General features: G+C 59.0%; 54 protein-coding genes and 5 pseudogenes (2 of these 59 only partly in view). 29 read left to right on the top strand and 30 right to left on the bottom strand.

Annotation, left to right across the window (positions count from 1 at the left end):
- The 6 genes from ACMDCR_RS24350 to ACMDCR_RS24375 form a co-directional block, all read right to left on the bottom strand.
- A protein-coding gene (locus tag ACMDCR_RS24350) for a hypothetical protein (RefSeq protein WP_413989104.1) crosses the window boundary here: on the bottom strand, positions 1–333 show its beginning. The gene continues 3534 nt to the left of window position 1, outside the view; only the first 333 of its 3867 coding nucleotides appear in the window; it begins with the start codon at positions 331–333; the stop codon falls past the left edge of the window.
- A gap of 506 nt (positions 334–839) precedes the next feature.
- Complete coding sequence (locus ACMDCR_RS24355; RefSeq protein ID WP_413989105.1) at positions 840–1979, bottom strand: hypothetical protein; 1140 nt, start codon at positions 1977–1979, stop codon at positions 840–842.
- A 22-nt stretch (positions 1980–2001) separates the two neighbouring features.
- The gene (locus ACMDCR_RS24360; protein ID WP_413989106.1) at positions 2002–2589 is read right to left on the bottom strand and encodes a hypothetical protein; all 588 of its coding nucleotides are present in this window, start codon (positions 2587–2589) and stop codon (positions 2002–2004) included.
- Positions 2586–3728, bottom strand: coding sequence for a HigA family addiction module antitoxin (locus tag ACMDCR_RS24365; RefSeq protein WP_413989107.1), 1143 nt, complete (start codon positions 3726–3728; stop codon positions 2586–2588). Before ACMDCR_RS24365 ends, ACMDCR_RS24360 begins: the two co-directional genes overlap by 4 nt.
- On the bottom strand, positions 3721–4065 hold the full coding sequence (locus ACMDCR_RS24370) for a type II toxin-antitoxin system RelE/ParE family toxin (RefSeq protein WP_413989108.1): 345 nt from the start codon (positions 4063–4065) through the stop codon (positions 3721–3723). Before ACMDCR_RS24370 ends, ACMDCR_RS24365 begins: the two co-directional genes overlap by 8 nt.
- A 169-nt stretch (positions 4066–4234) precedes the next feature.
- Positions 4235–5791 (bottom strand): ISL3 family transposase, encoded by a 1557-nt coding sequence (locus tag ACMDCR_RS24375; protein ID WP_413989109.1) that lies wholly within the window; start codon positions 5789–5791, stop codon positions 4235–4237.
- Between ACMDCR_RS24375 and ACMDCR_RS24380 the strand changes: the two genes are divergently transcribed.
- The 6 genes from ACMDCR_RS24380 (at position 5706) to ACMDCR_RS24405 (ending at position 12906) form a co-directional block, all read left to right on the top strand.
- Complete coding sequence (locus ACMDCR_RS24380) at positions 5706–6134, top strand: transposase (RefSeq protein ID WP_413989110.1); 429 nt, start codon at positions 5706–5708, stop codon at positions 6132–6134. The two genes, ACMDCR_RS24375 and ACMDCR_RS24380, sit on opposite strands and share 86 nt — an antisense overlap.
- Before the next feature lie 390 nt (positions 6135–6524).
- The gene (locus tag ACMDCR_RS24385) at positions 6525–7163 is read left to right on the top strand and encodes a GntR family transcriptional regulator (protein ID WP_413989111.1); all 639 of its coding nucleotides are present in this window, start codon (positions 6525–6527) and stop codon (positions 7161–7163) included.
- Positions 7164–7336: 173 nt separating this feature from the next.
- Positions 7337–8176, top strand: coding sequence for an ABC transporter substrate-binding protein (locus tag ACMDCR_RS24390; protein ID WP_413989112.1), 840 nt, complete (start codon positions 7337–7339; stop codon positions 8174–8176).
- 60 nt (positions 8177–8236) lie between these two features.
- Positions 8237–8932, top strand: coding sequence for an amino acid ABC transporter permease (locus ACMDCR_RS24395; protein WP_413989113.1), 696 nt, complete (start codon positions 8237–8239; stop codon positions 8930–8932).
- 66 nt (positions 8933–8998) lie between these two features.
- Positions 8999–9889, top strand: a complete 891-nt coding sequence (locus ACMDCR_RS24400) for a dihydrodipicolinate synthase family protein (RefSeq protein ID WP_413989114.1) — start codon at positions 8999–9001, stop codon at positions 9887–9889.
- A gap of 140 nt (positions 9890–10029) precedes the next feature.
- Positions 10030–12906 (top strand): FAD-dependent oxidoreductase, encoded by a 2877-nt coding sequence (locus ACMDCR_RS24405; RefSeq protein WP_413989115.1) that lies wholly within the window; start codon positions 10030–10032, stop codon positions 12904–12906.
- 337 nt (positions 12907–13243) lie between these two features.
- Here ACMDCR_RS24405 and ACMDCR_RS24410 read toward each other — a convergent pair whose 3' ends face one another.
- Complete coding sequence (locus tag ACMDCR_RS24410; protein WP_413989116.1) at positions 13244–13726, bottom strand: RES family NAD+ phosphorylase; 483 nt, start codon at positions 13724–13726, stop codon at positions 13244–13246.
- Positions 13723–14145: an antitoxin Xre/MbcA/ParS toxin-binding domain-containing protein gene (locus tag ACMDCR_RS24415; protein ID WP_413989117.1), complete on the bottom strand. Its 423-nt coding sequence runs from the start codon at positions 14143–14145 to the stop codon at positions 13723–13725. The genes ACMDCR_RS24410 and ACMDCR_RS24415 overlap by 4 nt, the downstream gene beginning before the upstream one ends.
- A gap of 523 nt (positions 14146–14668) precedes the next feature.
- Here ACMDCR_RS24415 and ACMDCR_RS24420 point away from each other — a divergent pair.
- On the top strand, positions 14669–15622 hold the full coding sequence (locus ACMDCR_RS24420; RefSeq protein WP_413989118.1) for a transglutaminase family protein: 954 nt from the start codon (positions 14669–14671) through the stop codon (positions 15620–15622).
- On the opposite strand, the gene ACMDCR_RS24425 is transcribed toward ACMDCR_RS24420, so the two are convergent.
- Entirely contained in the window at positions 15532–16371 is an 840-nt protein-coding gene (locus ACMDCR_RS24425) for a transglutaminase-like domain-containing protein (protein ID WP_413989119.1), read from the bottom strand. The two genes, ACMDCR_RS24420 and ACMDCR_RS24425, sit on opposite strands and share 91 nt — an antisense overlap.
- Positions 16372–17711: 1340 nt before the next feature.
- On the opposite strand from ACMDCR_RS24425, the gene ACMDCR_RS24430 reads away from it, so the two are divergent.
- The 7 genes from ACMDCR_RS24430 (at position 17712) to ACMDCR_RS24460 (ending at position 24101) form a co-directional block, all read left to right on the top strand.
- Positions 17712–18551 carry a helix-turn-helix domain-containing protein gene (locus ACMDCR_RS24430; RefSeq protein ID WP_413989120.1) on the top strand — a complete coding sequence of 280 codons (840 nt, stop codon included), beginning with the start codon at positions 17712–17714 and terminating at the stop codon, positions 18549–18551.
- Between the two features lie 162 nt (positions 18552–18713).
- Positions 18714–19115 carry a nuclear transport factor 2 family protein gene (locus ACMDCR_RS24435; protein WP_413989121.1) on the top strand — a complete coding sequence of 134 codons (402 nt, stop codon included), beginning with the start codon at positions 18714–18716 and terminating at the stop codon, positions 19113–19115.
- Positions 19116–19651: 536 nt separating this feature from the next.
- Complete coding sequence (locus tag ACMDCR_RS24440) at positions 19652–20020, top strand: nuclear transport factor 2 family protein (RefSeq protein ID WP_413989122.1); 369 nt, start codon at positions 19652–19654, stop codon at positions 20018–20020.
- Between the two features lie 30 nt (positions 20021–20050).
- Positions 20051–20698 (top strand): hydrolase, encoded by a 648-nt coding sequence (locus ACMDCR_RS24445; RefSeq protein ID WP_413989123.1) that lies wholly within the window; start codon positions 20051–20053, stop codon positions 20696–20698.
- A gap of 2 nt (positions 20699–20700) precedes the next feature.
- Entirely contained in the window at positions 20701–21882 is a 1182-nt protein-coding gene (locus ACMDCR_RS24450) for an amino acid ABC transporter substrate-binding protein (protein WP_413989124.1), read from the top strand.
- Between the two features lie 728 nt (positions 21883–22610).
- Positions 22611–22865, top strand: a complete 255-nt coding sequence (locus ACMDCR_RS24455) for a GCG_CRPN prefix-to-repeats domain-containing protein (RefSeq protein WP_413993708.1) — start codon at positions 22611–22613, stop codon at positions 22863–22865.
- Between the two features lie 204 nt (positions 22866–23069).
- Positions 23070–24101 carry a hypothetical protein gene (locus ACMDCR_RS24460; protein WP_413989125.1) on the top strand — a complete coding sequence of 344 codons (1032 nt, stop codon included), beginning with the start codon at positions 23070–23072 and terminating at the stop codon, positions 24099–24101.
- Positions 24102–24141: 40 nt separating this feature from the next.
- Here ACMDCR_RS24460 and ACMDCR_RS24465 read toward each other — a convergent pair whose 3' ends face one another.
- On the bottom strand, positions 24142–24549 hold the full coding sequence (locus tag ACMDCR_RS24465) for a class I SAM-dependent methyltransferase (protein ID WP_413989126.1): 408 nt from the start codon (positions 24547–24549) through the stop codon (positions 24142–24144).
- A gap of 118 nt (positions 24550–24667) precedes the next feature.
- Positions 24668–24922: pseudogene (locus ACMDCR_RS24470) on the bottom strand (hypothetical protein); the annotation flags it as partial.
- Between the two features lie 26 nt (positions 24923–24948).
- Between ACMDCR_RS24470 and ACMDCR_RS24475 the strand changes: the two are divergent.
- Entirely contained in the window at positions 24949–25224 is a 276-nt protein-coding gene (locus tag ACMDCR_RS24475) for a hypothetical protein (protein WP_413989127.1), read from the top strand.
- Between the two features lie 52 nt (positions 25225–25276).
- On the opposite strand, the gene ACMDCR_RS24480 is transcribed toward ACMDCR_RS24475, so the two are convergent.
- The gene (locus ACMDCR_RS24480) at positions 25277–25429 is read right to left on the bottom strand and encodes a hypothetical protein (protein WP_413989128.1); all 153 of its coding nucleotides are present in this window, start codon (positions 25427–25429) and stop codon (positions 25277–25279) included.
- Between the two features lie 133 nt (positions 25430–25562).
- Here ACMDCR_RS24480 and ACMDCR_RS24485 point away from each other — a divergent pair, with 133 nt between their 5' ends.
- The gene (locus tag ACMDCR_RS24485; RefSeq protein WP_413989129.1) at positions 25563–25811 is read left to right on the top strand and encodes a hypothetical protein; all 249 of its coding nucleotides are present in this window, start codon (positions 25563–25565) and stop codon (positions 25809–25811) included.
- A 395-nt stretch (positions 25812–26206) separates the two neighbouring features.
- Here the strand turns inward: ACMDCR_RS24485 and ssuE are convergent, their stop codons facing one another.
- Both ssuE and ACMDCR_RS24495 read right to left on the bottom strand, forming a co-directional pair.
- Positions 26207–26791, bottom strand: coding sequence for an NADPH-dependent FMN reductase (gene ssuE / locus ACMDCR_RS24490; RefSeq protein WP_413989130.1), 585 nt, complete (start codon positions 26789–26791; stop codon positions 26207–26209).
- 78 nt (positions 26792–26869) lie between these two features.
- Entirely contained in the window at positions 26870–28228 is a 1359-nt protein-coding gene (locus ACMDCR_RS24495; protein WP_413989131.1) for an LLM class flavin-dependent oxidoreductase, read from the bottom strand.
- 155 nt (positions 28229–28383) lie between these two features.
- Here ACMDCR_RS24495 and ACMDCR_RS24500 point away from each other — a divergent pair, with 155 nt between their 5' ends.
- A complete protein-coding gene (locus tag ACMDCR_RS24500) occupies positions 28384–29319 on the top strand; it encodes a LysR substrate-binding domain-containing protein (protein ID WP_413989132.1) in 936 nt (311 codons plus the stop codon).
- 784 nt (positions 29320–30103) lie between these two features.
- Here the strand turns inward: ACMDCR_RS24500 and ACMDCR_RS24505 are convergent.
- From ACMDCR_RS24505 to ACMDCR_RS24530, 6 genes and pseudogenes are all read right to left on the bottom strand, one after another.
- Positions 30104–30295 (bottom strand): annotated as a pseudogene (locus ACMDCR_RS24505) (ISKra4 family transposase); the annotation flags it as partial.
- 376 nt (positions 30296–30671) lie between these two features.
- A pseudogene (locus ACMDCR_RS24510) lies at positions 30672–30884 on the bottom strand (IS6 family transposase); the annotation flags it as partial.
- 61 nt (positions 30885–30945) lie between these two features.
- Positions 30946–31407, bottom strand: a complete 462-nt coding sequence (locus ACMDCR_RS24515) for a YHS domain-containing (seleno)protein (protein WP_413989133.1) — start codon at positions 31405–31407, stop codon at positions 30946–30948.
- Positions 31408–32283: 876 nt separating this feature from the next.
- The gene (locus ACMDCR_RS24520) at positions 32284–33144 is read right to left on the bottom strand and encodes an alpha/beta fold hydrolase (protein ID WP_413989134.1); all 861 of its coding nucleotides are present in this window, start codon (positions 33142–33144) and stop codon (positions 32284–32286) included.
- 435 nt (positions 33145–33579) lie between these two features.
- Entirely contained in the window at positions 33580–34251 is a 672-nt protein-coding gene (locus ACMDCR_RS24525; protein ID WP_413989135.1) for a TMEM175 family protein, read from the bottom strand.
- A 26-nt stretch (positions 34252–34277) separates the two neighbouring features.
- Positions 34278–34967 (bottom strand): alpha/beta hydrolase, encoded by a 690-nt coding sequence (locus tag ACMDCR_RS24530; protein ID WP_413993709.1) that lies wholly within the window; start codon positions 34965–34967, stop codon positions 34278–34280.
- Between the two features lie 266 nt (positions 34968–35233).
- Between ACMDCR_RS24530 and ACMDCR_RS24535 the strand changes: the two genes are divergently transcribed.
- Complete coding sequence (locus ACMDCR_RS24535) at positions 35234–36124, top strand: ion channel (protein WP_413989136.1); 891 nt, start codon at positions 35234–35236, stop codon at positions 36122–36124.
- A gap of 155 nt (positions 36125–36279) precedes the next feature.
- Positions 36280–36912 carry a CGNR zinc finger domain-containing protein gene (locus ACMDCR_RS24540; protein WP_413989137.1) on the top strand — a complete coding sequence of 211 codons (633 nt, stop codon included), beginning with the start codon at positions 36280–36282 and terminating at the stop codon, positions 36910–36912.
- Positions 36913–37077: 165 nt separating this feature from the next.
- Here ACMDCR_RS24540 and ACMDCR_RS24545 read toward each other — a convergent pair whose 3' ends face one another.
- On the bottom strand, positions 37078–37974 hold the full coding sequence (locus ACMDCR_RS24545) for a haloalkane dehalogenase (RefSeq protein WP_413989138.1): 897 nt from the start codon (positions 37972–37974) through the stop codon (positions 37078–37080).
- Between the two features lie 399 nt (positions 37975–38373).
- Positions 38374–39585: an IS256 family transposase gene (locus tag ACMDCR_RS24550; protein WP_413989139.1), complete on the bottom strand. Its 1212-nt coding sequence runs from the start codon at positions 39583–39585 to the stop codon at positions 38374–38376.
- 239 nt (positions 39586–39824) lie between these two features.
- On the opposite strand from ACMDCR_RS24550, the pseudogene ACMDCR_RS24555 reads away from it, so the two are divergent.
- The 4 genes and pseudogenes from ACMDCR_RS24555 to ACMDCR_RS24570 all read left to right on the top strand — a co-directional run.
- A pseudogene (locus ACMDCR_RS24555) lies at positions 39825–39884 on the top strand (hypothetical protein); the annotation flags it as partial.
- Positions 39877–40602, top strand: coding sequence for a DUF427 domain-containing protein (locus ACMDCR_RS24560; RefSeq protein ID WP_413993710.1), 726 nt, complete (start codon positions 39877–39879; stop codon positions 40600–40602). The pseudogene ACMDCR_RS24555 and the gene ACMDCR_RS24560, both read left to right, overlap by 8 nt.
- A gap of 17 nt (positions 40603–40619) precedes the next feature.
- The gene (locus ACMDCR_RS24565; protein ID WP_413989140.1) at positions 40620–42377 is read left to right on the top strand and encodes an MOSC domain-containing protein; all 1758 of its coding nucleotides are present in this window, start codon (positions 40620–40622) and stop codon (positions 42375–42377) included.
- Positions 42378–42394: 17 nt separating this feature from the next.
- Positions 42395–42850 carry a VOC family protein gene (locus ACMDCR_RS24570; RefSeq protein WP_413989141.1) on the top strand — a complete coding sequence of 152 codons (456 nt, stop codon included), beginning with the start codon at positions 42395–42397 and terminating at the stop codon, positions 42848–42850.
- A gap of 320 nt (positions 42851–43170) precedes the next feature.
- Here ACMDCR_RS24570 and ACMDCR_RS24575 read toward each other — a convergent pair whose 3' ends face one another.
- The 3 genes from ACMDCR_RS24575 to ACMDCR_RS24585 all read right to left on the bottom strand — a co-directional run bounded on the left by ACMDCR_RS24575 (position 43171) and on the right by ACMDCR_RS24585 (position 46227).
- The gene (locus ACMDCR_RS24575) at positions 43171–43677 is read right to left on the bottom strand and encodes a hypothetical protein (protein ID WP_413989142.1); all 507 of its coding nucleotides are present in this window, start codon (positions 43675–43677) and stop codon (positions 43171–43173) included.
- Positions 43678–44408: 731 nt separating this feature from the next.
- Positions 44409–44831, bottom strand: coding sequence for a hypothetical protein (locus ACMDCR_RS24580; RefSeq protein ID WP_413989143.1), 423 nt, complete (start codon positions 44829–44831; stop codon positions 44409–44411).
- Between the two features lie 214 nt (positions 44832–45045).
- A complete protein-coding gene (locus ACMDCR_RS24585) occupies positions 45046–46227 on the bottom strand; it encodes a DUF429 domain-containing protein (RefSeq protein ID WP_413989144.1) in 1182 nt (393 codons plus the stop codon).
- A 33-nt stretch (positions 46228–46260) separates the two neighbouring features.
- Between ACMDCR_RS24585 and ACMDCR_RS24590 the strand changes: the two genes are divergently transcribed.
- Positions 46261–46848, top strand: a complete 588-nt coding sequence (locus ACMDCR_RS24590; protein ID WP_413989145.1) for an SDR family NAD(P)-dependent oxidoreductase — start codon at positions 46261–46263, stop codon at positions 46846–46848.
- Positions 46849–47109: 261 nt separating this feature from the next.
- On the opposite strand, the gene ACMDCR_RS24595 is transcribed toward ACMDCR_RS24590, so the two are convergent.
- From ACMDCR_RS24595 to ACMDCR_RS24615, 5 genes are all read right to left on the bottom strand, one after another.
- Positions 47110–47856 (bottom strand): GntR family transcriptional regulator, encoded by a 747-nt coding sequence (locus ACMDCR_RS24595; RefSeq protein ID WP_413989146.1) that lies wholly within the window; start codon positions 47854–47856, stop codon positions 47110–47112.
- A gap of 173 nt (positions 47857–48029) precedes the next feature.
- Positions 48030–49160 carry a sugar phosphate isomerase/epimerase family protein gene (locus ACMDCR_RS24600; RefSeq protein ID WP_413993711.1) on the bottom strand — a complete coding sequence of 377 codons (1131 nt, stop codon included), beginning with the start codon at positions 49158–49160 and terminating at the stop codon, positions 48030–48032.
- Between the two features lie 69 nt (positions 49161–49229).
- The gene (locus ACMDCR_RS24605; RefSeq protein ID WP_413989147.1) at positions 49230–50018 is read right to left on the bottom strand and encodes an amino acid ABC transporter ATP-binding protein; all 789 of its coding nucleotides are present in this window, start codon (positions 50016–50018) and stop codon (positions 49230–49232) included.
- Positions 50015–50893, bottom strand: coding sequence for an amino acid ABC transporter permease (locus ACMDCR_RS24610; protein ID WP_413989148.1), 879 nt, complete (start codon positions 50891–50893; stop codon positions 50015–50017). The genes ACMDCR_RS24605 and ACMDCR_RS24610 overlap by 4 nt, the downstream gene beginning before the upstream one ends.
- A gap of 4 nt (positions 50894–50897) precedes the next feature.
- Entirely contained in the window at positions 50898–51839 is a 942-nt protein-coding gene (locus tag ACMDCR_RS24615; RefSeq protein WP_413989149.1) for an ABC transporter substrate-binding protein, read from the bottom strand.
- Between the two features lie 603 nt (positions 51840–52442).
- On the opposite strand from ACMDCR_RS24615, the pseudogene ACMDCR_RS24620 reads away from it, so the two are divergent.
- From ACMDCR_RS24620 to ACMDCR_RS24640, 5 genes and pseudogenes are all read left to right on the top strand, one after another.
- Positions 52443–53589: pseudogene (locus tag ACMDCR_RS24620) on the top strand (ABC transporter ATP-binding protein); the annotation flags it as partial.
- Between the two features lie 22 nt (positions 53590–53611).
- Positions 53612–54652 (top strand): extracellular solute-binding protein, encoded by a 1041-nt coding sequence (locus tag ACMDCR_RS24625; protein WP_413989150.1) that lies wholly within the window; start codon positions 53612–53614, stop codon positions 54650–54652.
- 10 nt (positions 54653–54662) lie between these two features.
- Positions 54663–55490 (top strand): ABC transporter permease, encoded by an 828-nt coding sequence (locus ACMDCR_RS24630; RefSeq protein ID WP_413989151.1) that lies wholly within the window; start codon positions 54663–54665, stop codon positions 55488–55490.
- Positions 55483–56304, top strand: a complete 822-nt coding sequence (locus ACMDCR_RS24635; RefSeq protein ID WP_413989152.1) for an ABC transporter permease — start codon at positions 55483–55485, stop codon at positions 56302–56304. Before ACMDCR_RS24630 ends, ACMDCR_RS24635 begins: the two co-directional genes overlap by 8 nt.
- 49 nt (positions 56305–56353) lie before the next feature.
- Positions 56354–56790 carry the start of a M24 family metallopeptidase gene (locus ACMDCR_RS24640; protein WP_413989153.1) on the top strand. 985 nt of this gene lie beyond the right edge of the window, so 437 of the gene's 1422 nt are visible here — the first part of the coding sequence; the start codon lies at positions 56354–56356; its stop codon lies off the right edge, out of view.

Below are 56790 nucleotides of genomic sequence, written 5' to 3' on the forward strand. Positions count from 1 at the left end.
CTCGACTTCTCGCGGCTGGAGAACACGCTCAGCCAACACTTCGAAGCTGTCAACAAACTGAGTCCAAGCCTTGTCGATTGCACTGGCTCGGTCTGTTCCAGGCGGCGCCACCACAATGAAGCGACGCACCGCCCGCCGTCGCTCTTCGTCAACCAAACCTGTCAGCACTGCCGCCAACATGCCAGCACGGGCTATCGACGCTCCGAAATCTAGATTGAAGATGTCAGCGCCACCGAAGATGTCTGGGTTGCGCGTAATAAAAGCCTGCAGCTGTCGTACCCAAGCCGCCCAATCACCGGGTTGGATACTTACACCTTCATGTTCGTCATTCATGTCGTCTCGATAACCCCAACTCTGGCGATCTACATTTGGCTTAGCAATTAGTCGATCCGTTTGTAATCGAGCGTCGGTTTCCACCGAGAGCGTTTCGCTGCCGGAACACCGGCGCGATAATGAGCACGCCCCACCAAAGAATTGCCGGCTCGTTGCACAAACGTTTTAGACGGTGAGGACAGCTCAGAGTAAGAAGCGCCAACAGTCAACGATGGATAGTTGCCGACAAGTTGCCGAAAGGGTATGTCGTGCTGCGGTCGACCGGCGGTACCCTTGAGCCTCCGTTCGTCTGGGATCGGCCGAAGCCTCCGATAATCGTAGAAGCAACGAAGCGCACTGAACAATAAGGCGAGAGCAAGCCGATCCTTTTAGTCGGTTGCTGCGAGCGACCCCTGAATGACCAAGCCCGCATGTGACCACCCAGATACTTCCGATATTCAGCGCGCACCGTGCGCCACCACCATCTCGGCCTTTGACCGCAACCAGCAATCAAGGGCGAAGCGGACTCATAACGTTTCTGACAGCAGGCCCGTAACATGCTTTTGTGGAACTCGCGGTGCACTTGCCGACAATTGCTCCAGCGCGGCTATCAACGGATTTCCGATTATTCGCCGCATTCGAGTTGGGCGACTGAGTTCGCCCTGACATTTTGAGCAAATGCGACCGACGATCGGAGTAAAGGCTTGCTCGCCACAGCTGAATTCCATTCGTTCACAATGGTCGCATTTGAGGGGGACTACACGCGCTTCGAGATGCGGCAACGAATTTTGCGCCATTAGCGTACGGACCATTGCGGGATCCAATGGCACACCGTCTATCTCGACGGCCGAGAAGGTGTCGTCCGGATCGGCTATTTCGTCGTTCGCCTTGTATGCATGTACATGGATTCCCTCTTCCTCCGCCTTCTCAGAGGACCAAATGATCGCAGCGTTCGAACCCCAGACTTGTATGCCCCCGGGATAATCACTCTGTCGTAGCGAGAGGACCTTTGGTGCTTGAACAGGCTGCCGCGGTAGAAACCCTAAGGCTTCTTGTATTGCACGAATAGGATTTCCAATCCCTACAACAGTGTCGCGAAAGGTCTTCCCGCAACCTTCGCACAGATGACGGCGGTGGGGGTGGATACTGAACCAGTCTTTATCGAGATGCGGATATCCGCAATGGGTGCACCGGACGTCGCGTATATCGAATCCGAAAACACTGCTGACCATGTAGTACACAGCATCAATTCCAGAAATCAGCAAGCCCTCCGTAGGAACCTGATGGCCAAGCAGCCTAACTGACCGGTAAGTGGCATCGATATCTTTGTCCCCGGCGGAATCCGTCCGCGCGTGAACATGGATTCCCAAATCCAAGGGGAGGCGAGTCGTATCGTAGACCGGTGGAACAGCACCCCACAGGCCTACTCCGCCAGGATATTGGTCGAGATCAAGATCGAGAATTTCATGAGGCAAAACCGGTGGAAGATGCGCCGCTCGACATGAAATCGTGGGCCGACCGTACTTTGCCGTGGCATCAGCTTTGTGTGTAAAGCACCAGTACCGCGTGCCACCATCCCGTCGCTTTCCGACAGGCGCAATATCGCAACCGCCCACCTGCTCGGACGCCGTCTTTGTTGGCGAGTTGAACGTGTCGAGCTGTCCCATGGCTTCACCTTCTTAGGGAATCTTAAGCCGCCTTGGTGACTTTCTTCAGCGAAAGCAACCATTCACGCAGCCTAATGACTTGGTCCTCAGTCAACTTCGAGCCGTAATGACCGACGATCTCAAACGGTGATCCGCCGTTGTTCTTGAAGATTTCCCGAAGCATATCGAGTGTCTGCTCGCGACCGAGTGCGATCTCCGCCGGATCGACCAAGGAAATACACTTAGTGCCTACGATATAATTCGGAGTGCGCTTGGCAAAGGTCGCTGGATCATGAGTGTCGAGCTTATGCTGTGCGCCGCTTGCGTCGACGATAACGTTCCCAGTCAGTTGACCGTCGTCACGCATTCGAAGGCGCTGGTCAGGAAACTGCTCATATGCTTGTACGGCATCGAGTTTCTGTGCAACTTCGAAGCCGCCCATCACAAATTGGCGGACATTGCGAAGCTTTCCAGATATCACGAACAAATGGTCACCTACTTTGACCTGTCGTCTTAAATCGGGGCGACAAGCGCCGAGGCTGGCGTTTGGTCCGAGATAAGGGTCCTTTACATGCTTCCCAAGCTGCGGATCATAGCCGCTGCTGGTTATGAAGATTTTTCCAATCATCATTGCCCCCAGGTCTGGTCATTATCCTCAGCGAGCTGCCATGCGAGCTTTTGCTTGAGGGCGTTTCCTTGATGACGCGCCAATAGACCCTCACGCTGCAATCGGCCGACAACGATACCCGGACCGATGCCGATGGCTTCTGCAAAGGCGTGAATGTCTTCGTTCGTAAAGCTATTCTTCCGCACGAACTCGCCCAGAGCAGCAGGAGGAATCAATGTGTCGCCAGCAAACTGATTGGCCTCGCTCTCATATTGTTGCATTTCAGGATCAATGACCTGATCCGCAAGATTATCGGCCGCGTTATCCAGGACGAATGATCGCTTCCTTCTATGAAGAAGCACGTGACCTACTTCGTGAAAAAACGTAAACCACATCTGATCATCAGTTTTGTACCGAAGCGTTAGAGCAATGAGGGCTTTCCTGTCGGAGAGCCATCGTGCACAGCCGCTAATCGCACAGTGAGGCAATTCTGGAACCCAGACCACAGCAACCCCTGCCGCCGCGCAAATCTTCTGGACTGGCTCCATGATCTCATCGGCTCGTGTTCTGGTTAGGCGCCTCAATTCTTCGATCGACGCGCGGAGTAGGTGCTCATCAAAATCCGCCGTCTGAAGCTCCGCCGCGACACGCTCCGTTTCGCGGACCCACGCCGAGACCGTTTCGATGCTAGTCGCGAATTTTCGAGTTTGTCGGAATGCGACGCGAGAAGCATTCCACACAGCATCCCAGCTTTCAGGAGATGAAACGCCGAGGAAGTGGAGCAACGCGTCCACCTCAGACTGCGCAGGGTTTAAAAAGTGGAGCTTTCGCATCTCCTTCAGAGGGAATTTTCTTGCCCAGTTCGACCATTGAGCGGACTGCGCGAGCTGGAAGTTCCTTGCTTCAGCTTCGTCAAATCGACGCTGAAGGTTGAGCCAAAAATGTGCGGGGCGTTGAAGCACCTTCTCCAGGGCAAGCGACGTCGCTGCCGTAATTGGCGCCTTTCCATTACAAATCTCGCTGATGGTCTTTGGCGTGAGGCCTGTACGCCGTGCAAGGTCGCGTTGCGCCCAACCATGAAACTCAAGATAATCTGCCACGACCTCGCCAGGATGCGGGACAGCCGTCGGCTGAAGCAGAGTAGCTTGCTGATCGCTATCCATGAGTATCCTCAATTGCTACGATTTCGATCTTCGTTATCGATGCCCACCGTTCTTGCTCATTGGAGCGGTCCTTCGGGGCATTCTCTTCGATTGGCAGGAATAGTAGTCGATAGGGCTGTTTCAGATCGATCGAAAAGGTGCCTGCAAGTTGGCCTTTTAATTCATGGCAACGTTCAGGCCCTGACATTGGCGGCCAGAAATCTGCCAGCGCATCAGCCGCACGCAGCTCAGCAAGGCGCAGCATGATTTTCTTCATCATGTCGCGGCCATATTGCTTCTGGCACGCAGCTTCGCTCTCAAGCGATGCCGCGAGCTTACCTTTGGCCAGAACCTCCATGCGGTACCTATTTGGTAATCATATATGAATATCAGGTGTTACTAACTTGGTAACATCCTTTAGCCGAGCCAGAAGGCTGCGTCAAGGGGATGTTCCTGTTTCGTATCAGGTATGTGGTGTCAATCGGCGTCCAATTTTGGCTCTGACGCACTTTTGATGAAGATTGGGCCTATTCGGCTCCGATTACACGCGCTTGCAGCAGGTCGATTTTGCCGCGTCCGTACATCTGCCGTTTCACAAGCTTGAGTTTCGTGATCTGGCCTTCTGTCTGCCCGTTGGACCACGGCAAAGCGATCGCGGCGCTGATAGCCGCGCGGTCCTTCAGCACGCCCTGGGCGAAGGAGGCAACGAGGCTTGATTGGGCCCGCTCAAGCCAGGGTTCGAGATCGGCCAAGGCCTTCTTGCGGATCATGGCCTGGAAGGCGCCGATGGTTTCTCGTGCTTCGACGAGCAACGGCACGCCTCTCTCGATGGCAGCAACCGTCACGGTTTCAGCCTTGGAAAGGCCATCGCGGCCGATAGTCAGCAGGCGGGCAATGGTCCGCGCCGATGGCGCGCGGCGCAAGATATCGCCATTGACCTTGTCGGCGCGCCGGCGCCGTGCGGCCCATTCGCTCACGACCCGCAGACATCCTCTGAAGCCTTGTTCCTTGAGCTTGCGCCACAACCTGGCACCATTGCGATGGCCCGCCTCCCATTGGGCGTCTAGCCAAGGGAGATAAAGCTCCAATGAGCTTTCCCGAAGCCGGAAGATATCCGAACGCTGTCCTCGCAGTATTTTGCGCACGAGGCCGCGGCTGTGTCCCGTGCGCCGCACGATCTCCATAATCGGGCTGCCCTCCTTCGCCAGGGCGAGAATGGCGGAATTGGCGTCTTCCCGGCGAAGATATCCCTCATACTGCAGCCGCTCGGCTGCTGTGAGCAGATCAGGATCGATCGTGGCGGCCCCGAGGGCCGTTCGGATCGAACGCATGGATTTGCGCACCGCGTCCAGAAAGGCGGTGCTGGCATTTTCCATCAGGTGCCAGCGATCGGCAACCTGCGTCGCTGCCGGCAGGGCCTTGGCGGCGGCCACGCCATAGCCTCCACCTCGGTCACGAGCGACGATACCGATCTGCGGTTGCTCGGCGAGCCAGGCCTGGGCCGTCGCGGGTTCGCGATCAGGCAAAAGGGCGATGGTCTTGCGCCTCTCCAGATCGCAGATCAGCGTCCCGTAGCGCTGATTGCGTCGCCACGCCCAATCATCGATGCCGATAATGGTTGGCGGAACCATCCGTGGGCTGCCCTTGCGCCGGACGACGCGTAACATGGTGTCGTTACTTACCGGTATCTGCAACCTGCGCGCAAAATCTGCCGCCGGTCGGCCGCCTAGCACAAGCCCGAGATGGTGGACAATCAGATCAAGGCGCCCAGTTCGCCTTGCCCAGGGAGCGAGCCCATCGTTGTCGAAGCGCTCGGTGAAAATCCGCCTGCTGCATAGAACCTTGTCGCACCAGAACCGCCGAGCGATGACAAAAAGCCTAACAGGCCTGCCTGACAGCGGGAGATCAGCCAGCCGTCGAGAGTAGCGGCTATGGATACGTCTCGATCTCGTCCTGCAGGCGGGGCAAGGGCTGTTGTCAGACTCCGAATGGACCGTGATGAAGACGAGCGCATCGTCCCGGTCGACCCGGTCGACCACAAATCCCGGCGGTACAAACGTTGAGGCGTGCAAGGTTGAAGCCATCGCGTTGATTCACTTTGCGAAACCAACGCCAGTCGCTGCCTCAACTTCATCAAAAGTGAGTCAGAGCCAATTCTCGATGGAAAAATCCCCTCCGACTGGGTCACTTCTCAGTGGAAATCAACAGGGCCGGGACGAAGCGGAAACGGCCCGGCGTCTGAAGGCCTGGAACGAGCCGATCCAGCGCATCCGCGGCCGCATCGAGAAAATCTTTGGCACCTGGAAGCGTAGCTACGGTCTTGCCCGCATGCGATGGCGCGGTCTGGCCAAGGCAGGCTTGCAGATCCGCCTCACCACCATCGCCTATGACATCAAACGCTGCTCCTCAATCCTGGCTTGCGCCTGACATCCCTGCCGATCGGATCTCGATGGGAACGCAACCTCTCTCAGCGGGACGCCGGCAGCTCAGATCGATAAAAAAACAAACAAAATCAACGCTAAAACCTATCCGCGCACAGGTCTCGTAATGACGGGCTGACGCGCTCTTAGCCGAAGCACTGACCCCAATCACTCCGACTCGGTCCAAGCGGCAATATGTAGATTGAAATCCGGTCCCCAGTGGCGGCACGTGTTGAATTCGGCGGGCTCTCATCATCGAGTATGGTGCGGCACTTGGTGAAATCCGAGGAGTGGCATACTTCAACACCCCAGAGAGCGGCTGACATTCTGGAAGGAAGGTGACGCCCATGCGACTAGGATATCTTGAAGCACCTGCGCCAAGACGGAATGGTGCTCGATGAGTACAGGAGGAGACGGCAAGCTTGCCGATGCGGCGTATCGCACCGTACTCGAAAAGATACTTTCCCATGAATTGGCCGGCGGTTCTGTCATTCAGGAGCGCAAGCTGGCCGAAGCGATGGGCGTCTCGCGTACGCCCATGCGCGATGCACTCGGCCGGCTCGAAGGCGAAGGTCTTCTCGTCAGGCTGACCGACCGCCTGCTGTCGGTCCGGGTTATCACCCTTCAGGACTATCTCCACAGTCTCGACGTACGGATGATGATCGAGCCCCAGGCCGCCGGCCTCGCGGTGCGCTCGCTCACGCCAAACGATATTGACATGCTCCGCGGCGAGCTTGCCGCGCTCGATGCGGACGAAGGCCCGGAACTGGAAGGGCGTCACTGGCGCTTCGACGATCTGCTGCATGAACTCCTTGCCGAAAGGAGCGGCAACCCCTTCCTCAGCAAGCTCATCCGCGAGATGCGACGCTACACGAAGATCTTCGAGCGCCAGATGGTGCCGCCGCGCCGCAAGCCAGGGCTGGACGATCATGGCCGCATCCTCGATGCATTAGCGACGGGCCGCGCCGAGAAGGCGCGCGATGCGATGTCCGAGCACATTCGGAACGTCAGAAAGCGCATCCTCGACGGCCTCTGACATCAGCGCACCCTCCGCTCCCATAAATTCTGCCTAACACTTGCGCGTGCTTAATTTGCGTGCAACAAGTGGTATACCAAAAGAATGCCACTCGGCGACCGCCGAGCGAGCCGCCCCTCTCGGTCCGTGCGAGGCGGAAGCGGCCTGGTGACATCCAGAACCGGAGTGGGACCATGAATGTTCTGAAGTTTGGACTGTGGATATCGCTTTTCGCGGGAGCACTGGCCATCGCGCCAACAATCGCATCGGCCGACGATTGCCAGCCGAAGGTCGCGGCGAGCGATCTAATCGCAGGCGGCACGCTGACCATGTCGACCAACCCGACGCTGCCGCCGCTGCAATTCGTCGACTCGTCCGGCGCCTTGAAAGGCATGCGCATCGAGCTCGGCACTGAAATCGCGAAGCGACTTTGCCTGAAACCCGATTACGTCAAGATCGATTTCGATGCGATGGTCCCCGGTCTGCAGGGCGGCCGCTGGGACATGATCAACACAGGCATCTTCTTCACGCCCGCGCGCGTTAAGCTGATGTATATGATCCCTTACGAAAACCAGGCGATCTCCATCTCGATCGCCAATCAGGACAAGGGCAAGATCACCAAGACCGACGATCTCGCCGGCAAGACGGTGGGCGTCGAGATCGGTGGTTTCGAAGAGGCGCAGACCCATGCCCTCGACACAGCCCTCAAGGCCAAGGGGCTGCAGGGCCTCACCATCCGTACCTTCGATACGTTCGCGGTCGCCTATCAGGCGCTCAAGGCCGGCCAGGTCGACGCGGTGACATCGATCGACGGAGTCGCCAAGGCGTATCAGGATCGTGGTGATTTCACGCGTGCCATCAGCGGGCTCTATCCTGCACCCGTCGCACTGGCCTTCAAGAACAAGGCCTTGGCCGTCGCGGTCAAGGGCGTGCTCGACGACATGAAGAAGGACGGCAGCTACGACAAGCTTTTCGCCGCCTACGGCGTCCCGGCCTTTCCCGATGCCTTCGCCGTTCATGGTCCGGACATGTGAAGCCGTATCGGCTGACGGAGCGGTCGTCCCGCTCCGTCTGCAACCGCTTGGGAGACAGCGATGCAAGGGTGGAACTGGCCAGGCTTCTTCGACTATCTCACCAACCCTTATCTGGCGGAGGGCGCTGTCACCACATTATGGCTGACCGTCGCCTCGATTTCGGCGGGCTTTGCCATCGGGTTCCTGCTTGCCGTGATGCGACTGTCGCGGCTCCGCATCGTCTCCTTCGCAGCGGCCTTCTATGTCTGGCTATTTCGGGGGACACCGCTTCTGGTGCAGCTCATCGTCATCTATACCGGGCTGCCCCAGATCGGCATCCGGCTGTCAGTGATCGAATCCGCTCTGATTGGCCTTTCGCTCAACGAGGCCGCCTATTTGGCTGAGATCATCCGAGCCGGCATTGCTGCGATCCCCTTTGGACAGAGCGACGCCGGAAAGGCGCTCGGAATGCGCAACGCACTGGTCATGCGCCTCATAATTCTTCCCCAGGCTCTGCGCATCATTGTGCCGCCGATCGGCAATTCGGTGAACGGGCTTCTCAAGACGACATCGATAACCTCCGTCATCTCGATGGAGGAGCTCCTGCGCCGTACGCAAGTGCTGATCCAGGAGCGTTTCATGGTCCTGGAGCTCTTCACGGTTGCCGCGCTCTACTACCTCGCCATGACGACGGCTTGGGACTTCGTGCAGCGTGCGATCGAGCGTCGCTTCGGCCGCGCCTACGAGCAGATGGGGGCCGCGACGGAGCAGCGCTGACCTCAACGGCTTCTATTTCCTGCAAACCCAACGATATGGCACGGCGAAGCCCGTGTGAAAGACATCATGAGCAAGACATTTCGCGGCACCTTCACCGTCATGATCACGCCCTGCGACGCCGAAGGCCGCATCGATCTTAAGGCAATGGCCGACTTTACCGAATGGCAGATCCGCCAGGGCATTCACGGTCTCATTCCCCTCGGCTCAACAGGAGAGTTCCTTTCCCTCCAGGAAGAAGAACGACATGGCATTGCAGCGACGGTGATCCGCACGGCTGCCGGCCGCGTACCAGTGCTGCTGGGAACCGGTGCCGAAGACACCCGGGAGGTTGTCCGTCTGAGCCGTGAAGCCGAGCACCTCGGCGCCGACGGCGTGATGATCATTCCCCCATTTTACTCGACACCGACGGAGGATGAACTCTACCACCACTACAAGACCGTAGCCGACGCGATCTCCATCCCGATCATGGTGTACAACAACCCGGCAACGGCCAATGTCGATCTCAGGCCATCGCTCGTCGCACGCCTAGCCACCATTGAGGGGTGCGATTACATCAAGGAATCGACGTTGGAGGTGACGCGCGTGCGCGACATCATCCGTCTTGCCGGCGACCGCATGACAGTGTTCGGTGGAATTCTCGGCTTCGAATCCTTCGTCGAGGGAGCACAGGGCTGGGTCGCGGTTGCGTCCAACGTCGCTCCGGCGCCGCTGGCAAGGCTTTTCGAACTCGTGGCGGATGAGGGCAGGATCGCGGAGGCCCGCATGCTCTATTTGAAGTGGCTCCCCGTGATCGAAGCGGTGGGCGGCCAACGCTATGTTGCCGGCACCAAGGCGCTGCTGACCCATATGGGCTTTGCCGCCGGGCTGCCGCAACCGCCGAGGCTCCCCCTGCCAGCGGACGCCGATGCGCAAATGCGGAAGCTCGTCAACGATTTCAATCTGCATTATGCCCTGTGATCAACGTGCCTGCCGAAGGTGGAGCAGATAAAGTGAATGGTAGCAGGGCGTATGCCGCAGGCTGGCACCACCGAGCCTTCACGGGTTCTCCGGGGCTCAGTTGAAAGCACATGTCTCGGCTGCCGACATCCGCTGGCCAAATGCTCACCTTTCAGTTCGAAGGGCGCGCCCTCACGGCGGCCGCCGGCGAGACGATCGCCGCGGCCCTGATGGCCAATGGTGAGGTTGCTCAGACCTTTGCCCGCAACGGCGAACCGCGTGGCCTCCATTGCGGTATGGGCGTGTGTCACGACTGCCTCGTCGTTGCGGACGGTCGGGCCGGGGTACGAGCCTGCATGACCAAGGTAACGGCCGGGATGAAGGTGGGCCGCCAGCCCTCGAAACTCCTCCTCGGCGATCACCTGGTTGATGCCGCACCTTCGCCCGAAGGCCCGCTGCTGGAGGAGACGGTGGATCTGCTGATTGTCGGCGCGGGCCCTGGCGGCCTCGCAGCCGCCGAGGTCGCCGGTGCCTCGGGCGCGTCGGTATTGATCGTCGACGAGAGGCCAGCCCCGGGCGGCCAATTTTTCAAACAACCCGCGAGCGGCTCAGCCCTGACACCCCGCTTCAGCGACCGCCAATCTCAGGACGGCTCGATCCTGATCCGCTCGGTCCGCGCGCTTGGTGTCGAGATCCGCAGCCAGACGCTGATCTGGGGAGCGTTCAGGGAGGACGGCGTTCTTGTGCTCGGCCTCTTCCATGAGGGTCGAGCCAGCTATCTGAGGCCGAAGATATTGATCATCGCCTCGGGAGCTTTCGAGCAACCCGGCACCTTCCCTGGCTGGACGCTGCCCGGCGTGGTCACGACCGGCGCCTGCCAGACTCTGCTTCGAAGTCATGGCGTCCTGCCAGGAAAGCGCATCCTCATCGCCGGTAATGGCCCACTCAACCTGCAGGTCGCCGACGAGCTCGCCCACGCTGGCGCGCAGGTCATCGCCGTCGCAGAGGCCGCGCCGCCGCCCTGGACGCGGCCGAGGGCGGCCCTCAAGCTGATGGCGGCCGACGCTACGCTGGCAGTGGCGGGGCTGCGCCATCTCTCCCGTCTTGCTCGCCGCGGCATTACCGTGCATTGGGGTCACCGTCTCGCCAGGGTCGAGGGCGGAGTACGGGCCGAAAATGCCGTGCTTGTGGATGCAGCGGGCCGTGAACGGGTCTTCGCCGTCGACGCGGTTGGCGTGGGTGAGGCGTTTTCTCCGGCCAACGAACTCGTCCGCCTGCTTGGCTGCGCCCATGTAGTGAAGGCTGACGGCCCTCCACGTGCAGAAACGAAGCGTGACGATGCCGGCGCGACCTCGCTTGACGATGTCTTCGTTGTCGGTGAAGCGGGTGGTTTCGGCGGCGCGCAGGTCGCCATGGCGCAAGCTCGCCTCGCGGCGAGTGAAGCCGTGCGCCGGCTGGGCCGCCAAACGCGCGAAGACGCCGCGTCGCGCCGCCGCCTCGCCCGCAACCGACGTTTTCAGGGTGCTTTGTGGAAGCTCTTCGCGGCGCCCGAGCCAGGATTGTCGAGAGTCGGCGACGACACCCATGTATGTCGCTGCGAAACGTTGAGCCTGGGCAACCTGCGCCGGGTCATCGAAGCCGAACACGTCGCGGATATCGCAACCCTCAAGCGGCTGACGAGAGCCGGGATGGGGCGGTGCCAGGGACGCTATTGTATTCCCCGGCTCGCTCAGCTCCTTGGTGGCCCCACCCTGGAAACGGAGTTCCCAGCGCCTCAGATGCCGCTGCGGCCGATCCCCCTCGCCGCTCTCGCCGTGGAGAAGCCGGAATGGGCGGGTCACCGGCGCGCCCTGTTGCCTCCGGCCGTGGCCTCGGTCGCCGGTTCGAAACCGCTGCCCTTCACGGAGGTCTCGGTCTTGGTGATAGGCGCCGGCATTGCGGGGCTCTCCACGGCCCTGTTCCTCGCTCGTCATGGGCGGGAAGTCGTCGTGCTGGACCGCGGATATGCCAATGCGCGCGCATCCGGCGGCAATGCCGGCAGCTTGCACGCCCAGCTCCTTTCTTTCGATCATGGCGCCAGGGCCGAAGGCGGCGGATCGCCGGCAGCCCGAACCCTGCCGCTGCAACGCGATTCCATCGCACTTTGGGCCGAGCTCGAACGCGAGCTTCACCGCGACTTCGAAATGAGGATAACAGGCGGTCTGATGGTTGCCGAGAACCAGCGCGATCTTGCCTTCCTTGTCGAAAAGACCCGTGTGGAGCAGGCGCACGGCATCGATTGCCAGATGATCGACGCCTCCACGCTACGTGGTCTCGAGCCGGCCCTCAGCGACGGCTTTCTTGGCGCTGCCTTTTGTCCCCAGGAGGGCAAGATCAATCCGTTGATCGCAACACAGGGCGTGCTGGAGGGAGCAACAGCCGCTGGCGCGAAACTCTTCGAGCGGGTGGATGTCATGGCCATCGAGCGCGGCGCGGCGGGTTTCGTTGTCCACACCTCGCGCGGTTCTATCCGTGCCGGCGTGGTTGTGAATGCGGCCGGCGCATTCGCTTCGCAAATCGGCCGCATGCTGGGGACCGATGTTCCAGTGTTCGGCGCACCCCTCCAGATGGTGGTCACGGAGGCCGTCGAGCCGCTTGTCTCGCGCCTCGTCGCCCATGCCGACCGGCACCTGACGCTCAAGCAGGCGGCCAATGGCAATTTCATCATCGGAGGCGGCTGGACGGCCGGGCTGGATCCGATCCATCATCATCCCAGGCCCCTACGGGCCAGTCTGGAAGGCAATCTGTGGGTTGCGCAGCATGTCGTCCCGGCCCTGCGCAAGCTTCATATCATCCGCAGCTGGGCTGCGATGAACGTCAATATCGACGGCGCCCCAATTCTAGGTGAGAATCCCGGCATTCCCGGCTTTTTCAACGCCGTCGCGTCAAACGGCTACACGCTCGGTCCCCTGGTCGGACGTATCACGGCGGATCTGATCTGCCGCGGTGAAACCGACCGCGATGTTAGCGCCTTTTCAATATCGCGCTTTCGCAACTGACGGAATGCATCGCAATGGTTGAGGTCGGTGATGTCCCACATGGGCTCAAAGTCGTTGACCCAACTCCGTTCGCACTCAGGCCTATGGCCAAGGTAGGCGAGGTTCCGCGAGCTCTCATAAATGCCGTTATGCGAATTCCAGAGGACCCTGCAGTCTGCCGCAGCGGCCGCGACCAACTAACGAGTCTGATTGAGAGCGGACATGTTGCCCGCCCAGGAGCATTTTGTGGGTTGGAGAGAGGAACGCAGCCTAGTCTAATAAAAGGCCGCAGTCCCGGCCTTGAGGGAGGGAACAGCATAGGGTTGGCGGAAGCTTGGCGTTCAAGACAATCAAGCTGTCATATCCCGTATAAACGAGAATCCCAGTATACGGGCTCATGTAGGCTCGCGCTGACGTGCTTAAACTCAGCATGCGCCGGATTAATGAGGAAATTCATATCGCGGCGAGCTACTACGCTAGGGACGATTGCCACAAGGCTCCGCTTCTCACCGCACCACTTTTCGCCGTACGCCTTGCTAGATTCGGCGATGGGTCTATCCCAGCCTGGCAATGTTGCCACAGGGAAAACTTCATAGCTCAAGCCGCTAGGAATAGTGACGGTCACGCAATGCTGATTTAGAGGCATCCTCCCACTGCCATGGACCAATTTCTCAAGCAGTGCGGTTGAATAGTGCTCGCTGGTATAAATCATGGGGCTCCGGGACGTATTCCAACGCCCGGGCGCGATCGTTGAGCCCGTAGCATCGAAAACAGGATAAGCTCCGTTGGGGTCGCCGATGCGATAGCAGGTCAGGATGCGATCGAGTATCTGCGCGGTCACGCCGCAGTGCCGTATTTAAGCCGGCCCAGGATGTCCATGACCAGATCAGCACCGAGCTCGCTCTTCATCACTACGTCAATGGGTAGCTTGTCGTTGATCATTGGGTGAGCGCGGAATAGGAAGTTGCGCGCCTCGTCCTTGCTCCCCCAGGCGTCAACAGCCGCCGTATAGACCTTCGCCACACGCGCTAGCTTAGTTCCTTCGTCAAGCGATAGCTTGTGTGCTGCCTTCCGGCGCGACCATGTCGCACGTGGCACAAAGCGGTATTTAAACTGGGTATCACCCGGTGCCAAGAATCCGGTAATTCGGTCGAGCGTGGCAAACGGAAGGCCACCTTCGATTTGCTCGATGAGGCCAATGGGCGAGACAACTTGCTTGGGGGATAGGCCAAGAACCTCGGCAGTTGTCAGAGCGGGCATCACAAATTCCCTGTTCATATGAGGCAACATATAGCCTCACACGAGGCAAACGACAAGGCCCGTAAGTGCAGCGACAACCATAACCGACGTTATGCGAATTCGCTGCCCGGCCGGTCCTCGGCCGCAAGCCGAACGACATCGTTCGATTACCGAAAGGCAAAAACGACCGTGGGTTCCACTTCTCTTGTCGTCTCAGGTTGCCTTGGGTGGACCCCATGCTTCCGATTTGGGCGCCCCCCGTCGGCCTAAATTGTCGTCAATTTTGGACAGTGTCGGCTTTGTCTGACCAGTATGTGAATTGGCAGTTGATTTGAATGCCGGTCGGGACGCTTTGGATTTGATGATGGTACGGAAGCTGAGGTTAATTTACGACGCCGATTAACACGTGTGAATACCAGATTGAGGCTTGTGGGCGACAGTGTGGAAGTCCAGGGATACGGGCGGAGGACTGCGAGGCTCGGCTCAACTTGACCAGCTGGATCGATTGCGAAGCTAGTCCCGCTCTTGAACGATCGCGACACCGATGAGCTTATATCGAATTATCCATACGACGACGTACCGCTACAGGCGTCCGGTTACCTTTGACGCACATCGCTTGATGTTCAGGCCGCGTGACAGCTTCGACCAAAAGCTGATTTCCTCGTCCTTGCGGGTCTGGCCGACCCACAGCGCGATTCGATGGTCTCACGACGTTTTTGGGAACTGCGTGGCTGAAGTGTCCTTTTCCGGCACCGCTCAGGAATTGCGGTTCGAGACAAATCTTCTTGTCGATCACACCCCCGACGCCGCGCCCCACTTCACCATTGATCAAGAAGCCCTTAGCTATCCCGTTCACTATTCGCCGGAAGAGGCGCCCGATTTGGCGAGCACAATCGCGCAGCAGTTTCCTGAAGACGCGTATGAACTTCAAAACTGGGCACGGCAATTTGTCAGCACGAGCGATCGTCCGAAAACAACCAATGTGCTCATGACCATGTGTTATGGCATTCGCGAAGCCTTTGCTTACCAGCGACGCACCGAGCACGGCACGCAAAGCCCGCTGGCAACTCTAAAGTACAAGCGCGGATCATGCCGCGATTTTGCGCTGCTGATGATGGAGGCTGTGCGATCGCTTGGATTCGCCGCCCGCTTCGTGACAGGCTATCTGTACGTCCCGGCACGGGGTCACGCTACAAATCTCGGAGGTGGCTCTACGCATGCGTGGTGCCAGGTATATTTGCCCGGAGCCGGTTGGGTGGAGTTTGACCCGACCAACGGGATCGTAGGCAATCGCGACCTGATAAGAGTGGCGGTTGCAAGGGAACCGCGGCAGGCGGTGCCCTTGTCTGGCTCTTACCACGGTGCGCGCTCAGACTTTCTTGATATGGACGTGCGCGTGAATGTCACTTACGAACCCCCTGGATCAGGACAACGATCAGGCCAAGCTTCTTCCGTGATTACTGAGAACCTTCGCAGAGAGTGCGGACCAAAGGTGTGAAGCATCGGTATGTCCATGGCGTCGCGACCGCGTGCGATCAGGATACGCCCTACGCGGGGAATGTTATGCCGCGCGTCGAAGGTGTACCATTTCCCACCTAAATATGCCTCGTACCAGGCATTGAAGTCCATCGGCGCGGGATCGGGCGGGACGCCGATATCACCCAGATAGCCGTTACAATATCTGGCAGGAATATTGAGGCAGCGACAAAATGTGACCGCTAGGTGTGTGAAATCGCGGCAGACCCCCCGACCTTCGTTGAATGCCTCCCAGGCTGTTCGGGTTGGTCGCGCAGTCCCATAGTCAAATCTTAGGCGTCCATGGACATAGTCATTGATAGCCTGGACTTTCGCCGTAGCCCCTTTGATCCCACCGAAAAGGTTCCACGCTGTCGACGTTAGAAGGTCTGTCTCGCAGTACCTGCTTGCCAACAGAAATTGAAGCGCGTCGTTCGGAAGGTCGTCGATTGAGACATCGTAAAGTGTGGGCGGCGCTTCATCGGGACGCCCGCTGTCCTCGATGATGCCTTCCGACTGGATTTGGACCGTACCTGGAAACCCTCGGATGCGCCGGCAAGTGTTGCCAAAAACATCGGTGTAAAGCTCGGCGATTTCACCGCTTGCGACGTGGATCAGTTGTTGTTCATTGACAAGATTGATTCGACGGTCGGGCGACACATCCATGAGAGTGATGATGTGCGTTGGTTGAGAAATATCGATTTCGATGTTGAAGCCGTAGCGTATCAGCATTGCTTGTTCCCCGCTTGTTGCGGTGCAACAACGAGGCGCTGTGATATGTTCCCTAGTGTGGCACCCTGCGAGCATATCCCCAACGCGCCGCAGGCGCCAAAGCCCTTAACGTCGCCACCAGCCCTCGATCTAATAGCGCCGGTTGTTCGATTGGTGTCGCACTTTCCTTAATCGTGAGATCCGAGACCGGGGTTGTACGTCGGCGTGCTCCAAGACCGTCGGTAATCGTCCTCCCCAACTCGTAGGGAGCCAAAGAAGCGCAAGAGGGTAAGAATTTCGTCACAAGGACTCGCCTGAATCCAGGCCTGTGGCAGCCGCTCGTTTCGAGACCGAAGATCGAAAGAGTTTCGGCGAAACCGCAGGCGGACGAAATGTTTCAGCTCCTTTGGCCTTTTGGCGCGGCCCCAAAACCATCGCCGGATGAGTGGCTAAGCCGGGACGATAGTGAGAGCCAAAGGTGGTCCTCGGATACGGCCTCCTCATCAGCTGCGATAACCGGCCGAACCATTAATTTTGCCAGTTCGTCGCATAGCCTAGCGTCCCCGTAGAAGTATTCTCCGGACGAAACAACGTAAGCAACAATGCCGCCATCCCGCGCACGATAGAGTGTCTTGAGTGCAAGCGTCTCGTGCCACACAAAAAGCCCGAAAGGACAGTCGGCTAAAGATACTTCCTCCGCGGCATAAAGAAGAGCCATGATTTTAACCCTCCACGCTGGAATTCGCTCCGCTGACAGGCCAAAATATCAGGGACAGAATGCAACGTTTTCAGGGCAGTTCAGTTCCGCCACGGGAACGCGATATTCGTCCGCGGCCCGCCAGGGGCAGTTATGCGCGAGGTCAAATACGGCCCTCGGAGATCATATGGGCCAGGATTTGCAAATAACCACCTGGATTGCGGAGACGGCCGCGCAATCCTTGATGGACCGGTTCGGTGGCATTTAGGTCCTCTCGGCATTCGTTAGGGCGCCTTCGCACCACGTCAACCGTTGCAAACACCCACGCCTACGGAGGTAATCCGTCGGTCCCAATTTACAGCCGTCATTGCTGCACCGCATCAGAATATCTAACAATGCGGAAACCTAATGGACTCAAACTAGCGCCATCCGGAGCTGCACAGCTCGAGGGGCCCAATGAGAACTATGTCCGATATAATTGGTCGCTTGTCGACTCTGCGAACGTCGCTTGGCGAGATCCGAATGAAGCGATCAGTCGACGGTGCTAAGACATCAAGGCTTCAACCCCTTTGGCCTGGAATCAAAATTGACCTTCCCATCGTATCACCAGGAGTAGACGCCGCTGGACAAGCAAATCCATCAGAAGAACGGGCTGCCGGAGAATGTGCTCGACCTCGTGATGTCGCAACGCGCCTGGAACGGCGTGTCCATCGATGTGGTGGAGTTTTATTGCGCCGGCCGTGTCCTCCATCCTTTGCGCCATACGACTGAAGCGCGCCTCAGCGTACTCCTGGAGGAAGTCGGAGGGTATTGCGAACCGCGTGTGCGCGAGGATCAACCGTGTCCGATCCCTTACAGGCCCCGGCACATGCACTTCGCGCCGGCTGGCATGGCGATGTGGGGTTACAGCCCAAATGCCCGCTTCGTCAGGGACGCAAACCTAACCTTCGATCTTGACGTGCTCGGGGAGCGGTTGGCCATGCGGTTCGACGCTGACCTGGCCGCAACGCCGCGTGTGCGTTTCGCCGACGATCGCATCTGGACGCTGGTCAAACTGCTTGCGGGCGCCATGAATGATCCCGACCCGTCGACGCAGCTCTATGGCGACGGGCTGACGGCGGCGATCGTTGCGCGTCTTTTTTCCAGTCTGCCCGAACCTGCCACTGACCAAAGGGGACTCGCGCCCTGGCAGCTTCAGCGCGTCATCGCCCTTTTGCAGATGCGATTGCCGGAACGCGTCGAACTCGCCGAACTGGCGGCGCTGGCGGGTCTGTCGCAGTCCCATTTTAGCCATGCGTTCAAGGCGTCGACCGGAATGGCGCCCTACCGCTGGCAACTCGATGCTCGCATCCGCCGCGCGCAGACGATGCTGATTGATACCCGCGCTTCACTCGACCAGATCGCCGAGGCCACAGGCTTTGCCGACTCCGTCCATTTTGGCCGGACGTTCCGCAAACTTATCGGCACGACTCCAGCGGCATGGCGGCACGACCGGAAAAGCTAAGTTCGGTTCCGAAGCGAAAAGAGACTGTAAATCGGAGGATCGAACAGTGCCTTCGGCGCGTACGTCAGGCACTATTCCTCGAACCGACAAGGCGAGCACAGCCTAACCGGCATTCACTGGATCGCTCGTCGCCTCAGAGGTTCGAATCCGGAAGGCGCCGTGATGACTGCGAAAGAGGAACGCAACAAGACGCTGGTGCTGGAAGCCATCACCTCGGTGTTCCAACGCAAAGACTCGTTGTCCGTTGAACGTCTATACGCCGCCTACTTCATTCATCACGATCCCGACCTCCGCCAAGGCCGCCAGGTTTTCGCCAAGATCGTGGCGAAGCTTCCCTCCACGGTTTCCTATGAGCCGGGTCTCATCATCATCGCCGAAGGCGACTACGTCGCACTGCACGGGCGACTGCACGGATGGGCCACTCACCTTCAGATCGTGATCGATATTTTTCGCGTCGAGGATGGCAAGCTCGCCGAGCACTGGACCGTGCGGCAGAACGACATCGCCGTCGAAAGCGCCCGGTCGAAGGTGGCGATGTTTTCACCGGATGAGGCCTCCCTGTAGAACGTGGTTGGCGATGCGACTTTGCACGCGGCCGGCGACTATGACGGACTGATACGGGCCAATCTTTAGCGCGTATTCGGAGTGCGACGCGGTCCAGCGTTTTGAGGTGATCCGAGGGTTCTATACCGAAGACGCGGTGCTCCCTGAGGCGCACACATCGGGGACGTGACAGCAGGCGATCTCAGGCGCGGTGACCGCTTTGCTTGCCGACTTGCCCAAGGATTTCAGTTTCTGCGCCGACTGCGCGGTGCTGGGCCACCATGGCATCGGACATTTGCACTAGCGGTCAGCACCGCCAGATTGCCCTGCGGCCGTGACGGCACGGATATCGCCGAGATCGAAGGCCGGCGCATCCGATCCCTTTATCTTCGTGGATCCCGCCGTGGTTTCGGACTGAAAATCGTAGGAACGAACAGTGCATTCGGTCCTTCGCACAGCGATAGTTCGTCCAACCCGACAGGCCAGCGCTGCTGCGGCGAGCGTTCGGCGGCCCTCTTTCCTTTGAGAATACGGGCTAGAAAAGTGGAAACAGGACCATGCCATCGCTCGACTATGATCGACTTATGCGGGCCAATCTCGCTTGTGTATTCAGTGAGCGCGATCCCGTAAAACGCCTGAAGGCGATCGGCGAACTCTATGCCGAAGACGCCGTGCTCAATGAGCCGGAAACCTCCGTCACCGGCCACGCAGCGATCTCCGCGACGGTGACCTCGCTGCTCGACAGCCTGCCGCCCACCTTCAGCTTCACCGCGACCGGACCGGCCATCGGCCATCACGATGTCGGCCGACTGCATTGGCGAGCCGGACCGGCCGGCGGACCGGCCGCCGTCAACGGCATGGACGTCGCCCACTTCCAGGACGGGCGCATCCATTCCCTGTACGTTTTTCTCGAACCCACCGCCTGAGCCGCACCCGGCGTTCTCAAGGAGTTTACCGTGCCTAAGATCGGTCTCGAAGGCCTGCTGCGCCCCGAAGACAGCATTCTCGTATTGATCGACCACCAACCCTATCAGTTCACCAACCTAAACAGCCATGAGCCGGCGACGATCGTCAACAACGTTATCGGTCTGGCCAAGACGGCCAAGGTGTTCAACGTGCCAACCATCCTCACCTCGGTGATTGAGGAGCGTGGCGGCTACATCATCAAGGGTTTGCTCGACGTCTTCCCCGATCAGAAGCCGATCAACCGCACCTTCATCAACACCTGGGAAGACCCCAACGTCACTGACGTTGTCAACAAGAGCGGTCGCAAGCAGCTTGTGCTGGCTGCGCTTTACACCGAGATCTGCCTAGCCATGCCGGCGATTCAGGCGCTCGGCGAAGGCTATGAGGTGTTTATCGTTACCGACGCTTCGGGCGGGGTGTCGGCGGAGGCCCATGACATGGCCGTGCGGCGCATGGTTCAGGCCGGCGCCGTGCCGATCAACTGGCTGGCCGTGTTAGGCGAATGGCAGCGCGACTGGGCGCGCGCGGACACGGCCACCGGCGTCGCTGGCGTGGTCATTGAGCATGGCGGAGCCGCGGGTGTGGCCCTGGCCTGGGAACTGCAGCTTCTCGGCGCCCACGCGCAAGCGGGCGCCTGATCATGTCCGCGGCCGCGCCTATCCGTATAGGCTACTGCCTGTCGCTGACGGGTCCACTTGCGGGCAACAGCCAATCGGCGCGGCTCGCTCATGACATCTGGCTCGAAGACGTCAACAAGAGGGGCGGCCTGCTCGGCCGACCCGTCGAGCTTATCTGCTATGACGACCGGGCTGAAGCTTCCCGCGTGCCCGTTCTCTACAAGCGGCTGCTCGATGAGGACAAGGTGGACCTGGTCATCGGTGGCTACGGCACCAATACCGTGCTGCCAGCCATGCCCGTGATCATCGAACGCGAGCGCTTCTTCGTTGGGCTGATGGGGCTCGGCGTCAACAATTCGCTAGCCTATCCCAACTACTTCGCGATGATCCCGACTGGCCCCGATCCGAACGCGGCCCTCACCGAGGGCTTCTTCGAGATCGCCGCCAAGCAGACGCCGCGACCCGCGACCGTGGCGCTGCTGTCGGCCGATGCCGAGTTCTCGAAAAATCCCATCCTCGGTGCGAAGGCCAATGCTGAGAAATACGGGTTCACGGTCGTCCACGAGGCCGTCTATCCGCTCTCGACGAAAGATTTCATGCCGATCCTCGACGCGGTCGCCGCAAGCAACTGCGATCTACTGTTCCTATGCTCCTATCTCGAGGATTCGATCGATCTTGTCCGCACCATCCATGGGCATCCCTTCCGGCCGAAGATGGTCGGCGCGGGCATGATCGGTCCACAGAACACGTCCGTGAAGATCGAGCTCGGTCCGCTGCTCAACGGCTTCGTCAATTACGAATATTGGGTGCCGGTCTCCAAGATGCTGTTCCCTGGCGTCGAGGCGTTCCTGGGCGCCTATCGCGCCCGCGCCGCCGAGGCGGGTGTCGATCTCCTGGGGCACTACATGGCGCCATTGGCCTATGCCCAGATGCAAGTGGTCGCGCAGGCGATCGAAGGGACCGGCTGGCTCGATGACGCGGCATTATCCAGCTTTGCGAGGGACGCGAGCTTTGAGACGGTGATGGGCGAGGTCAAATTTGGCAAGAACGGCGAATGGGCGCATCCACGCGTCGTTCAGGTCCAATTCCAGGGCATCGAGAACCATCAGGCCGATCAAATCAAGGACGGTTCGAAGCAGATCGTTGTCAGCCCCGACGCACTTGCGTCCGGCCGTCTGGTCTTTCCCTACGCCGCGGCGCGGTGAAGCGATCGGTCCTGGCTGCGAGCCTAGCGTTTGCCACCGATAGGGCTCAACTCTGGAGAAAACGAACAACCGGGGTGCAAAGCGACCGCAGCGCCGAACCTCCAAGTGCCACCTAGAAACCAAGCTTGTCCATAAACCCCGTTATGCGAATCTTCGGAGGGGGCGCGCTGGATCGAAAGCCCAAAAAGCCAGCAGAGGTGTCACCTCCGTCGACAGCTCGAGCGTCGCACGGTGGTAGGAAACATCTAGAACACGGTCTTCCGGGTCGTTGGGGATGTCACGTTTAGCCTCGCTCCCGTGCAGCATACTTTTGCTGACGCCATGACGCAGGTTTCGATAGGCTACCCAGAGAGCCCGCGCAATGCCGGCTCCGCATCCGGCATGACCGACCCCGCGCCCGACGAAGAATAGTATCCGACCCACCCTTTGGTGCCGGAGCTTCGCCGCGCTCTGCGGTAATGGGGGCGGGAAAAGCGACGTCCGGTTTGGTCGCGCGGCTGCACACCCGATGGAGAGCATGCCGCGGAGTCCACCTGATACCAGCGGCGCCTGGCTCGTTTCGCCGGTTGGGTATGTTGCGGCGGTCACCAGAAAAGCGATCTCTCGGCGATCGAGCGAAGTCTGGCTGAAATCACGAAGTAGTGTAGTGGCGCTGTGATATTCGTCCTGTTATCAACTTGCGTCTGCACTGTCTTATCAGCGTGTTTAGATTGGAGCACCAAGACATGATGAAAACTTTGGCACTCGCAGTATTTGCATTTGCGGTGGCATCGCCAACCTATGCGGGAGTTCCTACGGCACCGTTGGGCGCGGGAGCGTCCTCGCTCATCGTGCCGGCGGCTCAAGGATGCGGTCAGGGCCGGTATCGTGGCCCCTATGGTTCGTGCCATCGCTATGGGACCGGTCCCTACCCTGGCGGCTTCTATGGTCGACCCGGTCATTATTGCTGGCGTGGCCCGAACGGAGCCCGACACTGCAAGTAACAGGTGCGCCAAGCGATCGTGCCCTGGTCCCCGCCTGCCAATCGATCGTCCGTTCGCCGGACGTCGCGGATGGACTGGGCGCTTTCGGGTCTTGCTTTCCCTGATGCAAGGGGAAGCGGCCGGCGGGCCGCTTCCCATCTGTTTTCTGGCGGATCATGACTTGGCAAGGCATCCGCCTTCCGGTGGTTGATTGGGGGCAGGCAAATGCGTGAACCGGTCATGGAGGGCCGTGGCTACTACAACGAGCATTCGGAGCTGCAGGGGCGTTCAGCCGAGGAATCCGATGCCGTTCTGCTTTGTGCGCTGGACGCGATTGCGTTGCCGTCAGGCACATTGACCATCGCGGATTTCGGTTCGTCCCAGGGGCACAATTCCATGCGACAGATGGCTAGGGCCATCGATCGTCTGCGTGAGCGCCTTGGGCAGCCACGCGACGTGATCGTCATGCACACCGATCTGCCGCGTTGCGACTTCACTTCATTGTTTGTCATGCTGGAGGAAGCGCCAGACAGCTACAGGCGCGGTCGTGAGAACCTCTTCTCAGCCGCCGTCGGCCGCTCCTTTTACGAAAGGCTCCTGCCGGCAGAAAGTCTCTGTTTGGGCTGGTCCGCCTTTGCGCTTCATTGGATGAGCGCCTTGCCGGTGACGCTGAGCAACCATATCTGGCCGATGTTCGCCACCCCCGAAGAGGGGATCGCCCTGGCAAGGCAGGCCGCTGCGGACTGGCGCAATTTCCTACAGAACCGGGCACGAGAACTCACGCCAGGCGGTCAGCTCGTCATGGTGGTCGGGGCCATCGACGAGGCCGGTGCCACCGGCCTTGAACCGATGATGGACCTCGCCAAGCGCATTCTCGAGACCCTGGTGTCCGAAGGCAAGCTCGAGCCTCAGGCCTTTGCGGCCATGACCATTCCCTCTCGCCCCCGCCCCCGGGCCGAGTTCACCGCGCCCTTCGACCAGGGGGAGTTGCCAGACCTGAAGCTTGAGGAGCTCGTGATCGCCCCCACCCCGAACGCCGCGATGTTGCGTTGGCAAAAGACTGCAGACGCCGCCCAATTCGCATCGGTTATCACCGGTTTCTTCATCGCGGCATTTGGTCCTTCGCTCTTCGGCGACGACGGCGCCTTGCGGGATCTCTTTGCCAGCCGCTTCGCCGCCAGCATCGCTATGGCGCCGGCCGATGTCGCACGACCGCTGGTGACCGCGACAATCCGCGTGTCGAAATCGGTGCGTTGACGCTGAACGATTGTGGCCGTGTGCCCGCGGACTGCAGGGATCACCGCGCCCGTGAGGTAGATCGAATGGTATTCGAGCCTTGCCATCCGCCGGCGCCCTCCACGCATTTCTCGATCCGCGCTCGCGGACCTCGCTCTGCCAAGATATGACTGAGGATGATCATTTCGCCACCAACACGGGTGACCCGCCAAATCTCCACGAGCATGCGTTTGAGTGATGGCACAACACTCAATAGATAAGGGTCAAGCACGACGTCGAAGCTGCCATCTTCGAATTCGAGCGCGTCGCAGTCCATGATGTGCAAGGCTTCGATACCGATGCAGTTTTTTCGGGCGATCCACTCCCGCGTGATCGCAGCTGGATCGGGCGAGATTGATCCCGGTTGTGCTGGTCCTGCGCAGAAGTCGTTCGAGTTCGAGCCGTTTGCCAAAGCCGGCAACGAGGACATCACCTCTCGACGGCGCAGCCTGTGCGACCGCCCTCGCGCAGCCGGAGCCGGGCGACGAGGTCCTGCGCGGCGGGCGGCCTTGTCTTGAGCTCGTTAGCGATCGTGCCGGATAAGACGATCAGCCGTTCGTTTGTTCTGTGCTTGCCCCCGCAATAATCGAGGCAGGTCGATGTTTCTCGATACGCCGCTCATTGCTGAGAGCAAGCAGGCCCGCGCCGATGATCAGCATAGCGCCCAGCACAGTCGTTTCGCGTGGCACCTCGGCAAACAACAGAAAACCCCAAAGTGGCGTCCCAATCATGCCTGTATACTCGAAAGTGGTGACGCGATTGGCAGGTGCCAGCCGATAGGCCTGGGACAAAAGAATCATGCCTCAGCCCCACTGGCACCAAGGGCGACATGAGGACGATCGCCTCGGTGGCGGCGAAAAAGCGGTGCTCGGCCTGCAACATTAAGCAGAGCCACGCCTTCGTGCCGGCCACCAAGGAGGTCGCTGAGCGCCGGGTGACGGGGCAGATCACCGAGGTACCCGGTCTCGAGGACCTCGGCTATGCGTTTGCCTTTCGTTCTGCGGGTTTGGAAAGAAGTTACTCTGTTTTGGAGAATCTTTACCACGCTTCGCGCTTTGGTCCCCTTCAGGCGCTCACTGCTGCTTCTCCACGCGGCCCAGAGTGAACACGTTGGGGTACGTTTGGTTGAAGTTTGAGACAATGATGTCGGACATGTACTAGGCCTTCGCGGACGGCAGCTTCTGGACCATGACGACGAACTCCTGCACCGTGTTGTCGTGCCTGGTCTTCGGATCCTTGTTGATGACGGTGTCAGCTGGCGAGTTCACCGACAGGACGGTGATGACGAAGAGGGTTGCGGCGGTTGCCATGATCAGAGCCTCTGACACAGGTGCAGCGGTAGCACCCTGAAAGTACGGTCAGAAGTCCCCCGGCCTATGCCTGGAGCGACCACTAGCGATTCAGTCGGGGCGCTGCTATCTAATAGAGTGAGGGAAACTCCGAATGACGACAGCGAATTTCGACAATTCGTACTCGGCGATTGCACAGATGGCGCTCTTATCAGCGGCTGATAGGGCTGCGCTGGTGAGGCTTTTTTCGAGCAATCCCATGGAGCAAGCTGGTACAAGCAGCGCAATGCCTGACGGTCGCTACATCTCGAAGGTGGGAACCAAGAGAATTCTTTGGCGCAGAACATCGCGGCAGAAGCCGGAGATTCTGTCCATCGTTGATCAGTCACATGCTCAGGCTTGAATGAGCGCATTTGTCGATTTGCAGTTCATGATGAGACTCGGGAAGGGCGCGAGTTTCACATGAAGTGCACAATTTAAGCCAAGCCAGCCTTTCAACGATTGTAAGTCACCGCTCTTTATCGCCTTCATAGAGCTTTACTTTTTGCTTCTGCGCCCCGGCGAGATTGCATCTTATGTCTTGGCGCCATGCAGAGACCTGACGGTCCATGGACCGGTCGATGAATCTCAAGTGAACTACAAAGATTGCATGCTTCAGTCTCAGATATACTGCAAAGGACTAATACCAAGTCTCACTCAAGTCATTGATCAAATTAGATATCGCAGTCTCATCATGAACTGCAAAACGACAGGTGGCAACGACTTCGTTTTGTCGTGTCCCTGTGTCGTCAGCCCGCGCTACTTATCCTCGCTTGGCGGTCGAGGATGACCGAGCATCGATGCCCGGTGATCATCCGTAAGCGAATATACGAAGTTGTCACATGCAAAGCGAAGCGCCCCCCAGGAAGGATCGCCGAGGGCGATCTCCTCGCCACCTTTGGGGAAATCGCTTTCGGAGGCAAAGTGAGACTGTACGACATGCCTTGCGCCCATCGACTGAAAGACAGGCCGAAGCGCATAGTCCAGCGCCAGAACATGCGCCAGGCTTCCGCCGGTTGCCAGCGGCAAAACCACCTTTCCCGCAAGCGCAAATTGCGGGAAGGCGTCCAGGCCAGCTTTTAAAAGTCCGGAAAATGATGCCTTGTAAATCGGCGTGGCAATAATCAAGCCATGGGCCGCGACGACCTTATCCCGAAACGCCGCCAGCGACGGCACTCGGACATCCGCAGCTAGCAGAGCGCCTGGATCGAGATCGCGCAAAATCACGTGTTCCGTGTCGATTTCCAGTGCGCGCAATCCCAGAAGGACCGCTTCAACGAGCCGCGCCGTCTTGGACATCTCGGACGGACTTGCGGATATAGCCAGAACTTTTCGGCCGCTCATTGCATGAACTCCTTTGCCCCCTTGTGCCCCCCGGAGCTATGCCTTGCTGGGCAGCATTCGTCTTTGAATTCAGGTGCCTTAGGCACGCGCCCCAACGGCTCCGCGCGCCGCCGCGAATGAATTCCGCGGACGCGCCAATCCCAGCCGGTCGCGCAAGGTGCCAGGTTCATACTCGGTCCTGAACAGCCCGCGCCTTTGCAGTTCCGGCACGACCGTTTGCATGAAATTCATCCAGTCCTCGGGCAGCAGCGGGAACATCAGATTGTATCCATCGGCGGCACCGGAGATGAACCAGGCTTCGAGCTGATCGGCGACTTGCGATGGCGTCCCGGCAACAAGCGGAACCGAGCCCGTATTGGCAATCTTGCGTGCGAGCTGTCGTATGGAGAGACCTTTGTTTGCGTCATCCTTCACAAGTGCTAGCCAGGTCCGCCAGCCGTTGAACGTGCCTACGTCGGGCAGATCCGGGATTGGTCCGTCGAGCGGATAGACGGACAGGTCCACGCCCGCCCAACTCGAGAGAAGATCAACCGCGACGGCATCGAGCATCAGCGTCTCCAGATATTCCTGCTTCTCCTCCGCCTCGGAGGCCGAGCCTGCGACGATCGGCAGAACGCCCCATAGCAGTTTCAGGCTATCCGGCGTCCGGCCGAACTTGGCCATCCGCTCATTGATGTCGGCACGGTAGGCGAGGCCCTGCGCCTCGTTGCGAAGGATGGCGAAGTGCACCTCAGCATGCCCGGCAGCCAGGTTCCTACCCGCATCCGACGAGCCCGCCTGAACGATCACCGGATATCCCTGTGGCGGTCGCGGGATGTTGAGCGGTCCCCTGACCTTGAAGTGCTTTCCGTGGTGGTTGAGGTAGTGGATTTGTTCGTCATTGGCGAAGAGGCCGGATGTCTTGTCGATGACCAGAGCATCGTCTTCCCAACTGTCCCACAAGGCCTTCGTGACTTCGAGAAATTCTGCCGCTCGCTCGTAGCGCAGCGCATGCTCGATGTTGGAATCGCGCCCGAAATTGACGGCTTCCTCCTCGAGCGCTGTCGTCACCACGTTCCAGCCGACGCGACCATTGCTGATATGGTCGATCGAGGCGAACATGCGGGCCGTGTTGAATGGTTCGGTGTAGGAACTCGAGGCCGTCACCAGGAAGCCGATGTCCTTGGTGACAGCCGAAAGTGCGGAGACCAGAGACAAGGGTTCGAGGCGGGGGTTGGCGTAATGCGCCAATCCGCTGCCGAACCTATTCCAGACGCCCAGATGATCGGCGATGAAGATCGTATCGAGCTTGGCACGTTCCGCCGCCTCCGCCAGGCGACGATAGTAATCGAGCCCAAAAATCTCATGGCGAGGCGCACTGGGATGCCGCCAGGAAAGACGGTGGTCGCCCTGCGGGTTGTAAAAGAAGGCTGCCAGAATCATGTTTCGGCGCGGCATGAGATATATCCTGTGCAATTTGGCCGGTTCGTTGTCGGCGTCGGCGTCGAAGGACCGCTCACCGCCTGCTGAAGACGAACCTAGGCAAGTCCAGCCCTTCCCAAAAGCGATAAAATTTGTGAGAAAGATAAGCCCAGCTTATCCTTGGTGACCAAATGGCAAGAGCCCCATCGCTCCGCGGACTGCAGGCTTTCGAAGCGGCCGCACGGTCGGGCAGTTTTGTCGCCGCGTCTGAAGAGCTTGCTGTTTCGGCAGCGGCGGTCAGTCAGCTCATCCGCACGCTGGAGGATCAGGTGGGACGCAAGCTGTTTCACAGGATCAACCGGCGCGCCGTGCTGACAGAGGCCGGAATGGAGATTTTCCCTCGGCTTGCCAATGTGTTCAATGAGCTGAGAAACCTCTCTCGCGAACTGAGCGGCGGCGAGCAGCGGTCCTCGCTGGTCGTTTCCATGGCGCCATCCGTGGCTATGGGTTGGCTCTCTTCGCGTTTGCCTACTTTCGTCGATATGCACGGTCCAGTCGATATCTCCCTTCGAGGAGAAGACGATCCAGTTCCGTTCGATCGTGAACTGATCGACATACGCATGTCCTACGGCAGCTCTCATTATTCGGAGCATGTGACAGAAGAACTTGTCTGGGATGCGGTCTATCCGGTGTGTTCACCAGGCTTTCTGACCAGGTGTGGTCCGATAACGTCTCCGGTGAACCTGGATCGCATCCCCTTGATCCATACCGCGTGGGGTCCTTCGGCAGCTACCTTTCCGTCATGGCAAAACTGGTTTCAGTCCGTGGGGGTGGTTCCAGGTCGTCACATCCAGCACGGCATGACAGCCAATTCTTCGATGGCGGCTCTGGATCTGGCGCGTGGTGGGCTGGGCGTGGCGCTCGCACAGGGGATTTTCTGCGCAAGCTTAGTCGAGGACGGCGAGCTTATGGTGGTCACCAATCACGTGCTTGAACTCGGCAATCCCTATAGCATCACGATCCCTCGCCGCAGCGCATCGCGTTCCGTCGTGGCCGCGTTCAAAACGTGGTTTGCAGGCGAATGCATCCGCTGTGTCAAGTCGCCAGCTCTGGCAGCCGGTGCGTAAGCGACAGGGTCGGAGCGCCGTTTCCACAACACTTGCAGAGCGGTTCTACGCAGCTTCTGCGCTCTCAGATTGTGAAAAGATCCCATTCATCGAACGCGGCGTTCCATTCATTCTCGCCAGCGGCTATGGAGATTGGTCTCTGCGGGAAGCGTTTGGGGGCAAGCCGCGCCTGCAAAAGCCCTTCACATCCGATGAACTCGAGAGTGCCTTGGAAGCGACCGCTACCCCGTCGTAGGGGCCCGTACCTTGCTCCCGTTAGAGGCTTGGTGAAAACCGTCCAACTTTCATTGCTGCTGCGAGGGCGGGCAAATGGGCAAAGAGGCAAAGGGTCATCTACTACCCTTTCATAAGATGGGCATGGTCAACCACGAGTCACGAGCTCGGATTGTCGAGATTTACCCGGCAACCGGCGTGATAGAGATCGTTATTACAGCTTCGAGCTGGCGATGGTTCGCGGACAAGACGATGCAGCTCACCGGTGGCCAGCTCGCGATTGCCGGCTTGGACCTAGGCCGGCTCAGCGAACTTCATGTGGGCCAACTCCTGTCCATTCGCACTCGCAAGGGGCCGTCTGCGACGCTCACCGTTGAGATTACTGTGAAGCGGCCCCCAAGATTGCCCCCGGCGATCCCTTGCTTAACCTAATGAACTTTCGGGAGAAATCTTGGGCATAGTGGGGTGACGATCGGCGCCGATCGTCACCCCACATAAAATTCGATTTTCACCATTCTTCTAGATGGTTGTGCCCAAGGTGACTGGGGTCAATCTTCCGGGCCGAACCACACATCAGGACGTAAGCCTCACATTGCCGTTTGACGACTGTCTGCTGGAGATGCGCCATGATAGCCTTGCCGTCCTCGACCGAGAATCCGATCTCGCCGGCCGATACGCGCGTCAAATCCTTGTCGATCGTCAACTCCGAACGATCAGTCGAGCCGAACTCGTCCCTGCCCTCCAAAATGATCTTCCATTGCATCGACGCTCTCCATGTTGAGAGCGCCACATCTCGCCAAACCCTTTATAAATCCGCTGCTGCCCCAGCTAACTTAACGGTCCCACAGGATTTGCTCTTCGATCTTTGCGATTTCCTTGGCCAAGGCCCACATTCGATCGATCAGGCCGTGGAGGGCCTTGCGAGCGAGTGCCGGCAGGCTGTCCTGCGCCGCATGAAAAGCCTCGATCACCGTTTTCAAACCGGCCGATCCTTGCGCCGCGATGATGCCGAACTCGGCAAGGTGTCCACGCAGGGCGTTGATCAACATGGTGCGCTGGCGCACCAACAGGTCTCGGGTTTTGTGCAGCATCAGCACGCCCTGCTGCTCAATGCTTTTGACCGCTACAAAACGCATGGTTGGACGCGGCCGCCGACGCCGTAACTCCCGCGCAAACAGTGGCCCGAACCTGGCGACCGAACGACGGACGGTTTCATAGGAGATGTCGAGTCCTCGCGCCGCCAGAAGGTCTTCGATGTCGCGATAGCTTAGCGTGAACCGCAGGTACAACCAGACCGCATGCTGGATGATTGCCGGTGGAAAGCGGTGGCGAGCGTAGGAGATCGTCTTCATGCTCGGCATCTAACACAGGCTGCCGTTTCTGTGACAACACCCGATTAAGTGCAGTGCGACATCAGTCTTGCTGGGCCTTGACGGCCGACCAGTTTTTGTCAGCCTGGGTGATATAACCGGAAGGGTCCTGACGCCACTTCTTGCGAACGTCGAGGTTGTAGTTGAGGTACAGTTTGTCGCCGATCACGGTGAAGGCCTGCGGGTCGGTCGGCACCTTATGTCCCTCAGCGGTGCCGTAAGCGCAGAAGCCACCGTATTGCGGAGCGTAATGCGTCGGGTCCTTCAGGAATATATCTCGATGATCCGCCGACGCAAAGCGGAAGGTCGCGCCATTGTAGTTCGCGGTAAACTGATCAGATCCCTTGACCGCCCTGTGATCCGTGAAATAGCTGATTGGGTCATAGCCCGATATGGCCACACCATTCGCTGAGTAAATCTCACCTGCAAAGGCGTCCGGCGAGATCGTAACCGCGGCAAAAACTGCCATCACTGCTGCTGCCTTGACTTTACTTTGAAATCGCATGGTCATCACCGTGATTGGATGTGTCGTAACACTTGCTTTTTCGTTCGCTCCAGCAGGGATGTTACAAAAGAGTCGAATAAATTGCGGGGCAACAGATCGTGCCGCCCCGCACTCTCTGGACGAGAACAGCCGTACGCAGGTCATCCGAGCGACAGGGGATTTGAAACGTGTTATCTAAGACGCCCGTATTGGCCTTAGTTCGAAGACCACCGGATCGTCATATCGGAACCAAGGCCGGCGCTGTGCGGGCCGCCGTTGTCGATTTGCAGTTCATGGTGAGACTCGACGTTCGTACGAACCAGCTTTGCACTTCATGTGAGACTGGGAAGGGTACGAGTCTCACATGAAGTGCACAGTGCGAGATAAGACACCCTCATCGACGATTGGACGTTGCGGTCTCTATGGCCTTCGTAGAGCGTGACTTTTTGCTTCTGAGCCGCGGATGAATTGCCTCTAGTGGCTTAGCGCCGTTCGGTGACTTTGCGGTCCATGGACCGGTCAATCAATCTCAAATGAACTACAAAGATGGCGTGCTCCAGTCTCAGATGTACCGCAAAGGCCTATTACCAAGTCTCACGCAAGCCATTGATCAAATTAGACATCGCAGTCTCATCAGGAACTGCAAATCGACAACCGCCTTGCAGAAACGCGGGCCGGGGGTGAAGGCGCTTGATCATGGGTCGTTCCTCTTTGTGAAACTGCGCGCCAAAGCCGCCACGCCGCTTCCTTATCCGACTTTGAGCGAACATCGTAATAGATGTCAGCGATGAGCCGACGCCAGTCCCAAATATCCGTAGTCTCGATCACGCCATCGCCTCCCTCGCGTCGCCAACGAAAACCCATTCACACCTGGACGCCGCGACGACTCCCTCTCTTCTAAATTGACTCGCCGACAAACCTTCTGATCGCTTCGGCGATTTCGCGTGCATGTGTCTCCAGCGCGAAGTGTCCGGTATCGTAAAATTTGACAACGGCACCGAAGATGTCCCGTTTGAAAGCTTCCGCACCGGCGGGAAGGAAAAATGGGTCAGACTTACCCCAGACAGCAAGAAATGGAGGTTGGTGTTTTCGGAAGTACTCTTGGAAGGCGGGGTAGAGCGCAATATTGCTCTTATAATCGCCGAATAGGTCGAGTTGAGCGTCGTCTGCACCAGGCCGAGCCAAATAGAAATTGTCCAGCGAGTACCCATCAGGCGACACAAGCGCCGGGTTTGGCACGCCGTGAGTGTATTGCCAGACTGTCGTTTCCGGGGCCAGAAACTGTCGAAGTCCCTGACGATTGGCGTCTGACGGATCCTGCCAGTAGGCGCGGATTGGATTCCAACCTTCGCTCAGCCCTTCCTCATAGGCGTTGCCGTTTTGTGAGATAATCGTGGTGATCCGATCCGGATGCTTCATTGCCAGGCGAAAGCCGGTGGGGGCACCGTAATCGAAAACATAGATCGCATATTTTACGAAGCCGACAACCTCCGTGAACCGGTCGATGACATTAGCGATGTTGTCGAACGTGTAGTTAAACACCTTGCGGCTTGGCATGTCCGACCGACCGAAGCCGGGAAGATCCGGAGCTATGAGGTGAAACTCGTCCGCTAGGTGCGGTATGAGATCCCGGAACATGTGACTCGCGCTTGGGAAGCCGTGCAACAACAACAGCTTGGGTGCAGCACCACTCCCCGCCTCCCGATAGAAAATCTTGATGCCATCGACATCAACGGTGCGGAACGTGACCGGGCTCATTTGAAGCTCCTATCTCTGTTACGTTCATAACCAAATTGAGTGACGCGTACTGGTTAGCGCCGCAGAAGTAACTTGTCAATCTCAATCCAACCGGTTACGGCCGGATCGTAGGTTGCCGCCGTGCAGAGCATCTGGCTCGGTCGCAGGCACAGTAACGTACAGGAAATCAGTGGCGTAAGGCGGAGGGTCACAACATAACCAGTCTACGGCGAGCCGTTCGTGTAGGTAACATGTTCCGGAAACGTCGGATTTGTACGGCTATCGCTTCCAGCGACTGATGCCTGGAGCGCCTAAAGCTTTGCTCAGCGCGCCAAAGTTGCTTGCCCGTCGGCATTAATCAAGCGGAGCTGCGGCGACACCTGCTTCGAATGTCGCCGAGCAGAATCTGATTTTTACGATGAAGACCGCGAGATTTTTGTCCGCGGCCGGCGGCCGTTAACTGGTCATTGCCGAGTTTATTTCCGGGGCCTTTTCCATTTCATCCGACCTCATCGGCCGCCGGGGCCGGGCAAGTTTCATGCCGGGAACTTCGGGAGTGAGGAAGAAGGAAAGGGCAACGAGGATCAGCGCAATCCCTATTGCTGGCACGAAATAGCCGCTGAGGGACGCAGCAGCAAATATCCCCAACGTCGTCAGTGATCTCCGACGAACGAGCTTCTTGGCGCTGTCCGGAACCGCTGTACAATCTGCCTGCGACATTACCTCCCGCTCAAAGACCAGGAACGCGGCATCGATGCATACGAAGAGCGCCGCGTACGCACACACCGCTACCGATCCAAGCTCAGTTCTTGCGACCCATTGAGTGGCGAAGGGAACCAGAGCAACAAGGAACAAGTGAGCGAAATTTATCCAAATCAGTCGCGGCGTCGCATCCATGACAAATCGCATCAAATGATGATGATTGATCCAAATAATTGCGATGAAAAGGTAGCTAAGAGCATAGCTTACCGCCTCCGGCCAAAGGGGCAAGAGGGCAGCGAAGCTTGAAACGGAGGGAGCCTTTAACTCCAAGACCATCAATGTGATGATGACCGCGATGATGGCATCCGAAAAGTTATTGAGCCGATCAGTATTGCTCTGCATCTCGCCGATTTGCATGTCGCTCATCGCGGCCTCCCTGATGGAATTTGGCCCTAGTGGCGAATGGCCCGAACGGCCTCCATAACGATATCTACGACCAAGCCTGGAGCTGTCACGCTTGGAGTGTGATCGACTTTATGAGAACGCACAGTCGCCTTCATCCGCTCCGCCATGAACCGCTGGGTTTCAGCGAGTATCATGTGATCGTCCTCGGCGATCAAGAACCACGACGGCAATTCCTTCCAACGCGGTCGTTCCACTTTTACCGTTATGCATTCGGGTTTGATCGGTCTCTGTACGGCTCGTAGCACATCCTGCTCGGCGGGGCTGGCGTTGGGCGCGAAGGCGTTGGGAAACGCATCGTCGGGCAGATAGATGAAGCCGTGTGCGTCGGGCGAAAGCTGCGGAGCCTTTGGGTGCGGAGCAGTCCGATAGAAGACATCAGCAACCGTCTCGCCCTCGTCTGGGGCGAGAGCCGTAATGTAGACCAAGGCCTTCACCTTGCCTGAACTCGCCCCGCCCACCACGGCGCCAGCGTAGGCATGGCCGACGACCACAACGTCTCCTCTTGCCCGCTCGACGGCCTGGTCAATGGCCGCCAGATCGTCGGGCCGGGAGGTCAATGGAATTGCCGCTGAAATCGATGTGACGCCCTGCGCCTTCAGGCCTTCGATCACTTTGGCCCAACTCAACCCATCGGCCCAGGCCCCATGAGCGAATACCACCGTGACTTCGTTTGACATAAAATCGTCCTTTGTTTCCAGGCCTGCCGATCGAGCCGTAACCCGATCGTCGACCGCATAGCCGCCCAGCGCAGGCCGCAAACTACATTTGGCGACTAACTTGTCAACTCGCATTGGTGTGGTTAAATCCTCAGCGCCCATAATCTGGCGGCCTTGGCAGTAAGCTACCCTGTAGGCTCTTACAGAGGATCGCCGCCACTCTCCAACCAACCCTTATGCCGCGCAAACAGTCGGAATCTAAAGTTCAGAAAGGTCCGGACCGAAACATGGTTAGGTCATTGATGCAAATATTACGAAGACCAATTCGAATTGAACAAGGCAAATTCACGGTCTCCAAGCTTGGTGCAAAACCTCTTGATTTTAGAGAGCCTTATTACGTTGCAATCGCCACTTCATGGCCGACCTTTATTTTCTTAGCGCTTTCTGCTCTTCTGATTGTGGTAGCAATTTTTGCTCTCTTATTCATCATTGACCCGAGTTCCCTTCAAGGGCCCGAGCCGACCAACTTTGCGCGTGTCTTCTTCTTCAGCCTGCAGAACATATCGACGGCCGGGTTTGGGGCGATGGCTCCAAAAAGCCCCTATGGGTACTTCATTGCTGCCGTGGAACGGGTTATTGGCATCGCCTTGTTGCCTGTTGCGACCGGCATTTTGTTTGTCCGGTTTTCGCGGGCTAGGCCCGGCATCGTGTTCGCCGACAATGCCGTCGTAACGACCAGGGACGGCCAACCGCAGCTGCGGATACGCGTCGCGAACGCCAGGTCCGCTATGTTAACCGGAGCGAAGGCGCGCGTTACCATTTTGCTCAAGGAAATGGACGGAACAGGTGAAATCTGGCGGCGTTACCACGACCTCACGCTCATCCGGCACAGCCTGCCGCTCTTTGCGCTGACATGGACCTTGATGCACCGCATTGACGAGACAAGTCCGCTCAACAGAAAGACATCTTCAGATCTCGCTGAGGCTTGGGCGCAACTCGTGGTGGAGGTCGAGGCGGTAGATACGCGCGTCGGTCACCAAGTTGGGAACATTGGTGTATATCAAGCCTCAGACATTGCGTTTGGTAAGCATTACGCCGCCGCGATGGAGCACGACAGAGAGGGTGCGACGGTTGCTGATATCCGTCGCCTCAACGTCCTCGAAGACGACCCCCACTGAGCCGGCTTCACAAAGGGCCATCGCTTTCCTATATCTAACCAGCGAGCCAAAACTTGATGGGTTACAGCGGAGGGTGATAACTTACCTTCCCGGCATTAAAGGGTTATATTGCTACCATAGGTAGCAAGCTAAGACGCAGTTCTGAAGGGCTGTAAATGTTGTCACATTCATCCGCTGTCTTCATCGCGGACTCTACGGGCCTAGATTTCCTGAATTCGATATCGACGCCGGTCGATGTGCCAGTTGAGACCCTGGAAGATGGCGAGGGCCTGCTGGCTTGGCTCGATAAGGCAAAGTTAGTCCCAACCAAGGTGCTGGAGCACTTTCGCTCTCACACGGTCCCCGGCGAATTGGACGGAGTTGCCGCCCAAGCCCGCAGCCTGCGTGAATGGTTTCGCGCTTTTGTACTGGAACGGAAGGGCCGACCGCTCACCGGCGCAGACTTAAAGGCATTGGAGCCTCTAAATCGCCTGTTGGCGCGGGAGGAAGACTTCAAGGCGGTGGCCTTGTCTCACGAAGATGACGAAGGGCCCTTCATACTCGAGACCAACCGCCGTTGGAGGGCGCCTGAGTCCTTGCTGCTGCCACTTGGTGAAAGCCTAGCGCGCTTGGTGTGTGAGGAGAGCTTTGCCGACGTCAAAGCCTGCGAGGGCCACGACTGCACGCTCATTTTTGTCGACCATACGCGCGGCCGACACCGCCGTTGGTGCAGCATGGCGGTATGCGGCAATCGTGCCAAACAGGCGGCGCACCGAAACCGGATACTAAGCAAGGCCGCCGGACTGTAATCGTCGGACTGGCTCTCGGCGCAGTTGTTGCAAAGGTTCAATGGTTACAAACAGATGTCGGTTCCCCTTTTCAGTAGGACCGACATCTTTACCAGGCAACCCCGACTTACATGTTGGATTGTCGATTAGGCTGGTTGCCATACCACCAAGGCTCGTTGCGGACTTTTATTGCCGTGCCTTTATCCATTTGGCGACGGCCTCTCCAATTTCATGCGGAGAATCCTCCTGGACGAAGTGAATTCCTTTGACAGTCAGCTCGGTAAGGTTCGGCCACTTGCGGACCGCGGCCAATAGGGATTCGCTCGTCAGAATGGCGCCTGGTTCGGCCTTGAAGAAGAGTTTCGGGATATCGGTCGTTGCAAGCCAATCAGCATAAGCAGCGACTGCCTCGTGGACCTCGGCCGGCTCCCCCTCAATTGGAATTTGGCGGGGCCAGGTCAAGGTCGGTCGTCGATCTTCGCCCGGCGCGAGGAATGGACGGCGGTATTCTGCCATCTCTTCGGGTGCCAGAGGACGGATGATGGCCTTTGGGAGAATTTCCTCGATGAAGAAATTCTCCTCCAGGACCATTTTCTCGCCGGCGGGGCCTCGTAGCGCCTCCAGAACTGAGCGCATCCCCATACTGTCCCAATGATCTTTTCCCTGTGGTCCGGTTATCGCCTCCATGAAGGCAATTCCCTTCACAGCGTCACGGTGCCGGTTTGCCCAGTCGAAGCCGAGGCCCGAGCCCCAATCATGAATAACGAGTGTGACCCTCTCGCGAACGCCCAGAGCTTCAAGCAACGCGTCAAGATAGCGACGATGCTCAACGAAGCGGTACGAGTTGGGCCCGCTATTGGGGAGCTTATCTGAGTCGCCCATGCCAATCAGATCAGGAGCAATGCAACGCCCAAGCCCCTCAAGGTGCGGAATGATGTTGCGCCAAAGATAGGAGGACGTGGGGTTGCCGTGCAGCAGCACAATAGGATCACCTTGGCCTGCTTCGACGTAAGCCATCTGCCGGCCTAAAACCGTCAACCGCTTTTTCTCGCGGGTAAGCGTCGCTGAGCTCGTACTGGCCATTTTGTTTCTCCTTGTTCCAAAGCTATTGCGCCGCTAGCGCTACACCGACATTATAACCCGGTCAATGATATGGCACTGGTTAGGTTAGGAATGCGAAATCAAGGAAAGATAGGTGCATGAATGCTCTGTCTCTTGGGGCTGTGATCGGCCAAAATGAGCCTAGTATGGAAAAAGACACGAGGAAACTTGCGCCGAGGTGCATGCCCGCTTTAACTTGCTAAGGGCCGTCTACGAAGTTAGTGGCGCAAACAGGCAAGCGATATCTGCGGCGCGCTTTTTAGATGCTTTGAATAAAAGAGGAGGAAGCCGTGGGACTGTCCTGGCAACAAGGCCCGCTCTCGGTGAGGATAGCGTCCGTCAAGATGGTGTAATTTCGAGTGTGGAACCGGGCCGTCATGATCAGGCGGCTTTCGGTGTAATCTGAAGCGGTTTGTCCTCCTCGATTGGCTGCGGGTTGAGATCGGCCATGGCCTCGACCTGCATGTATCGGTGCTGAAGCTGCCATTCGTCGTTGGCTTCGAGCAGCACGGCTCCGATCAGGCGGACGATGCTGTCTTCGTTCGGAAAGATGCCGACGACATCGGCACGGCGCTTCACTTCCTTGTTCAGACGTTCAAGCGGATTCGTCGAATGCAATTTCGTCCGATGCTGGGAAGGAAAGGCCATGTAGGCGAGCACATCGGCTTCGGCGTCATCCATGAAGGTTCCCAGCTTCGGCCATCGGACGCGGAGCTGGTCGGCGACATGCCGCCAGGTTTGGACGGCATTGTCGTGGTCGGGCTGGATGAAGGCCTGGCGGATCGCGGCGGCGACCATGGTGTGCTGTCCCTTGGGAACGTAGGCGAGCGCATTGCGCATTGCATGAACGCGGCATCTCTGCCACGTCGCGCCGAGGACGCGGGTGATGGCGGCCTTCAATCCTTCATGAGCATCGGAGATGACGAGCTTGACGCCGGTAAGGCCCCGGCGCACCAGATCGCGCAGGAAGCCCGTCCAGAAGGGTTCGGCCTCTGAGGGACCAATGTGCAGGCCGACGATCTCTCTCTTTCCGTCCGTGTCGACCGCAACCGCAATTATCGCCGCCACGGAGACGATGCGCCCGCCCTCGCGCATCTTCAGATAGGTGGCGTCGAGCCACAGATAGGGCCAGTCCCCGGACAAAGGACGCTTGAGGAAGGCGTTCACCCGCTCGTCGATGTCCTTGCACAGCTTCGACACCGACGACTTCGATATGCCGGTCATACCCATGGCCTGCACAAGCTCATCGACCTTGCGTGTCGACACACCGTTGATCCAGGCTTCCTGAATGACCGCGACGAGCGCCTTCTCCACCGTCTTTCTCGGCTCCAGGAAGCCCGGAAAGTAGGCTCCCGTGCGCATCTTCGGTATCTTCAGGTTCAGCGTTCCAAGCCGGGTGTCCAGCGTGCGATCACGGTAGCCGTTGCGCCAGGTCTGGCGACTTTCGCCACGCTCGTAGCGGCCAGCGCCGATCAGGCCGTCGACGTCGGCCTCCATGATCAGTTGCAGCACGCTTTCGGCAATGGCGCGAAGAAAATCCGGATCGCCGCTCTTCGCGGCAAGCTCGGCAAGAGGTAATCTGTCGTCGGTCATCGGGTGCTCCGTTTCGGTCAGGTTGAAGTCTCGCAACTCCACCTTCTCTGACGGGCCCGGTGCCCACCTGACGTCTCGCGAAAACCGCAGCGTATTCTCCACCGCAATCCCCACTCAAAACGCCTCCGAAATTACACCACATGCGCGGACGCTATCTCGGTGAGACCAGTCGGCAAGTTCATAGCGGCTGAACCACTGCCTCAAAGGCTTTTGTATGTCGAAAGACTGCGGAGGCGTATGCGCGTGCGCCTCGGAGAACATTGGATTGCCGAAAGCGAGAATGTTCTCCTACTGTTTGAACCAGGCCGTTATCCGGTAGCCTACTTTCCGGAGACCGACATATCTTCAAACGTGCTGGAAAGAGCCGAGTATACGACCCAGCACCCTGAGCTCGGGCTTACGACCTGGTATTCCGTCCGAGCCGATGAGCAGCATTTCGCGGCGCGAGCGGCCTGGCAGCACACCGGTCTGCCCGCTTATGCAAGCGAATTGCAAGCACACGTCGCTTTTGCTTGGCGTGCCATGGACGCCTTTTACGAGGAAGACGAACGTATCCTTGGCCATGCGGCAGACCCCTACCACCGTATCGATATTCGCCAGACCTCTCGCAACCTCGTGGTCCGCCACGGCGACAAGATTATCGCCGACACGAAGCGGCCGATGGTTCTCTATGAGTCCGGGTTCGCGCCGCGCTGGTATGTTCCGCGCGACGACATCGACGAAACCACCCTCACGCAGGTAAGCCTCCAGACATTCTGCCCGTACAAGGGGCTATGCAGCTATTACTCGATCGGTGACGCTCGGCAGGCGGCATGGTTCTATCCGAACGCCTATCCCGAGGTCGGCCGCATCTCCAACCTGGTGTCGTTCGAACCTGATATCGTCACTGTGCATCTCGACGGTACCCAGCTTCACCTCGAGCCCGGTCAGTCGGTGGTTGCGCACGGTCCCGATAGGAACCTTGACCTCGCCGAGGTCGACCGCAACGCAAAAGGAGACGTGGATTCAGGTCCCTGATAAAGGCGAAGCGGCACATGGCTCGATTGCTGTCGGTGAATGTCGGACTTCCGCGCGACATCGAATGGAGGGGCCGCATTGTACACACCGGGATCTGGAAAAATCCCGTGCACGGCCGCTGCCGGGTCGGCCGGTTGAACCTAGAGGGAGACGGCCAAGGCGACCTGGGTGGACATGGTGGCGAGCAGCGAGCGGCATTCGTCTACCAGATCGAATCCTATCGCTATTGGCAGGAACAACTGAACAGAAACGACTTCGTGCCCGGACAGTTTGGCGAGAATTTTACCATCGAAGGCTTGCCTGACGATGCCGTTTGTATCGGTGATCGCTTTCAGATCGGCAGCGCTCTCTTCGAGGTCACCCAGCCTCGCGTCACCTGTTATCGAGTCGGTATTAGGACCAACGAACCACGGATGCCAGCATTGCTGACATCCAGTGGCCGGCCGGGATTCTACCTCCGAGTCCTCAAGGAAGGCGCAGTGGAGGCCGGTGATGCGATCGTCAAGATGGGAGAGGCCAACGAGCGCATGACCGTCGCCGAGATCAACGCGCTGCTCTATTCCCCCAATCATGCCCGTGATCGACTGGAGTGCGCTTTGCGGATCGAAGCCCTTTCGCCGGGATGGCGTGCATCGTTTGAGGCATTGCTTCAAACAACTGGTGCGGCTGGCGGCAATGCGGGGCTCGCGCCGGCGGCGGCGGGACACCCGGCGGCGCCGGGATTCCGACCACTTGCTGTCGAGGCGATCGATCAAGAGTCGTCCGACGTGCTCTCCCTGTCGATGCGCGATCCCAGCGGTTTGCCACTGGCGCCGGCCCTGCCGGGTCAGTACGTGGTCTTGCGTCTTCGACGGACGGCGGCTGAGTCGGCGCTGTTTCGCAGCTACTCGCTCTCTGGTCCGCCATCGAGGGAGCGCTACCGTGTTAGCGTGAAAATCGAGCCAAATGGAATCGCTGGAATCTATCTGCGGGAGCGCATCCATCCTGGCGATATTCTCGACGTCAGCTCGCCGCGCGGGAATTTTGTTTTGCAGCCGGGGGAGCGGCCTGTGGTGTTGCTCAGCGCGGGAATTGGAGCGACCCCGGTTCTGGCGATGCTGCACACGCTGGCAGGCGAGCGCTCGAGGCGACCGGTGTTGTGGCTGCACGCGGCTCGCGATGGGCAGCATCATCCTTTTTCGGCCGAAGTCCAACGCCTAATACCGGCGCTACCCCACGGCCGCCGCTATGTTTGTTACAGCAGGCCGGCCAACCGCGATAAGATAGGCCAGGATTTCGATTCTGCCGACCACCTGTCGCGTTCAGTCTTTGACATGGTTGGCGTTCCGCACGAGGCGGATGTCTATATCTGCGGGCCCAATCAGTTCATGAAGGACATGAAGGAAACGCTCGTTGCCATGGGCCTGGCGCCGGCGCGGATTTACAACGAAGTCTTCAACGGTGGCGAGTCCTTGACGCCTGGTATCGCTGGCACGGCGGCACGGACTCCGCATGTGCCCGATGACGACGCTACCACCGGCCCGCTGGTATCGTTCGCACGAAGCGGCATCGCCGCACATTGGAATGGGTCTGCCTATCAAAGCATCCTCGAGCTGGCCGAGGCCTGCGACGTCCCGGTCCGTTGGTCGTGCCGGACAGGTGTTTGCCACAACTGCGAAAGCGGCCTGGTTTCGGGCGCCGTCGCCTATGGTCCGGAGCCGCTCGATCAGCCCGCCGACGGCAACCTCCTCATTTGCTGCTCAAAGCCGACCAGTGACGTCGTCATCGATTTGTGAACCTGAAGGGTGAGACCATGACTTCACGCAACACAGCGGATTTAAAGTTCTCGATCGAGGTGATCACCTTGTCGGTCAGCGATGTCGAGCGAGCGTTGCGGTTTTACGTCGATCAAGTCGGCTTTGCGCTCGATGTCGATTATGCGCCGAACGAGTCATTTCGCGTCGTACAACTTACGCCGCCGGGATCGGCCTGCTCAATTCAGATCGGCAAGGGACTGACAAATGCGGCAGCAGGATTGGTTCGAAACATTTTCCTTGTCGTCACTGACCTTGAGGCCACGCGCAACCACCTTCTTGAAGCTAGGGTCGAAGTCGGAGAGATCATTCACAAGATACCGATTGATGCGTGGGACGGAAGTTTTGCGCCCGGACTCGACCCCGCGCGCAGGGATTATGCCAGCTTTGCCAGGTTCTCGGACCCAGATGGTAACACCTGGCTGCTGCAAGAACGCGGCTACCACAAGTCTTGAGGATGGCGCGATAGACGCTAATCGGCACGCCCGGTCGGGTGGCAGCTCGTCACCGATTAACCAGAAGCGGCGAGTTCCTCGATGCCTGCGCTGGCACCGGTGCGGCGGACATTGGCGGCGCTCTCGGTCAGCTTGCTGGGCGGGAGGGTGGTGGGGGCGTTGTCGATGGCGGTCATGGTTTGTCTTTCCGAAACGATGTCAGGTGCGGTCAGGCGGCGGCAAGGATGAGGATGAAGGCGAGGAACAGGGCCAAGGCTGTCAACTCGGCGCCGGTGAGCAGGAGTTCCTTGAGAGTCACGAAGCGCATGGGCTGCCCTCCCCTATTCGGCTTGCGGCTGGGGATTGGCGCCTATCCGCGCTGGATCAAGGAAGGCCGTGACATTCTCGGGGTGGGCGATGCCCCGAGGAAGGACTTGTACCGAGCGCGTTTTGGTGCAGATGCCCAGCCCGGCCAGCCAGGTGAACGCGGCGAGGAAGAACTCGTAGGTCAGGCTGAGCTCATAGGCGTTGCTGTCGCTGCACTGGTAGTCGGCAAAGTCAGCAAGCCGGGCGAAGCCCTCCGGCTTCACACCCCCGACATAGGAAAACCGATAATCATCGAGCCGTTGCCGAATGCCCGCCTCATTGCGGAATACCGATGACCGGTACACCACCGTGTGACTGCGGATATTCTCAGCCAGGATCATCCTGCCGAACCGCTCGGCCGTCTCGATGGTGACGCGAATGGGGGTTCCATCCTCCCCGTCGCATTGGGCGATGATCCCCGCGTCAGTGGCTGCGCTCAGCAGCAGGTTCAACTCCATGGGCTCCATAACGATCACGCTCACATCTCTCTCCTTGCGTGTGACATCCGGGTTTAAGGAGCGGCCCCAAGCGAAGCGCCGGGTGCGCGTCCTTAAATTCGGATGGCAGCCGAATTCCCCTGGGGTCCGGCGGCGTCAAAGGAGAGCGCAGCTCCCGCCGGAGGCGGCGCGGAGCAGCGCGCAGCCACGCGCAGGCGTGCCGAGTATGGCGAGCCCTGCGAGCTTCCTTGACGCCGGAGGGCACCTGGGGCACTGCCTCCTCGCCTGCCGGCGAACACAAGGACGTCCGGAGCGCGATCGGCCTGCCGATCGCAGTGAGGTCGCTTGAGAAAAGTCGCGCCGGGATCGGCCGCCAGCCCGAGACCGCTGCGGGCCGCATCAATCGGCCTCAAGGCGCTTCAACGCTCCAAGATGAAGCACGACGGCTGGACCAAGGCATTCAGGAAGGAAGGTTTTCCATCCGGCGGCCGAGCGGGAGCGATGGGCTGGCGGACGGAGCGAAGCAGGGCCTCAAGGAGCCTGCGCACGCGTAGCAGTCCGGCCAGCCGAACGCGCTCTCCCATAGCGCCGTAGTGAGGCCGGCCGGGCTGTGGGAAACAGTGACGCGGCAAAGCTGCGGGCCGTTAGAGCGAAGCGACTGTGCGAGGGAGCGTCACCCGCGTGTGCGGAGACCCGCAGGGCCTCCGCACAGAGCAAAGAGAATTCGATTCGACCGACACACTTAGATCGGTAACCGACGTTTGGAAGCGCACTTCCTAAAACAGCAAGCTTGCTGGCTCCTGTACCAGCACATTGCCTTGAGCGTCCTGGATTTCGATGGAGGCAGCCCAGTTTTGCGCGCCCGTATTTGGTCCCACGAAGAATACGCAGGTATATGCCAAATTGCCCTGGATTCGTGCCGAATACTCGCACATCTGCCCGTGAGCGATCCCATTGGCGGCACATGAGTCTACCAGTTTGGGTAGTGGTGTGGTGCTGTTATTGGCGAAGATTTCCTTAGCGCTCAGCGGCACCACTTGGCCAGACCATGAAAATGCCCTGCAAACCACTGATCCGCCCGCTGGACCGCCTTTGACATGCACTGGTCCACCTATCAACAACTTCTGCTGTGCAGACGCTGGTACAGTAAGATAAAAAACACCAAGCAACGCGACGACAAGACCTAGGACAGTCTTCATACGGATGCCCTCTGTTCAAACCAGTGAAAATCTAACACAAGTTAATGTTGTAGGAGAATCATACCGCAACTGGGGGTGTTTGATTCATAGGTGACAAGGTTCTTCATGTCAGCTTGTGTTGGAACAGCTCGATGGCCACTAATTCGGCATTCGCGTCCAACAAAAATTGTGAGCGAGTACTTCGGCGAATCCGACACGTTGATAGAAATATCTGTCACGCCTTGCCAATGTGGACGGCGAGCCAGATAGTTGGGTCCGAGGTATAGGTTACCAGGTGCGGCACACCCGCCGGAATAAGAAGGTGCTCGCCAGCAACTAACGAGCACTCCGGCGAGCCGTCGAGCTTGAGCCGGGCTGAACCCGCAAGAACCAGAACCCACTCGTCCCAACTCTGTACGTAGGGTTTGTCGGCTGGCGTGGTATGTCCTCTCGATACAATCCGCTCGATCTGCACGCCCGGTCTGTGTAGCACCTCCTCAAACAACTCGTCCTTTCCATGACTACCCTCGGCGCGCAGCAGATTGTCAGGCATTGCAGGTTCCGAGAGGCTCGATCCTAACTCCCCGTCGTTCCTAACCGCTATTAGCCCGTCAATGGGATATTCCGTTGGCGTACCCTCACTCATGGCAGCCATGGCGGCAAAACCAGCTAAAACCGCGTCCAGCGCATCGGGCGATCCAAGCATCAATCTACCCTGGGCGTCGGTGAAGTTTAGATGTCGAGCCAGACCGATCAGGATCTTCTCTCTCGTGGCCTGTTGCTCGGGCTTGCCATAACCACTGTGGGGCAGTGCCCACGTACGAAGCTGAGCCGCGGGGAAAGCCTCAACTAACATTCCCGGTCCAAAATCCCAGGGCCAAATAGGTCGTCTCGCGCGAGCGAGTAGAGTCAAACAGGCTGCCGTGAAGGCCGCGCCGCCGCGCGGCCCGTTCCACAGCGTCGAGCGTGTGTTGACGCCACGCTTCACCCAAAACCGCTCCGTTTCTCGATGTGGCTTCTTTTCGTCCGACGGTGCGATCTCTTTTGCGAGCTCCAAGAGTGCTGCACCCGAGGGGAACGGACGATCCGACATAGCGGGTAGTCTGTTAACGCGATCCAGGAGCTCAGCATGCCCACCCGTCGGCAGAAACTTGCCAGGAATAGCGAAAGGCGCATCGATGCCGGCAGCCGAGAAATCGCCTGCGCGAAGCAAATCCACTAACCTGGTGAATGGCGCCCCCTCCCCCGGCAATTCCTGAACCGGACGAATATCGCTCAGTCTTGGTGCGAGGGCGCCGACGATCGTGGCAACCCAAACTGTCGGCCTCAAGCACCGTGCCTTCCAGGGATCAGCGGCTCCCGAAAAATCTATTCCGTAATACATACGCATTCCATTGTTGGGCTGGTACTTGCTCAAGATAGCTCTTGAAACAAACTGGAGGGAAGGCCATTGGACAGCGTAAAGACCGACATCTCCAATCTCGACGACCTCGACCGTCTCTATGAGACCGTCGCGAAGAAGGGCAAGATCGATGTGATTTTTGTGAATGCGGCCTTCGTCGAAAAGACGATGACCGCCACGGCGACGCCCGAGCATTTCGACAAGACCTTCAACACCAATGCCCGCGGCACTTATTTCACCGTTCAAAAGGCGCTGCCTTACCTGAATGACGGTGCGTCGATCATCCTCGTGGCCGCGGCCGGGAAGAACAAAGGCCTCCCCGGCCGCGGCGCCTACAGCGCCACCAAGGCGGCGATCCGGTCATTTGCCCGGACCTGGACCAGCGAACTCAAGGATCGAGGGATCAGGACCAACGTGTTGAGCCCGGGTGCGGTCGACACACCCATGTTCGACGATCAGTTCCCGTCCGGAGAGGGCGCGGCCGAAGCCCGAAAGCAGATCGTCGCGATGACGCCTTTAGCGCGCCTGGCGTATCCCGATGAGATCGCCTGCGCGGCTTTGTTCCTGGCCTCGGAACTCAGCAGCTACGTCGCCGGCATCGACCTTCCCGTCGATGGCGGCCTGACAGCCATCTAACCAAGGATTTCGCGCAGAATGGCAGAGACTCTGGGATCACTCACTGAGCGTCCACTAATCCCTTGGCCTGCGCCGGCAAAAGCCTGTCAGCTTCCGGCCCCTAGTCCGACGTTGCGGTTACTCTCAATTCATTCACTGAACTTCCCATAGGCATTCGTTTTCAACATCTGAGAAGGGTCGTTCTGAAGCTAGGCCACGCAGTTGCGCTTTACCGCATGGTTCCAAATGAGACGCCGCGATCAGCTCGTGCCCCTCCCACCACTAAGAGAAATTCTCCAGCACGGCCATGAATGTATGGCGGTCACCCTGGCCTGGGGTCAGCCTCACGCGTCCCTCGATATCGGCGAGATGAACATCCATCAGATCCTGGGCCTTGGCGAGATCCTTGGCCTTCAGCGCTGCCACGATCATGCGGTGGTGGTCGGCACCGCAATCGTCCTGGTGGTCTTCCTCATAGAGGGCCATCACTAGGGAAAGCCGGGCGATGACCTTGGCAAGGACCTCGGTCAGCACGGCATTACCGGCGATTTCTGCCAATTCGATATGGAACCTGCCGGACAAGACGGACTTCGACTTCTCATCGCCATGCTGATGGATGCGGTCTTCCTCGTGAGTCAGTCTGTCCAGCGCGTCGAGTTTCTCCGGAGTGGCGCGAGCCTCCACGAGTTCCAGGATGCAGCGTTCGATGAGCCTCCTCGCCTCAAAAAGGCTTCTGGCCTGCTCGATGGTGGGCTCTGCGACGAATGTACCTCGGTTTCGTTTGCGCTCGAGCAGATGGTCGCTCTCCATCACCCCGAGGGCACCGCGGACAACCGTGCGGCTGACGCCGAAATGATCGGCTATCAGGTCTTCCATGATCTTGGTGCCCGGCTTGAGGGCTCCTTCCCCGATAGCAGTCGCCAACGTTGCCCGAATGCGTTCCGAGACGTCGTCACCACCGTCGGCCGCGTCCCCCGCAACATCGACCTTCGGTATCGCCTTCGTGTTCTGACGGCGAGTCTTCTTCATCGTTTCCTCCAGAGGGCGTCACTTCGCATCATTATATGCGTATCGATTTTTGCATCCGCAAAGCCGGACCTTCTGATTATCCTCATGAAAATGTTGGTGCGTAAGGCTCATTGCCGGCACACTGAGGCGCCAGCAACGTCTAGCAGGAGGATTGGCAGGCCGTGGCAAGGTTGTTAGGCTGCCTTGGCGATTGCCGAACCATAGGCGAGCGGAATGCCACTGCGCTTGCAGATGTCGCTGATATGGCGCCCGGAATCCCGGATGAAGGTGATCGCCTCGGCCAAGCCATAGGACTGTTGCTGGTAGGTTGGATAGCCATATCGCGAGGCCTCGTAGTCCTCCCAATTCTCGATCTCGCCTAACGCGATACGAAGCTCGTAGGCATCGATCATCGCGAGGTAGGCTTCGAGCTCATGCTCAGTAAGATCGGGGTGTCCGGCCCTCCAAACGGGGTCGTCGATCTGGATGCACTGGCGCGGGTTGGCCTCGCGCCGCTTGTCATCCGTCGATTGAGCAACTTCCAGGGACAGGTTCAGGTCGGGCCTGGCTTCGGCCAGGATCGGGATGATCGTGCCGAAGTCGACGATGCCCCCGCCGCAGGGGCGTGTCTGAAAATCGAGACCGCCGGGCGCGCGAGCCACATAGGCATCCTTGATATGGGTCTGCCGGACATAGGGCGCGAGGCGGCGGGCAGCGAAAACCGGATGCTCGCCCCTCTGCAGCATGTTCGCGGTGTCGAGTACCACGCCGACGCAATCGGCGCCGACCTTCTCGACCAGTCGGAGGATCTCGAAGGAGGTGATTTCGTCATGGGTCTCGATATTCAGATGGGTGCCATTGGCGCGGGCAATCGGCGCGAGCTTACTGAGGACCTTCTCGATGCCGCACAACTGCTCTTCCCAGGTCACATCCGTACGAAAACGGTCGACGGCGAGACGTCCGAGATAGGCCGGCTTGAAGTTCCCTGGCGAGACCCACAGCTCATGACAGCCGATCGCAGCGTTGGCTTCGATCATGCGCGCGAAACCCGCGATGATGTCACCCGCTCCGATAGCGCGCAGTTCGGGTGCCTCGGCGCTGCAATAGGGATTGATCTTGCCCAGTCCGCTCTCCAGGTAGAGACCAAGCTCATCGGCCTTCGACCGGATATCCATCAACAGGCCTGGATCCAGATCCGGGCTCATGTCGAGCGCCGTGCTGAAGAAAATACCCTTGAGTCCCAGCTCGTGGACATGGTCCAGGCTTGCCAGTGGGCCACGCTTCCTCACTTCGGGCAGTTTCTGCCCGTCGATTCCTAACTTCATCATGGTTTTCTTTCTACGGAAGGTGCCTCGTTGGCACCGTAGTCTTCGTTTGTGCCGCCGGCGCTCGCGCTACCGAAACTTCGCCAGGAACGCCGCCGTCCTTTCGTGGGCAGGGTTGTGCAGAAGCTGCGTGGGCGGCCCGCTTTCCAGGACCTTGCCCTGGTCCAGGAATACCAGCGTGTCCGCGACCTCCCGCGCGAACGAGATCTCATGAGTGACGACGATCATGGTGTGGCCCTCCCTGGCGAGGTCGAGCATGACGGAGAGGACTTCGCCGACCAGTTCGGGGTCCAGCGCCGAGGTCGGCTCGTCGAAGAGCAACAGCTTCGGCCGCATCGCAAGCGTGCGCGCAATGGCAACGCGCTGTTGTTGGCCGCCCGAGAGTTCGGACGGAAAGATGTCCGCCTTGCTCCGTAGTCCCACACGCTCCAGAAGGCTGAGAGCCATTTCCTGCGCCTCTGCCTTGCTGCATCGACGGTGAACCAGGGGCGCCGCGGTGATGTTGTCGAGCACGCTCAGATGGGGAAACAGGTTGAAGCGCTGGAACACCATGCCGATCTGCGCTCGCTGCGCTGCCAACGCCTTCTCGCCGCGTTCGAAAAGCCTGCCGCCGCGCTCTTCGTAACCAACATACTGGCCATCAACCAACAGGCGGCCTCCGTCGATCGTCTCCAGATGATTGATGCAGCGCAGAAAAGTCGACTTCCCGGAGCCGGAGGAGCCGATCAGGCAAAACACCTTGCCCTTGGAAACCGAGAGATCGACGCCGCGAAGCACGGACAGGTTTCCGAAGTGCTTGGTCACCGATTGTGCCAGTAGCATCGTCGCGGCCGCCGAGCTTTGTGGGATCGCGCTCATCTGGCGTCCCCCTTTGCAGTTCGTGCCTTGGCCGGAGGTCGGCTCACCGGCAGGAGGCGCCGCTCGAGGAAGTACTGGCCGATGGAGGCAAGCGTCGTGATCGCGAGGTACCAGATCGAGGCGACGATCAAGAGTTCGATGACCAGGAAGTTTCGGGCATAGATGTGCTGCGCCTGCGTGAGCAGATCTTCCATGCCGATCACCGAGACAATGGCGCTGGCCTTCAACATGCCGATGGCCTGGTTGCCTGTCGGCGGGATGATGACGCGGGCGGCCTGCGGCAGCACTACCACCCGCAAGGTCTGCATCGGCGTGAAGCCGAGTGCCCGGCCCGCATCCTGCTGCCCCTTGTCGACCGAGAGCAGGCCGCCGCGGATGATCTCCGCCATGTTTGCGGCTTCGTGCAACCCAAGGGCCAGAAAGCCGGCGAGGGAAGGGGTGATCACGTCATTGATAGAGATGCTGGTGTCGCCGATGGCGATTTCCGGCACGAACAAGGCAATGTTGAACCAGAAGAAGATCTGGACGATGAGGGGCACGCCCCGAAAGCACCACACGAAACCAGCCGCCAGAACCTTGAGCACGATGTTTCGACTGGTCGCCATGGCGGCAACGATGCCTCCGGCGGCGATGCCGAAGATCATCGCTACCGCGGTCAGTTCAAGCGTCAGCACGACGCCGCCGAGGATCAGCGGATCCATGAGATAGTGCGGGATCTCGGCCCATTGTACGCTCTGGCTCTGCCCGATGACCCGGGCGACCAAGATCAGAACCAAGATCGCACTGCCCCCGATGGCGATCTGGCTCCATGGGATAGTCCTGGCGATCGTCGGTGTAAGCGGCGCCCGGTTGGCTTCAGCGGCGAGGAGGGTCATGGCATCACTCCGCTGGCATGCTGGTTGCGTCGTTGACCTTGATGGTCTTAACGGCCAGTGGACCCAACCCCCACTTCTTCATGATCGTCTCATAGGCGCCGCTGTCGACCATCTGCTGCAAGGCGCCCACCACGGCATCGCGCAGCTGCGGGTTGTTCTTGGCGGTTAGCATGCCGAGATAGCCCACGGCGAGCCGTACATCTGGAAGCGCCTGCAGGCCCTTGCCGTTACCGGTCTGGTGCTCGGTGGTGTAGACGCTGGTGGCATAGCCGTTGACCGTCGCGTCGGCCCGGCCGGTGCGAACCGCCTGGAGCACGTCGGGCATCTTCGGAATGGTCAGAAGCTTGATGGGGGTTGCGCACCGTGTCGAAGCTGCTTCGACCATCCTCTCCTGAAACGTACCCACGGGCACTGCGACGGACCTGCCGCAGAGGTCAGCCATTCCCTTGATACCAAGCGGGTTTCCCTTGATCGTCATGATCGTGGTTGCGTCGAACATGTAGTCGATCACGTCGACCTGCTTCTCCAGCTCCGGATCGTCGTTGATGCCGGAAACGGTCATGTCGAAACGCTTCGAGAGGATCGAGGGCACGATTGCGGCGCCGGATCCCACGTCCGTCATCTGTACCTTGACCTGCAGGATAACGCCCAGGGCGGCCGCAAGATCGGCATCGATGCCAACGAGCGTTCCTTCGTCAGAATGAAAGCTGATCGGTGGCGTGAGATCCGTCGCTACCTTCAGAACGCCTGCAGCCTTTATGGCCGCGGGCATTGAGTCTGCGAGCGCGGGCGTGGCAACCACCCCGGCCAGCTTTAAGATGTCCACCTCGGTTATAGCTGCCGGTTTGCTCTCGTCGGCGCTTGCCGGCAACATCGTGCCGGCTGCGAAAGTGCAGAACACCGCACAGACGAGTGACGCCTTCGAAATTTTCGGTGTGCCGGTCATGGGTCCCTCTCGGATCTGTCGTGCGGAAGTCGCGTCAAAGACAAAGCAAGAGGTGTGCCAAGGTGCCCAACTCGGATAATAACATCTTGATATTGTAAGTAATTTTTATTCTCGATGAGCTCGTCCATTGATCGAATGAACATTCGAACAAAGTTTCGCAGATTCTTGCACATTAATTGTTCAGGTCGGCAATGAGATTCTGGCGGTAAGTCGTGTCCGACTCCTCCACAAATGAGGCGACACGGCTTGAATCGCCGCCAACGGTAGCCGTTCGAACGCTCAACGGCGGCGCGCCCGCACCTCAGCGCCACGATTTGATGCCATTTCGCGCCCTATTCGCAACGGTGCCTACAGATTGTACATTTCTGCTGCTTATGTTTGCACATGTTTATGCGAAACTTTTGTCGAAACTTTTCAATTTCAAACTGAAGCTAGGAGGTGATTGTAAAAAAACACGTTTAATCATAGTCACTTAGAAGATTGATTCGCTCCCTGAAGTGAAACTGGCACGCTGCTTGCTGAGAAGAAGGCATGAGCCAGACCGACACCATACGCATCGCGAGCCAGATGTTCCGCTCCCAGTGGGCGGGGACAGGCCGCCCCATGCCGTCCACTCCATTCCAGGGAACGCCCATGGCTGACAGTTCCAGGACCGCTGAACGACAGCCGCTTTTCGTGCGGGGGCTTACACACAGCTACGCCGGCACAACCGCGGTTGAGGACGTGTCCTTCGATGTCGGCGCAGGCGAGATCGTAGCGCTTCTCGGCCCGAGTGGCTGCGGCAAGTCAACGGTCTTGCGTGCAATTGCCGGCCTCATTCAACCACGAAACGGCGAGATCCTTCTTGGCAACCAGAATCTCGCGCAGGTCTCCGCCAAGGCGCGGGGCATCGGCATGGTCTTTCAGAACTACGCCTTGTTTCCCCACCTGACTGTCGCCGAGAACATCGCCTATCCCCTCGCATGCCAGCAGGTTTCCCGCACTGAGCGACGCAAGCGCGTTGAGGAGATGCTCTCGCTGGTGCGCCTCGAGGGCTATGGTAACCGATTGCCGCGCGAACTCTCCGGCGGCCAGCAGCAGCGTGTCGCCGTGGCCCGGGCGATCGCAGGGCGCCCGTCGCTGCTTCTGCTCGACGAGCCTTTCGGCGCCCTCGACCGCGCCCTGCGCTTCGACCTTCAGGTCGAGCTGCTCCACCTGCAGAAGACCTTGGGCATCACCAGCCTGATCGTCACCCATGACCAGGAGGAGGCCCAGAGTCTGGCGGGCCGTCTGGTCCTGATGAACAAAGGCCGTGTCGAGCAAATCGATACGCCCATGTCCGTCTACGACCGCCCCAAGACGCTATTCGTGAACAAGTTCATCGGGCAGGCCAACGTCCTTCAGGGGACCGTCCTGTCGGCCGACGGGAACAGCACCATCGTTGGCCTTCCCAACGAGCAGCGGCTCCTGCTTCCGCGGCGCTTGAGCTTCATCAACGGGTCTGCCGTGACGATCACCTTCCGCCCCGAGGAGGCTCGCCTGGTCACCCAGGCGAGCGAGAGTGCGCTTCCCGTTCATCTGACCGTCTCGGTCCCGCTCGGACCCTCGCTCGTTCACGATCTTGTCCTCGATGACGGCACGGGCTTGCGTACCTCGGAGGTGCGAGGCCCGTCCACACTCATTCCCGAAGCAGGTGCCCGCCTATTCGTCGAGATCGACACGGCGCGGTGTCACGTCTTTCCGGCCGAGGCCGGAAATCCCCAGTGAAGAAGAGAGCAACAGAGGTGACTGTCATGAACGATTTCAGAATGACCCGGCGTGGCTTCGGGTTCCTCGCCGCGAGTGCTGCGGCAGCCGCGATGTTCCCCATTCCCACACGCGCCGCAGGCAGCACCGCGGTGGCTGCGACCTTCCCAGGCGCCTGGGAAGATGCCTATCGGAGCGTGTTGACGCCCATGGTACAGAAGGCTGGCTATGACCTGACGATCGCGCCGGCGCTTGCCCAGGATCAGCTCGCCAAGGTGATGGCGAGCCCCGGCCACCCGCCCTATGACGCGTTGCTGATGTCGCCTGGGCAGATGGATGTCGCCATCCATAACGACCTCATCCAGAAGATCGATCCAAGCAAACTCTCGAACTGGAGCCTGCTCGACCCCTCTTTCCAGGGGGAGTACGGCCCCACCGTAACGATTGAAGTCAACGGCATCGCCTATAATCCCGACCTCGTGCCCAAGCCGCAGGGCTATCGCGACCTGTTCGAGAATCCGGCCTACAAGGGCATGGTTTCCTGGACGGGTTTCGGCTCGAACACGGCGGTCATGGCCTATACCCAGATCGCCAAGATCTATGGTTCCGGTCCCGACGACATGGATGCGGTCTTCAAGGTGTTCAAGGATCATCCAGAACATCTCAAGGGGGTCGTCGACAGCACGAACCACCAGATGACTCTATTCCAGCAGGGCGAGATCGCGGTGTTCATGTGCAGCACCGGAAACGTTGCGCATCTCAAGAGCCTCGGGCTCAAGGCCGAGTTCGCTCATCCAGAGACGGGGTCGCCGGCTGCACCCGTCAACATTCACCTGGCGAAGGGGTCGGCCAATGTCGAGGCAGCCTATGCCTACATGGATGCCGCCATCTCGAAGGCCGCTCAGGACCAGTTGAAGGAGCCGCCAACGGAAATGTTCCCGACCAACAAGGATGTTGCCCTGACGCCAGGCATCGAAGCCTATGTCACGCGTGATCAGATCCCGACGATGGTCTATCCGGACTGGGTCGCCATCAACAAGCACCGCGCTGACTGGATGCGCCAGTTCGACGCTCTCGTCGCGGGGTGAGGGCATAACCATGAAGGCGAGCGGCTTTCCCTACGTGGCTCCGATGCTGCTGCTGTCGGTGGCGTTCTTCGCAACGCCGCTCGCTGTCCTCGTCGGCTTCAGTTTTACGGGCGTTGGCGGGATCACCCTGAACAATTATGCGCGCTTCTTCAGCGATCCCTTCAACTTCCGCGTCCTCATCAACACCGCGCGACTAGGCCTGGAGACGGTTGTCGGCACCACCCTGCTCGGTGTGCCGATCGCCTTGCTCTATTGGCACTGCGGCAACACCTTCCGACAGGTCCTGATTTTCCTGACACTGATCCCGATGCTGACCAGCAATGTGGTGCGCACATTCGCCTGGATCGTCATCCTCGGACGCCAGGGGCCCATCAGTGAAACTTTGCTGGCGCTTGGGCTGACGGGCACCCCGACCAGCCTGATGTTCACCGAACTCGGTCTTGTCATGGCAATGTGCCAGATCGATCTGCCTTTAATCATCCTGCCGTTGATCGCCATACTCGCGCGCACGCCGGTCCAGCTGACGGAAGCCGCCACTGTTTCTGGCGCTGGGCCATGGCGTGTCCTGATCACCGTCTTGCTGCCATTAATGTTGCCCGGCCTGTTCGCGGGATGGATCCTGGTCTTTGCCAGCACCAGCAGTTCCTTCGTTACCCAGGCCGTGATCGGGGGCGCCCGCAACGTCTACGTTCCCCAATTGATCTATCGCGAGGTCGGAACGCTGTTCGATTGGCCTCTCGCGTCGGCAATTGCCGTGGTCCTGCTCCTTTCGACAGGCTGCCTGCTGGTTGCCCTGTCGATGATGTCTCGACACAGGAGGCTGGTCGGCCATGCTTGATCGCCGCGAAAATCCAATTCCTGGTTTCCTTTACAAGGCCTTCGTCTTCGGCTTCGGCGGCCTATGCGTCGTCTATCTCGTCGCTCCCATCGCGATCGCCCTGACGATGTCGTTCACATCGGGACAGACCCTGAAATATCCCCCGCAGGGCTTTTCCTTGCGCTGGTACGAGGCTTTGCTGGATCCCCTGAGGTCGGCGACAGAGCAGATCGCGGCCTGGAACTCCCTGAAGATCGCCGGCCTGGCCGTCTTGGTATCGCTCGTGTTCGCAATCCCGGCGACCATCGGGATGACCCGGATGCGGCGCACTACCGTCGGCGCGATCGAGCCGTTGCTGCTGGCGCCGCTTGTTTTGCCAAGTCTCGTCTATGGATTGGCTGCCCTGATCGTCGCCAACTTCATTGGTTTGCGGCCTTCGCTGTGGCTGACGGTGGCGGGCCATGTCGTTGTCTTCGGCCCGTTGATGTATCGGGCTGCCTCCGTCGTCGCGCAGGGGATCAATCCGTCACTCGCGGAAGCCTCGACGACACTTGGCGCCAATTGGTTCACGACCCTCAGACGGGTGACCTTGCCTCTTCTGATGCCGGGAATCCTGGCGGGCGCCTTCCTCGTCTTCATTCAATCCCTGGACAATGTCTCGGTGTCCCTATTCCTGGCGGACGCCCAGACCACCGTCCTGCCGCTGCGTATGTTCGCGCTTATCGAGGAGTCCCTTGATGTGCGGGTGGCAGCCATTTCCGGGATTCTGATCGCGGTCACGCTCGTCGGACTTGTTGTTGCACGACGGGTTCTGGCCCCGCCAAGAAACGCCTGATGCACCGACACACCCAAGAAGATCGCCAAACGCCACAAGGACCTTCATCGTGAATATCCATCAGTCGAACGCGGCCGCCCGGCGCATCGGTTCACTTCTTACCGATTTCGCACCTGACTTTGAGTTTTCGGCGCCCCTTCCGCTACCCGTCGATGAGTTCGAAGAACGACTGCGCCGAATTCGGCGGCAGGCCGTTGAAGCAGGCCACGATGCCATCCTCATACATACCGGCGGGGTGGGCTGGTTCCACACGTCAAACGCCTATCTGCGCTATATCTGCGACTGGATGCGCGAAGGTGTTCTGATCATCCCGACCGACGCCGACAAGGCCATTGTGCTCCTCTCATTCTTCACCCAGTCCGTCCTCCTTCCGCCGGGAGGTGAGCCGGTTCTGGTGGACGAGATCTGGCAGATCGGCCCCATTGGACGGGAGTATGCTGATCGACCCGGCGATTCCGTCGTCAAGACGGCGGAGAAATGCGCGGC

Source organism: Labrys okinawensis, assembly GCF_047345005.1.
Taxonomy (GTDB): Bacteria; Pseudomonadota; Alphaproteobacteria; order Rhizobiales; family Labraceae; genus Labrys; species Labrys okinawensis.

Coding starts and splice junctions, on each gene's coding strand:
- ACMDCR_RS24385 (WP_413989111.1), top strand. CDS start 6,525: ATGAGTACAGGAGGAGACGGCAAGCTTGCCGATGCGGCGTATCGCACC.
- ssuE (WP_413989130.1), bottom strand. CDS start 26,791: ATGAGCGGCCGAAAAGTTCTGGCTATATCCGCAAGTCCGTCCGAGATG.
- ACMDCR_RS24355 (WP_413989105.1), bottom strand. CDS start 1,979: ATGGGACAGCTCGACACGTTCAACTCGCCAACAAAGACGGCGTCCGAG.
- ACMDCR_RS24495 (WP_413989131.1), bottom strand. CDS start 28,228: ATGCCGCGCCGAAACATGATTCTGGCAGCCTTCTTTTACAACCCGCAG.
- ACMDCR_RS24565 (WP_413989140.1), top strand. CDS start 40,620: ATGGCTCGATTGCTGTCGGTGAATGTCGGACTTCCGCGCGACATCGAA.
- ACMDCR_RS24360 (WP_413989106.1), bottom strand. CDS start 2,589: ATGATGATTGGAAAAATCTTCATAACCAGCAGCGGCTATGATCCGCAG.
- ACMDCR_RS24535 (WP_413989136.1), top strand. CDS start 35,234: ATGGTTAGGTCATTGATGCAAATATTACGAAGACCAATTCGAATTGAA.
- ACMDCR_RS24390 (WP_413989112.1), top strand. CDS start 7,337: ATGAATGTTCTGAAGTTTGGACTGTGGATATCGCTTTTCGCGGGAGCA.
- ACMDCR_RS24595 (WP_413989146.1), bottom strand. CDS start 47,856: ATGAAGAAGACTCGCCGTCAGAACACGAAGGCGATACCGAAGGTCGAT.
- ACMDCR_RS24475 (WP_413989127.1), top strand. CDS start 24,949: ATGAGGACGATCGCCTCGGTGGCGGCGAAAAAGCGGTGCTCGGCCTGC.
- ACMDCR_RS24375 (WP_413989109.1), bottom strand. CDS start 5,791: ATGGCTTCAACCTTGCACGCCTCAACGTTTGTACCGCCGGGATTTGTG.
- ACMDCR_RS24440 (WP_413989122.1), top strand. CDS start 19,652: ATGCCATCGCTCGACTATGATCGACTTATGCGGGCCAATCTCGCTTGT.
- ACMDCR_RS24550 (WP_413989139.1), bottom strand. CDS start 39,585: ATGACCGACGACAGATTACCTCTTGCCGAGCTTGCCGCGAAGAGCGGC.
- ACMDCR_RS24365 (WP_413989107.1), bottom strand. CDS start 3,728: ATGGATAGCGATCAGCAAGCTACTCTGCTTCAGCCGACGGCTGTCCCG.
- ACMDCR_RS24520 (WP_413989134.1), bottom strand. CDS start 33,144: ATGAGCCCGGTCACGTTCCGCACCGTTGATGTCGATGGCATCAAGATT.
- ACMDCR_RS24425 (WP_413989119.1), bottom strand. CDS start 16,371: ATGCTGATACGCTACGGCTTCAACATCGAAATCGATATTTCTCAACCA.
- ACMDCR_RS24515 (WP_413989133.1), bottom strand. CDS start 31,407: ATGCGATTTCAAAGTAAAGTCAAGGCAGCAGCAGTGATGGCAGTTTTT.
- ACMDCR_RS24570 (WP_413989141.1), top strand. CDS start 42,395: ATGACTTCACGCAACACAGCGGATTTAAAGTTCTCGATCGAGGTGATC.
- ACMDCR_RS24395 (WP_413989113.1), top strand. CDS start 8,237: ATGCAAGGGTGGAACTGGCCAGGCTTCTTCGACTATCTCACCAACCCT.
- ACMDCR_RS24540 (WP_413989137.1), top strand. CDS start 36,280: ATGTTGTCACATTCATCCGCTGTCTTCATCGCGGACTCTACGGGCCTA.
- ACMDCR_RS24630 (WP_413989151.1), top strand. CDS start 54,663: ATGAAGGCGAGCGGCTTTCCCTACGTGGCTCCGATGCTGCTGCTGTCG.
- ACMDCR_RS24405 (WP_413989115.1), top strand. CDS start 10,030: ATGCTCACCTTTCAGTTCGAAGGGCGCGCCCTCACGGCGGCCGCCGGC.
- ACMDCR_RS24625 (WP_413989150.1), top strand. CDS start 53,612: ATGAACGATTTCAGAATGACCCGGCGTGGCTTCGGGTTCCTCGCCGCG.
- ACMDCR_RS24485 (WP_413989129.1), top strand. CDS start 25,563: ATGACGACAGCGAATTTCGACAATTCGTACTCGGCGATTGCACAGATG.
- ACMDCR_RS24545 (WP_413989138.1), bottom strand. CDS start 37,974: ATGGCCAGTACGAGCTCAGCGACGCTTACCCGCGAGAAAAAGCGGTTG.
- ACMDCR_RS24580 (WP_413989143.1), bottom strand. CDS start 44,831: ATGAAGACTGTCCTAGGTCTTGTCGTCGCGTTGCTTGGTGTTTTTTAT.
- ACMDCR_RS24415 (WP_413989117.1), bottom strand. CDS start 14,145: ATGCCCGCTCTGACAACTGCCGAGGTTCTTGGCCTATCCCCCAAGCAA.
- ACMDCR_RS24450 (WP_413989124.1), top strand. CDS start 20,701: ATGTCCGCGGCCGCGCCTATCCGTATAGGCTACTGCCTGTCGCTGACG.
- ACMDCR_RS24465 (WP_413989126.1), bottom strand. CDS start 24,549: ATGTCCTCGTTGCCGGCTTTGGCAAACGGCTCGAACTCGAACGACTTC.
- ACMDCR_RS24615 (WP_413989149.1), bottom strand. CDS start 51,839: ATGACCGGCACACCGAAAATTTCGAAGGCGTCACTCGTCTGTGCGGTG.
- ACMDCR_RS24500 (WP_413989132.1), top strand. CDS start 28,384: ATGGCAAGAGCCCCATCGCTCCGCGGACTGCAGGCTTTCGAAGCGGCC.
- ACMDCR_RS24610 (WP_413989148.1), bottom strand. CDS start 50,893: ATGACCCTCCTCGCCGCTGAAGCCAACCGGGCGCCGCTTACACCGACG.
- ACMDCR_RS24600 (WP_413993711.1), bottom strand. CDS start 49,160: ATGAAGTTAGGAATCGACGGGCAGAAACTGCCCGAAGTGAGGAAGCGT.
- ACMDCR_RS24455 (WP_413993708.1), top strand. CDS start 22,611: ATGAAAACTTTGGCACTCGCAGTATTTGCATTTGCGGTGGCATCGCCA.
- ACMDCR_RS24635 (WP_413989152.1), top strand. CDS start 55,483: ATGCTTGATCGCCGCGAAAATCCAATTCCTGGTTTCCTTTACAAGGCC.
- ACMDCR_RS24460 (WP_413989125.1), top strand. CDS start 23,070: ATGCGTGAACCGGTCATGGAGGGCCGTGGCTACTACAACGAGCATTCG.
- ACMDCR_RS24525 (WP_413989135.1), bottom strand. CDS start 34,251: ATGAGCGACATGCAAATCGGCGAGATGCAGAGCAATACTGATCGGCTC.
- ACMDCR_RS24605 (WP_413989147.1), bottom strand. CDS start 50,018: ATGAGCGCGATCCCACAAAGCTCGGCGGCCGCGACGATGCTACTGGCA.
- ACMDCR_RS24435 (WP_413989121.1), top strand. CDS start 18,714: ATGACTGCGAAAGAGGAACGCAACAAGACGCTGGTGCTGGAAGCCATC.
- ACMDCR_RS24370 (WP_413989108.1), bottom strand. CDS start 4,065: ATGGAGGTTCTGGCCAAAGGTAAGCTCGCGGCATCGCTTGAGAGCGAA.
- ACMDCR_RS24420 (WP_413989118.1), top strand. CDS start 14,669: ATGAGCTTATATCGAATTATCCATACGACGACGTACCGCTACAGGCGT.
- ACMDCR_RS24380 (WP_413989110.1), top strand. CDS start 5,706: ATGAAGACGAGCGCATCGTCCCGGTCGACCCGGTCGACCACAAATCCC.
- ACMDCR_RS24480 (WP_413989128.1), bottom strand. CDS start 25,429: ATGGCAACCGCCGCAACCCTCTTCGTCATCACCGTCCTGTCGGTGAAC.
- ACMDCR_RS24400 (WP_413989114.1), top strand. CDS start 8,999: ATGAGCAAGACATTTCGCGGCACCTTCACCGTCATGATCACGCCCTGC.
- ACMDCR_RS24530 (WP_413993709.1), bottom strand. CDS start 34,967: ATGTCAAACGAAGTCACGGTGGTATTCGCTCATGGGGCCTGGGCCGAT.